This window comes from Cohnella sp. CFH 77786 (assembly GCF_019400745.1).
Classification (GTDB): Bacteria; Bacillota; Bacilli; order Paenibacillales; family Paenibacillaceae; genus Cohnella.
Map to the genome: position 1 here is coordinate 287,740 of NZ_WJIB01000003.1, position 57,671 is coordinate 345,410.

Genomic DNA, 57,671 nt, shown 5'->3' on the forward strand with positions numbered 1-57,671 from the left:
TCCTCCATTACGCGGCCGCTCAAAGGTCGAAATGCTTGAATCCCCGGCTGCATCGCTTTGCTATTCCCGGTAAAACAGCTTTTTTCGGTTGGTGAACACATAGGCGACCGAATAAATCGTCCCGATAATCAGCAATGTGGTCAACACGTGGTGGGAAATCCAATCGACGAACGTTTTCATATTCCGTTGTGCGCCTCCTTGTTCCGGTTGCCGAATCGTCTTCTTACTAGCCTATCCGAACCTTTCCACTTCTACCCAAGAGGGGGACGGCAACGTAGCGTGGTCCGTACGATCGGCTTCCGCGTATTTGTGACGACGAGTGAAACCGGGCTTTCCTGCCTTGACAGGGCAAGAAGAATCGAATAAACTCAATTCATAGTAAAATAATCGGAATAAACGGTTATAATCCGATTCAAACGAATGGAGGATCCCGCGATGGAACGATCGATCTCGATAAGCCATAATGACCTTAAGCTGGCAGCCAGCATTCATTATCCCGCGGCATGCGACAAGTTTGCGGACCGGAAGCTGCCGTTGGTCGTCATATGCCACGGGTTCGTGGGCAGCCGGATGGGCGTGGACCGGCTGTTCGTTCTGGCGGGGCGCGAATTCGCGCGGCAAGGGTCCCTCGTGATCCGGTTCGATTTCGCGGGCTGCGGGGAGAGCGAAGGGATCTACGGGGAGCACGGACTCGATTCCATGATCGCCCAGACCCGTTCGGTGCTGGACTACGGACTCGGCCTGGATTGCGTGGATCCGCTTCGGGTCACGCTTATCGGGCATAGCCTCGGCGGCGCCGCCGCGCTGCTGACCGCGACCCGCGACAAGCGGGTCAAGTCGCTGGCGCTATGGTCGCCGGTCGGCCATCCGTTTTCGGACATCACGCGCATCGTCGGTCGCGAAGTCTATAACGAGGCCGTGAAGCGGGGACGGGCGGACTATCTGGGGTACACGTTGATTCCCGCCTTTTTCGATTCGCTTCAGCTGCATCAGCCTTTCCAGGAGGCTCCGAAGTTTCTCGGGGACGTCTTCATCGCGCACGGGACCGGCGACGACATCATTCCGGCCGACTACAGCTTTCTGCTCGAGAAAACGTTCTGGCTGCGCGGCGAAGGCCGGTGCGACAAGAACATTCTGTTCCAGGCGGACCACACGTATTCGAGAGGCATCCACAAGGCGGAATTGTTCCGTTCGACCGCCGAGTGGCTCGGAGCGCACGAAGCCCGGCAGCGCGATTGGCATCATTGGAGCATTTAACCTTCATCGATGCCGATCGTCTTGCGGGTTTGGGTAAATACGAATTCGACCGCATTGCGATGTCGCGAAGACTTAAAGCAGCGATTGGGACGGTATGCGAGAACGGGTATATCCGTAAACGGCGCGCAAGTGCAGCTGCGAATCATTTGCGCCATTCCAGTCGGTCGGGTTAAACCAACCATTTTCTTATAACTTTCGCGAAACCAGGATACGATTCGAAACCGCAGTCCAAATCGATTTCCTCAATGGACAGGTACTGTAAAAAACGGGTATAGCAAACTGTCAGGGCGATATTACCTGGCAGTTTTTGGTATACGCTCGGAAAATGCGTTGCTGGGTGCGGATTCATGATGATCAACATCAATATGGAAGACCGACAACCACTATAGGCGACCCACGAATTTATGGACGGGTTTATCTCGCAACCCATGGTCGCGGCATGATTTATGGGGATCCGGTGAAGGATAGGGATTAAGATCAAAACAAAATCTGTGGGATCGAATGGGTATAAATGAACTGTCAGGGTGATTCCCTGACGGTTTTTTTTTTCAGCGATAAATGCGTTAGAAATTGATATTCAAGTGGATTATTGATATATAAAGCGCTTTCACCCCGAATTATAATAAATCCTAAGCAAATAGAGATTAAGGAGGAATAAGATGAGTGCCAGCCTGACGAAAACTGCGGATTCCTCGATAACCGGAAAGCGATTCCAAATCAAGGATAAATACACACTCTTCTTGATGGCATTGCCTTTTCTTGCACTCGTTTTTTTGTTCTCTTATCTGCCGCTGTACGGGTGGATCTATGCGCTATATGACTATCAGCCGGGCATTCCGCTGGCGAATACGGACTTCGTCGGCCTGCAATGGTTTACTGCGATGGTATCGGACCAGGTTCAACGGGCAGAGATGTTCCGGGTTCTGCGCAATACGTTCGCCATTAGTTCACTCGGCATTGTGACTTCGATACTGCCCGTCATCTTCGCGATCCTTCTGACCGAGGTAAGAAATTCGAAGTTCAAGAGAATCGTTCAGACCTTGACGACTTTGCCGAACTTCATCAGCTGGGTATTGGTATATTCCTTCGCATTCATGCTGTTCTCGGTTGACAACGGCTTTCTCAATCACCTCCTGATGAGCCTCGGTTGGATTCGTTCGCCGACGAACATCCTCGCCGATGACGATCACGTGTGGCTCGCGATGACGTTATGGGGAGTGTGGAAAGGGCTCGGGTGGGGCGCGATCATGTACATCGCCGCGATTTCGGGCATCGATTCGGAATTGTATGAAGCGGCCAGAGTCGACGGTGCGAACCGTTTCCGCCAGATCTGGCACGTGACGGTGCCGGGTATCATCCCGACATACTTCGTGCTCCTCATTTTGTCGATTGCGAACTTTATCAATAACGGGCTCGAACAATATTTTGTTTTCGCCAATGCCATGAACATGAACCATATCGAAGTGCTCGATCTGTACGTGTATAACATTGGCATGGGGAACTCCAACTTCGGATTTGCGACCGCTGTCAGCATCATGAAATCCATCGTCAGCCTGTTCCTGCTGTTCGCGGCGAACGGCTTGTCCAAGCTCATCCGCGGAAAAGGCATCATCTAAGACGAGAGAGAAAGGGGAGAGCCCCATGGCGACCAGACAAAGATTTACCTTGTTCGACGCGTTAAACTACACGCTGCTCGGCTTGTTTACATTAGCCTGTTTCTTTCCGTTCTATTATTTGTTTATCAATACGATAAGCAACAACGACATAAGCAGCAAAGGGCTGGTCATGTTCTGGCCGAAGGGGTTTCAGTTGTCCAACTATGTGCATATTTTCCAAATCCCCGGCCTGGGCATGGCTGCGCTCGTGTCGCTCGGGCGTACCGTGATTGGCACGGCATTGACGGTTGCGGCGTCCGGCTTGCTCGGGTTCCTGTTCACGAAGAATCAGATGTGGGGGCGCCGGCTGTGGTATCGATTCATTGTCGTAACCATGTACTTTAACGCCGGTCTGATACCCTGGTACCTGACCATGCGCAATCTCGGACTGACCAACAACTTCCTGGCTTATATCGTGCCTGGGATCGTATCTCCGTTCTTCATTATTTTGGTCAAAACGTACGTAGAGTCGACGCCGATTGCCCTGCAGGAATCCGCACAGATTGACGGGGCGGGAAACTTCACGATCTTCAGGAAGATCGTCATGCCGCTCATTACGCCGATTCTGGCTACCATTGCGATTTTCTCTGCCGTCGGTCAGTGGAACCAGTTCCAGGACACGCTGTTTCTTGTGACGAATCCGAAGCTCTTCACGCTTCAGTTCATTCTGTATCGATATTTGAACGAGGCTTTGTCTGTCGCCGAACTCATGAAACAAGCGATGAGCGGGGGAGGATCGGTGGCGAATCTGGCTTTGCAGCCGACGCCGACCTCAATCCAGTCCACGGTTTCGATGGTCGTCGTCATCCCGACCTTGCTCGTCTATCCATTCTTCCAGCGGTATTTTGTGAAAGGCATCATGATCGGCGCGGTTAAAGGCTAGCGCGCCGATCTGACCCACAAACTCTTTCAAGGAGGTGGTTCATTCGTTGCCAGCGATTGCAACGGAGTAATCGGTCAATTCCGGACTTCTTAGCACATATTGCGCATTTTGAACGTAAAAGCGGTTCAATTGACAAGGGAGGTTTTCAGCATGACTAGGCAAAAGAAATGGGCCTTTCTCGTTGTCCCTGTATGCCTGATGATGATTTTTACCGCGGCATGCAATTCCGGAGGAGCCGGCAAAACGGGCTCGTCCAGTTCCACGAGCAGTACGGAAACAGCAAGCACTTCGGACAACGGAGTCATAACGGACTGGTCCAAGCAACCGGAAATGACCTTGACTGTCTTCGATACTTTGGCCAACTTTGCGGGCGAGCAGCAGGGCTGGTTCGCCAAGCTGATCAAGGACAAGTTTAATATCAAACTGAACATCGTCGCACCGAACCTGTCAGGCGGTGCGCAAATGATCGCTACGCAGATGGCATCCGGCGACCTGGGCGACCTTGTTGTAGGACTCGGAGGCAAGGATTATCAGAATGCGATCAAATCAGGAATGATCCTCGACTGGACGAAAGACGGTCTGCTCGACAAATACGGCAAAAATTTGGAGAAGTATGCCGCTCAGGCACTTGATGCGAACAAGAAACAATACGGCGGCGGCACAGCGATTTACGGCATCGGGCATAACGTTGGCACCGGCGAAGGACCGAGCGAAGGAGCGGACATGACGTTCGGACCGATGCTTCGCTGGGATTTGTACCAGAAGCTCGGCAGCCCTCAGATCAAGACGCTTGACGATTATCTGCCGATTCTGAAGAAGATGCAAGAGATGGATCCGAAGAGCGATTCGGGCAAGAAAACGTATGGAATGTCGCTGTGGTCCGACTGGGATGGAGATTGGTCCACCTTGGCTAAAGTTACAGCGCAATTCTACGGCTATGGGGAAGGCGACGGCTTCAATCCCGGGGACATGATTCTTACCAAAGCCGACGGTCCGGAATATCAAGGATTTCTAGATGATAACAGCTACTATATGCAAGGACTGGAGTTCTATTTCAAGGCGAATCAGATGGGACTGCTCGATCCGGATTCCCTGACTCAGAAATTCGGCGATGTTTCGAACAAATTCAAGGACGGCCAAGTGCTCTTCTCGCAATTCCCTTGGGTTTCCAACGCGTATAATACGCCGGCTCATACGTCGGAAGGCAAAGGATTCGCCCTTGTTCCGTTCCAGGACGAGAAAGTGTACTCCTCTGGCTTCAATCCTTACGGCGGCCCATGGATCTGGTCGATCGGCTCCCATACGAAGGATCCTGCGCGTGTACTGGCATTCGTCGATTGGTTGTTCTCGCCGGAGGGCGTGCAGGAAACCAACATCGGTCCGAAAGGCCTCGCATGGGATATCGGCAAGGATGGCAAGCCGGCATTGACCGATTTCGGCAAGAAGGCAACGGCTAACGGCGACACACCGATACCGGCGCAATATGGCGGCGGAACTTGGAAGAACGGTGTTTCCGCGCTTAACAATGCGACACTTGCCACGTCTCAGATTAACCCGAATACCGGGGAACCGTATGATTACAACCTGTGGAAATCGACGTTGACCGCTAATCCGGATCCGGTGACGAAGAGCTGGCGGGAAGCGATGGGCGTGACCACCTCGAAGGAATTGTTTGTCAAGAACAACCAGATCGCGGTTACGAAACCGTTCTTCAACGGACAGCCGGCGGCTCAAGAGCCCTCGGATATCAAGCTGAAGCACAGCCAGGTTGGCAAGGTCATCAAGGAATACTCCTGGAAGATGATGTTTGCCAAGAACCAGGGTGAATTCGACCAATTGAAGCAGCAAATGGATCAGAAGGCAAAAGGCCTCGGCTATGACGATGTCGTCAATTGGGAAGTTCAGCAAACGAAAAATACAGTATTCAAGATGTACAAATAAGCAAGAATAGTACGTCTCCCCGTTACGTGCGAGAAGCTGTTTCTTCTATGACAACGCACGCCGATGGGAAGAAAATAAGGTTGGTGCTTCGCTTCCCGTACCCGATCCTGCGATCGGGTGCGGGAAGTTTTTGGTTTAGAAATCATAACGTTTACCGATGGTATAATAGGCTCATCTAACAAGCATGAGGTGTGTCAGCATGGCTCTACCGAAGCATTTGGGCGTCACGACGAAATTCGTACTCACTTTTATATCCATCCTGACGGTATCGATGTCGTTCATGGGCTATATTCTGTATTACCAGTCCTCTCAGGCGGCCATCGCACAGGGGCAAATTCTCATGATGCAGAACGTGCTGCAAATGAGGGACGGCATGTCTCAGAAAGTGGACATGGTCCAGAACGTATCCCAAATCGTTGCCTTTAATCAGCAAATCCAAAATTTCCTCGGGACTAGTTTTTCGGGCAAACCATTCCAAATGATCGATTACCGATACAACATCGCTCCGATTTTGGGTAATCTGATGCTGCAGAACACTTATATACACACCATGCGGATCTTCATGGCCAATAACGAGATACCGGAACTCTACGACAGTTTCTACCATCTGAAGCGTGTGGAGTCAGACCCGTGGTATGCTTCGTTCATCCGTTCAACGGTGGTGGGAGATTGGCAGGGGCTTCATACGGAGAAGAGCTTTGTCGGCAATTTCGATGCAAGCGTCCAGAAGAAGGTATTCACTTACGATCGAAAAATCTATTCGTCCAATAGTACGGCGTTGGCCGGAGTCCTGGAGATCGAGGTCGATCACGACTTTCTGTTCGATGGGCTCAAAAATCCGCGAAGCGCGCATTTCGGCAGCATCTTCGTCGTTGACCGCCGGGGTGAGATCTTATCGGATAACGTGCCCCAGCTGGCAGCCGAATCCGCCAAGTCGCTCGGATTGCCGATACCTGCGCAGGGCACCGAGATTAACAAAATCATGGACGTCAAGGGAGAACGCTCCATTGTGATTTCCATCCCGCTCGGCGGGCCGGAGCTTTACGTTACAGGCGTCTTTCCCGTCAGTCCTTTCATCGAGAGCATGAGGCTTTCGCTGAAATGGATCATCGTGATCCTCTTATCCTCGCTGATCCTGCTCAGCGGCATCGTCACCTTTATTACCCATGCGCTTCTGCGTCGGATGAAAACGCTCGTAAAAGCGATGAAGCAAGTACGGGAAGGATCGCTGGACGTATCGGTCCCGGTCGCAGCGAACGACGAGTTCGGCCAGATGGCGGTAAGCTTTAATCTCATGACAGCCCGCATCCACGACCTTGTGGAGACGGTGTACAAGAGCCGCATCCTGGAGAAAGAAGCGGAGCTGCGGGTGCTCGAATCGCAAATCAATCCGCATTTCCTGTACAATACTCTGGCGACGATTTCCTGGGTCGCGCGGAAGGTCCGTTCGCCCGAGATTGCCCATCTGTCCAATTCACTGGCCAAATTTTACCGTCTGGTGTTGAACAAAGGAAAGTCAGCTATACTCATAAGAGACGAAATCGAGATGGTCAAGGCATACCTTGAGATTCAGAAATTCCGTTTCGAGAATATGTTTGACGCTGAGTTTCGCATCGACGACGGGGTTCTCCCTTATACCGTTCCGAAAAATATTTTACAGCCGCTGGTGGAGAACGCGCTGTCGCACGGCATCGAACCGAAACGCAGCCACGGCACGGTCATCATCGAGGCCGGACTGAACGGCAACAACGTTGTCTTCCGGGTCATTGACGATGGCGTCGGCATGGACCGCGATCGGGTTCAGGCTGTGCTGAGGGGACAAATCCATCGGACAAGCGGCAGCGGTTATGCGGTTCGAAATATTATTGAACGGTTAAACGGTTATTACGGAGACGATTACAGCTTCGAATTATTCAGCCGGCCAGGAATCGGTACGGTCTTTGTCATCACGCTGCCGAAGGAGTGAGTGTCCCATGTTATCCTTGCTTATTGTGGAAGATGAACGGTGGGAACGCGAGGGTCTCGTCGATTTCCTCGACTGGAAATCTCTCGGCATGGAGATAATTGGAACCGCCTTCGACGGCATCGACGGATATGAGAAGGCGATCGCGCTGCGGCCGGACATCATTATAACCGATATTCGAATGCCAGGCATGACCGGACTGGAGATGGCCAAGCGGATCCGCGAGCAGCTCCCCGACGTGCGATTCGTGGTCCTTACGGGGCACGGCGAATTCGAATATACCCGGGAAGCGATCAGCCTGCACGTGGACGATTATGTGCTCAAGCCGGTGGAAGAGAAGGAGATAAGGAGAGCGATGCATCGCGTCTCGCAGGAATGCGCGCTTCTCCGGAGCAGGCGGGAGGACAATGAGCGGCTCGCGGAGATGCTGCAATTCGGGGCGCGCATTGCGGCGGAGAAGCGGCTCTCCGAGCTGCTCCGCGACAGGGTGAGCAAGGACCTGGGGGAGAACGAGCTTCTCGAAGGCGCAGAGGAGCTTCGGGCCGATGCTTACGAGGTGATCGTCATTGCGCCGACCGAATCGGGCATCCGTGAAGAGGAGGTTCGAAGGCTGATTGGCCGTCCATGCTTCATCGTAGGCTGCGAAGAACTGCCTGGCGGATTGGCCGTGGTTCTGCCGGAGCACGCTCCCGGAACACAATCTCCGGAACAAACCGCCAAGCTACTGCTCAAGGAATGGAACCATACAATGGCGAACGTTCCCGCGATCGGAGCCGGAGCTACGGCTAGCGGTCTCGTCGCGTTGAAGGACTCTTACAGTCAGGCACTGAACGCAGCCAAATACGGGTTGTTCTACGGCCATTCCGGCTTGATTAAGGCAGAAGCGGAGGAGCAGGCGGGACTCCGATTCTCCGAGCAGGCAGGGAATTTTCTTGCGGCGTGGCAGGAGATGTCCCGGCGGATCCGGCTTCACCTGCTCGCTCTGCAGGAGAAAGAAGTCCACATGCAGCTCGAAGCGATGATCAAGTCGATTGCCGATGCGCCCGGCGCGTACGTCGCAGCTTTACTTAACGCGCTTATCATCGAGCTTTCGGTGCTTGCCGAAGAGCAGGAAGGGAATAAGGGCAGCATCGAGCAGCTGGTTGCCATGCACCGACTTCAGGACATGCACGACTATGTGAAGAGCTATATAAGCGATATTATGCATCTTCTGGAAGAGAAGAGGAACAACAAAGACAAATATATCGTTGACAGGGTGATCCGCCTCATTGACGAGCGGTACGGATCCGGCGGACTCAGCCTCACGATGCTCGCGGAAGAAGTGTTCGTGTCGCCGAACCATCTGAATACGATGTTCAAGAAAGTAACGGGGAGAACGGTTCATCAGTACCTGGCGGATATCCGGATGAGCAAGGCGGAAGAGCTGCTTCGCACAACAAAGCTTAAAGTATCCGAAATCGCCGGCCGTATCGGAGTGTCTAACTTTTCCTATTTTTGCTCCATCTTCAAACAGCAGTTCGGCATGAGCCCCGGTGAATACCAGGAGCTGATGCAGCGGAAACGAACGGAACCGAGGTCGACCTGACCGCCAAGCTGAAGAATCCCGGAAATATCGAATCGAATCCGATCGCCTTTGCCCGTTTGCCGGCAAAGGCGGTTTTGTTTTGTCGGAAAAAATTTCAAAAATATCGTCCTTTCGGTCCATCCGAAACCGGGTTTCCATCGTCTAATGTGTATCCAAATGAGAGCAGGCAGCATGAACCGGTCCGCGCGTCAGGGGGAGGGGACCCCCGGCGCGGATTTCCCCCACGATACGCCTCCCGATCATGGATGAAAAAAGCAACCGGAGGAGAAGAACGGAATGAAGGGAACCCGGACACCCGGGATGGGGAAATGCGGAGTGGTTTTGTCCTTCCTGCTGATTGTATTCGGCCAAGCCGGATGCCAACCGGCCGGCCTATGGGGAAGCAGCGAGCTTGCAGCCGGCGCAGGCAAGGCGGCATGGGCCGGCGAAGCGGCGCCTGCCGCGGGATCCGCAAGGGAAGGAGCACCGAGTTCGCAGGACGGGGCGCTGTCCGTGAAGCTGGCGACGGCGAAAGCGCAGCCGGAAACGCAACCGGAAACGCAGCAGCATCCGCGGCCGAAGACGGCTCCAAAGCCGAGCCCTGCGGAAGCGGAAAAACCGACGGGGTCGGCCGGCAAAGCGGAGAAAAGCAAAGTCGTCGCGCTCACGTTCGACGACGGACCTGACGGCAAGTACACGCCCCAGGTGCTGGACATTTTGAAGAAGTACAACGTGAAGGCCACCTTCTTCGTCGTCGGGAAGCAGGTGGAGAAATATCCGGACGTTACGCTGCGGATCGTCCGGGAGGGACACGATATCGGCAACCACAGCTGGTCGCATCAGGACCTGACGAAGCTGACCGGCCAGGCGCTCGACGATGAGATCGACCGAACGCAGGAAGCCGTCGCGCAAGCGGCGGGAGGCTACACGCCGGACTTGGTTCGCGCGCCGTACGGTGCAATTTCGGACTCATTGCTTGATTATTTGCACGACCGGAAATTTCACCACGTCTATTGGTCGGTCGATCCGAGAGATTGGGCCGGCACCCCGGTCGCCGCGATGCGGGAAAACATCCGCAAGCACGTTCGTCCGGGCAGCGTCATCCTGCTGCACTCGTTCGGCGGCCGCAAGCATGCGATCGAGCATACGGTCGAATTGCTCCCCCAAATCATCGAAGATTTGCGGAAAGCGGGATACGAGTTCGCGACGGTGGACGAAATGATCGATGCCGAGGAAGCGAACGCGTCGGTAATCAAATAAGCGCTCCCGATATGCCGAAGCAGGCCAGCCTGTTTCGGCATTTTGCTGTACGCCCAAGTTTCCCACGGCTCGCGCAAAGGTAAACAGATGGCACAAACCGGTGGAAATCCACGGATTCATGCGGGTTCGGAGGGAACGTATAGTAACAGTAAAAGAAGCGTTTTCAAGAAAGGATCCGGTGAGCCGTCTTGTACTCGCACTCCCAAGCGAAAAAAGTCGCCATTCCCTCGAAGTCGGTCAGAAACGCGTATTGGAATCCCAAACGAAGGGAGGCGCTTGCCGGCTGGCTGTTTCTGGCGCCCGAATTGCTCGGCATGATCGCGCTTAGCCTGTTTCCGATTCTGTTCTCGCTGCTGCTCAGCTTTAGCGAATGGAATTTGGTCGGCGGCCTGTCTTCCATCCGCTTCGCCGGTTGGGACAATTTCGCGGCGATGCTGGAAGACGACAAGATCGGCAAAGCGCTCAGGAACAACTTCGTTTATACCCTCTTCACCGTACCGGTCGGTTTGTTCCTGGCCTTGGTTCTCGCCGTGCTGATCCATACCCGGGTGTATGGAAAATCCTATTTCAAGGTCGCTTTTTTCATCCCCTACATTTCCTCCATCATCGCGCTCGGGGCGATATGGAGCGCCTTGTTCCACCCTTCATACGGTCCGGTCAACCGGTTCCTGCTAAGCGTCGGCGTGGAGGATCCGCCCAAGTGGCTGGCCGATCCGCAGTATTCGTTAACCGCGATCATGATCATCGCGATATGGGCGGCAATCGGCTATAAAATCGTCATTTACATTGCCGGGCTCGGACAGATTCCCGACGAACTGTACGAGGCGGCGAGCATCGACGGGGCCGGCAGCTTCCAGCGTTTTTTCCGGATTACGCTCCCGCTTCTGAAGCCGACCCTGTTTTTTCTGTTCATCACGACGCTGATGTCCTCGTTCAAAGTGTTCGATCTCGTCGCGTTCTTGACGGGCGGGGGACCGAACGATTCTTCCACGGTGCTGGTCTATCGAATCTATGAGGAAGGCTTCCGCCATTTCCGGATGGGGTATGCGTCCGCGATTTCCTGGCTGCTGTTCGTCATCGTCGGACTTGTGACTTTCGTCTCCGCCAGAATGCAGAGAGAGCGTCACGATGTCCCGGGAGGCCGGTTCGGATGAGCCGGGCGAAGGCGGGTAAAATCGTCGCGACCGCGCTTATGGCCGCGTTCTCCGTCCTGTTTCTCGTCCCGCTGATTTGGATGGTATCCGCCGCTTCGAAAGTCGAGAGCGAGGTGCTTGAATATCCGATCCGCTGGATCCCGGACCATTGGAACTTCGCCGCGAATTTCCGGACCGTGTGGCTCGGCGACGTGCCGTTCGCGTTGTTCTATTGGAATTCCTTCAAGCTTGCGGCCGCGATGACGCTGGGCACCCTGCTTTTCTCTTCGATGGCGGCCTTCTCCTTATCCAAGCTCAGGTTCAGAGGCCGGGACCTCGCTTTCGGACTCCTCCTGTCGTTCATGATCATTCCGCCCGAGGCGACGCTCGTTCCCCGGTACATGCTGATGAAATGGTTTCACCTGTATAACTCCCACGAAGGCTTAATCGTGATGGGTTTGTTTTCGATTTACTTCACGTTTCTGCTCCGGCAGTTCATGCTGGGCATCCATAACGATTTCATAGAAGCGGCCCGAATGGACGGGGCAGGGTACGCGACCGTGTATTGGCGCATTATGATCCCGCTCAGCAAGCCGATCCTGGCGACGGTGGCGATCATCAAATTCATTTGGTCGTGGAACGATTACCAGAATGCGCTGATCTTCCTCATCGACCGCGATTTATATCCGATACCGCTGGGCATGCAGCTGTTCCGCAACGATTTCGCGGATAACTATTCGGTGCTCATGATGGCTTCGTTGTCCGCCATCGTTCCGCTGCTCCTCGTGTTCGTCGTTTTGCAGAAACAGGTGATCAAAGGAATCTCGCTGGGCGGAGTAAAAGGATAAGGTCATCAAATGGCACCGATACGGCAAAATTTTACACCGCTGAATAAACCGCTTTCATCATACAATGAGGTTGCGGTTGCTCATGTCTCACCAGATGGAGGGGAGATCGCATGATGAAGAAGACCCGGTCCGTTCTGATCGCCGCGATGCTCGTCGTTTCCTTGCTGGCTGCCTGCTCGGGCGGGAACAATGCGGATCAGCGGGCAAGCGAACCCGCAAAGGCAGGGGAGCCGTCCGCCAGTCCGACTCCGCCGGCCAAAACGGCGGATCCGGTGACGCTCAAATTTTACCACCCGTACAATGACGCGGACGCGAGCGGGATGGAACAGGTCATCGCCGGCTTCGAACGGCAGAACCCGGATATCCGGGTGGAGATGGTCCCGCTGGTGCCGGGCAATTCGGTCGAGTCGCTCGTGAAACTGGACGTGGCGCTCGCTTCCGGCGAACAGGCGGATATCGTGTTCATGCCGAGCGTAGAAGAGACGATGGCCCGCGCGGCCCTCGGCGTACTCGCGCCGCTCGACGATTTGTACGCGGCGGCCGGCATCCGTCCGGAGGAAGAGTACTACCTCAACCCGAAGTACGACGGCAAATATTACGGCGTGATGAACACGACCACGAACTGGATGGTTCTCTTAAATGAAGACGCTCTCAAAGAAGCAGGGTTGACGGCGCCTACCTTCGGCTGGACATGGGACGACTTTCGAGATTACGCGAAAAAAATGACCAAAGGAGAAGGACCGAACAAACGGTACGGAACCTACTTCCACAACTGGGGCGAATACGCCAACATGATCGTGTTTACGGACCGCAAAAACCCCTTTCTGACGGAAGAGCTGAAGCCGCAATTCGACGATCCGAGCTATAAGCCGTTTTTCGAAATGAGGCGCGCGATGGAAAGCGAGGACCATAGCGCGAAACCGTACGCGGACGTCATCGGAGCGAAGCTGAATTACCGGACGGAGTTTTTTACCGGCAAAGCCGCCATGCTCATCACGGCCAACTTCGCTCTCACCTCGGTCGGGGATCAGAAGAACTATCCGCACGCGTTCAAAACGGTGGTCGCGCCGCTCCCCCGTTCTTCCCCGAACGTGGAACCGGGACTCACGCACATCGGCGGCACGTACTTGGCCATTCCGGCGGAATCGAAGCATCGGGAACAGGCGTTCAAATTCATCCGTTACGCGACGACGGACAACAAGGACCGGATCTGGCTTTCCGGCTGGAAGAAAGCCGATTCGAACGCTCTCGTGGACAGGATTTACGGCCAAGACGCCGCCCTGCTCGATCTCGCGTCGCTCAAATCGACGCTCTACGACGAGAGAGTCCGGACTTCCGTGTCTCCGGATATCGCGGTTCCTTACGCCAATCAGTTGAAGAAGGTTTTGGAGGACGGGTTCAGCAAGTTCATCTTGGATAACATCACGGTGGAGGAAGCCCAGAAGCGGATGATGGAGGAAGCGGACAAAATCATCAAACAGAATGCGAAGTAAGGAGCATACGATAGAAGGTAATCGCGTGCCGATCATCCTGCGCGATCTCGGAAGAGAGGGTCCGCTATGCGCACGATCCGCCGGTTCGCCTTCTATCGCCGGCTTCAGGTTTCTTTTCTGGCTTTGATCCTGCTGCCGCTCGCGGCCGTGTCCAGCATCAGCTACTACAATACGCAGCAGAGCGTCCGGGAGAACATGCGGAACCATAACGAACGATCCGTCTCGCTGCTGGCGGGCGACCTGCTCCGCATGATCGACGACGTGACCTATGCGTCGAGCTTTTTCGTCCAGGATCCGGCCGCACTCGCGCACCTCCGAGCTTTTCATGCGATGTCCAAGATCGACAGCTTCGAGGATTACTTGCATTACAGGGAGATCCGGGATTTTTTCGACCTCGTTTCCCTGCGGATGCTCAACAGCCGCCTCCGGATGTTCGTGGCCAATCCGGCGGGCTTCATCGTCCAATCGTCGGGCGGGGATATTCCGCTGGAGCGGATACAAGGCATCCATGCGCGGCTGGAGCCGCTGGTGGATCCGAATAAGAGCAAGGTCATGCAATGGCTGGGCACGCTTCCGGCGGATAACGACGGTCCGGCCGGGGACTATTACGTGGCGCGCGTCATTCGCGACCCGGGCGATTTCACCTGGCTGGCCACCGTCTATACGATCATCCCGGACCGGTTTTTCGAACAACTGCTCGATCCGGCGGTAAACGCGAACGTCGCGCTGTATGACGGCGAGTGCCGGTTGATCGCCGGCCAAGCCGGAGTTCCTTGCCGGGCGGCCGCCGCGAATTCCGAACGGATCCGCTCGGAAGCGGAGATTCCCAAGAACGGCTGGAAGCTCGTGCACGAGACGCCGGAATCGGAAGTCACCGGGGCGATCAAACGCAATTTCTATTATTCGGCGGTCGTCGTCGTCGTTTGCGTGGCGCTGTTTTTCCTCATCTCGGTCTGGATCGCCCGCCGCCTGTACGAGCCGATCCGGCAATTGAAGCTGGGGATCCGGCGATTCGGAGAAGGGGAGCTGTCCGTCCGGTTCCGCATCCGAAGCGGCGACGAAATGGAAGAGCTCGGCCAAACGCTGAATACGATGGTCGACCAAATCAATCGTCTGATCGCGGACATCAAGCAAGAACAAGAAGAAAAGCGGGAACTCGAGCTCAAGGCTCTTTCCTCGCAAATCCATCCCCACTTTCTCCTCAATACGCTGAACTCCATCAAATACAGCTTGATCGCGGACCATGACGAATACCATAGCCGCAAAATCGCGTCGATCATGACTTTGCTTCGGGCCGGCATGAAATTCGGAGAGCCGTCTACTCTCAGGGAAGAATGCGTTCTCCTGAACCATTACGTGGACATTATGCGGATGCGCAACGAAATGGATATGGAATGGGTCGTGGAGCTTGCTCCGGGCACAGAAGACGTCATGCTGCCCAAGCTTCTGCTGCAGCCCCTGGTGGAGAACGCGATCATCCATGGATTCCCGGGGGTGGCAAGAAAGCCGCGTATCCGGATCCGTTCCGAATGGGAGGACGGTCTCGTCCGGATCGAGATCGAGGACAACGGGGCCGGTTGCGGCAGGGAGAAGAGGGAATGGCTGAACCGGCTGTTCGCGGAAGGGCAGAAGGCGGATTTCGAAGGTTATGGACGGGTGGGTATGGTCAATGCGTTCATGCGGCTGCGCAAAACGTACGGAGTCGGCGCGGAGATGTTCCTGCGGGAGAATGCCGCGGGCGGGCTTGCCGTGATCGTTCGCTTTCCCGCCCGGAAAGGGGGTGAATCCGATGTGGAAGGTTCTGCTGGCGGATGACGACGTGCCCATGATCAAGTATTGGAGCAAACGTCTTCCGTGGAAGAGCCTCGGTTTCGAGGTCATCGGACTTGCCCATTCCGGGAACCATGCGCTGCAGCTGTTCCGGAAGACGATGCCGGACGTGCTGATTACGGACATCGGCATGCCCCGGCCGGACGGGCTGGAGCTGGCCTCGCAAGTTCGGGCGCTTAAGCCGGAGGTCCGGATCGTTTTCCTCACGTGTCACGAAGAATTCGGGTATGCCCGCAAAGCCCTGCAGCTGAACGCGGTCGATTATTTGATCAAGGACGAGCTGACGGAAGCGATCTTGTTGGAATCGCTCCACAAAGTGTCCTCTTCCCTCGCGGAAGAGCTTTCGAGAAAAGGAGAAACGTTGTATTTGCAGGATATCGTCCGGGACCGCGAAATCATGAAGCGGCGTTTCCTCCATCGGGTGCTGACGGCTCGGCACCCGGAGGAAATGGCGGCGCACGGAAGCCGAATCGGCATCCGCTGGGAAAGCTCCCGCTTCTTGATCTCTCTGGGTTTCATCCGGCTGGAGGGATTTCCGGACCACTACCGCTACCGCGATTTGCCGCTGTTGCTGTACAGCGTGTGCAACATCTCGGAAGAGCTTCGCACGGACCTTCTGCCCGTGGACACGTTCCAGCACCAGGAGGTTTACGTCGTATGCATCGTGAATTACAGCGCCGATCTGAGACACAATCCGTATGAACGGTTTCGATATTTTTTGACGGAACTGCAAACCAAGACGAAGCGGTTTTTGAACCTGGACGTCAGCTTCGGCCGGATCGCCGGATTCGAAGGCATCGGAGAGTTGGCAACGAACCTCGGCAGCTTGAAGGAGGAGATCGGATCCGCGTTCTACGGGATGCCGGAGGGGGCCGGGGAGGCGAGGTTTTTCGCGTCGGACAAGATCGCCGCTCTCGGCGAAGATTGGGCAAAAGTCCGAATGGCCTTCCTGCACCGGAACCGCGGCGCAACCGACGGCGCTTGGGACCAACTCCGCGCCGCAGCCGCCCGAATGAAGCCCGATCCCGCCGTCCTGCTCGGAAAGTTCTCGCAATGGGTTCGCGTTCTGGAGCTCGATGCGGATCAGCCGGGCGATCAGGATTTCCACGATTGTCTGGCGTTAAGCCAAACGTTGGGGGACGCCATGGCCTTGGTCAAGCGAAAAACATGCGAGCTGGCCGACCTGATGGCGGGGAATAGGCACGATAAACCGTCGAAAATCGTGCAGATCGACCGCTATTTGGCGGAACGTCTGTCCGAGAACATTTCGCTCACCGCATTGGCGGATCACCTTCATTTGAATCCGAGTTACCTGTCCCGTTACTTCAAGCAGGAAACCGGCATGAATTTCACGGATTACGTTCATAAATTCAAAATGCAAGCCGCCTGCCGCCTGCTGAAGCAGGACCAGCACAATGTCGAAACGATCGCGGCGAAGCTGGGGTATTCGGAGCGGACCTATTTTTCGAAGCTATTCAAAAAATATATCGGCGTCAATCCCAAAGACTACCGCTAGAAGAACCGCGCAACACGAAACGAAGGGATGTGGCCGGGATGTTCAAGAAAGCTTGCTTTGCGCTGGGAATGATCCTGCTCGTCGGATCGGCCGTCTGGATGGCGCTGCGGCCGGCCGGGACAGACGGAAATCCGGGGGAACGGGTGATCGCCTACGTGAATCAAGAACCGATCGAGGTGCGCGAATTCGCATTGTTTTTGGATCGGGCAAAAGCAAACGTATTCTCGTACTTTCATCGGAAGTACGGCGCCGAAGATTCGCCTTCGTTCTGGACCTCCAATTTCGCGGGGGAAGTGCCGTTGGAGCTGGCGAAACGGGCGGCGATGGAGGAATTGGCGGCCGTAAAAGTCCAACAATTGATGGCCCGTGAATACGGCGTTTTGGAAGACATCGGCTACGGGGCATTTTTGGAGAATCTGTCCCGGGAAAACGAACGGAGGAAGCAAGCGGCGCGGAATGGCCAGGCGATCTACGGTCCCCTCCAGTACGACGAAAGCGGCTATTACCGCTACGTATACTCCAATGCCGTAATCGAGCTTAAGAAAGTTTGGAGCGAGCGGGAGGTTTTTTTACGGAGGATGAACGGAGGCGGCGCTATGAAGAACTGAAGGAGCACTTCTACCGCAATCCGGACGAAATCACCTTTTTGACGGTTACGGCGCTCTTCGCCGAGGACGGAGGCGCCGCCCGGGAGAACCGGGAAACGGCCAAAGCCGCGATCGAACGAATCCGGCAGCGGATCGCCGCAGGAGAGCCTTATGAAGAAGTCGCCGCGCTTCTCGCGAAGGAAGAACCCGGGAAATGGCTCGTTCGCGAGCGGACGTTTCTGGAGAATGAAAACCGGGGGGAAGCGTATATGGGTCCGTCTTTGCTTCGCGAAGCGGTCAAGCTGCCGGTCGGCCAGATCAGCGAAATCGTGGAAGAGGAACAGGGGTACTCCCTGCTGAAAACGATCGAACGGATAGATCGGGGATATATCCCGTATGTCGAAGCGCGGGACGACGTGGAGCGGAGAATGATCGATGCGGCATACGAAACGGAAGTGCGCCGGCGGATGGGGGTGATGCGTTTGGAAATCCTGAGGGATGTGTATGATCAAGCGGAAATGTGAGCGATTGCAATTTATGAAGGAAGGGATAGGATATGCGAATTCGCTCCGCAATTCGAAGAATCGGGCTCTTGATGTCGATGTTCGCTCTTCTGTTCTCGACCGCGATTATGGTACCCGCGTGGATCGACGACGCCCATGCCGACGGGACCTCCTATTACGTCGATTCCGTCAGCGGCAACGATAGCTACGACGGGTTAAGCAGCGCCACCCCCTGGAAATCCCTGAACAAGGTCAATGCCGCCACTTTCCAGCCCGGCGACCGGATCTTGTTCAAATCGGGCTCCGTTTGGAACGGGCAATTGCGCCCCAAAGGCTCCGGAGCCGTCATTGGCGGCATCGCGTCCCCGATCGTCATCGACCGCTACGGAACGGGGAACAAGCCGATCATCAACGGCAACGGGCTCATCGGAGGAACGATCCACCTCTATAATCAGCAATATTGGGAGATCAACAATCTGGAAGTGACAAACCGCGATCCCGGTCTCGTGCCCGGAAACCGGCAGGGCGTCTACATTCAGGGGCAAGACGCGGGGACGCTTAACCATATTCGGATCCGAGGACTGTACGTCCATGACGTGACGGGACAGAATACGAACGACATGAAAATCACCGGCGGCATATTCGTGGTCGTAACGGGTACGGCGGTGAGGACGAACTGGAACGACGTGCTCATCGAGGGCAATACCGTGGAGAGGGTCGACCGATCCGGCATTTGCACCTACAGCTCCTGGGGAATCAACGGTTCGGCGAGCTTCGCGCCATTCACCAATGTTGCCATCCGCAACAACGCTCTGCACGATATCGGAGGCGACGGCATCGTGCTTCGGTCCTCCGACTATGGAGTCGTGGAATACAATGTGGTGTCCAAAGCGCATGCCAGGGACACCCATTATGACGTTGCGATTTGGGCGATCAATTCGAACCATCCGGTCATCCAGTTTAACGAAGCTTACGATACGCAGACGACGATGGACGGGCAGGGCTTCGATTGCGACTACAACAACAGGGGATGCACCATACAGTATAACTACAGCCACGACAACAGGGGCGGTTTCGTCCTGATCATGGGCACCACGTTCAACGATGATGTCGTGGTTCGGTACAACATCAGCCAAGGGGACCGGGAGAGGCTGTTCGAGATGAACCAAGGCTACGTTCCCCGCAACGCGCAAATTTACAACAACACGATTTACGTCCCTTCCACGTTGTCCGTGAAGTTCAACGAGCAGTCCTCCGGAAGCAACGGCAACGTCTACCTTTTCCGAAACAACATCATCCACAGCGCGGGATCTTTGACGTATGGGCCGGGGGATATGAGCTTCGATTCCAATCTGTTTTCCGGAAACCATAGTCCGACGGAGCCGGCCGATCCCCGCAAAATCACCTCCGACCCCCAATTCGTATGCGGAGGGTGCGGAGGCACGGGCAGGGACTCGGTGGGCGGCTACCGGTTGTATCAAGATTCGCCGGCACTCGGATCCGGCGTTCCCATCGCCGGCAACGGCGGGAGGGATTACTGGGGGAATTCCGTGTCCGCAACCGGCGCGCCGAACCGCGGGGCCTATAACGGCCCGGGAGTCGAGCGGAGCGATCCGAGCCTCCCGCCCCGTACGTGGACCGCATCGGATGACGCGACGGTCCGGGACGGAAGTTACGCGGACACGAATCAATCGGGAGCAACCACGCCGAGCGTGGAGACGAAAGCGGATGCCGTTTCGTACGCGCGCGAGGGGTATTACAAGTTCGATTTCGGCGGTTTTACGGGTACGGTGAACGAGGCAACGGTCATCCTGACCCCGCTCTCCGCCGGAACGTCCGGGATTCAAAATCAAGTCGCCTTCGTCAGCGACAATACGTGGACGGAAGGCGGAATCACTTGGAACACGAAACCGGCGTCCGGAGCGGTATTGGGGACGTATACCGTGACGCCGGGCGTCCCGATCCGCATCGACGTCACCTCCCAAGTAAGGGCGGCGATGTCCGGAGACAAGAAGATTTCCATCCGCGTCTTCTGCACGTCTCCCGCCGGCAGCCGGCCTTTGGTCTCCTACGGCTCAAGCGAACATTCGGATGCGCAGGTGCTCCCCGTGTTGCAAATCGATCCTTAGAAGCAGGCCGTCCGCGGCCGTAACGGAGAGGAGAAGATGATCGCATGAGCGGAAGGAGAATGCCGAGCCCAAGCGGCGACTATTGGGAGCCTTCGGTCGAGGGCGCGGAGGTGCCGCCGCCGGAGGGCAAACGGGTACCGTTCGGTTGGAGCGCTTATGCCGTTCCGGCTGCCGGAACGGGTAACTCCGCGCAATGGATATGGAATCGGGCAGCCGAAATCAGGGGCGAATCCGTGCGGCTCCGCATGACGGTAGCTCTGGACGCAAGAGAGGATAAAGTCGTAGAGTGTTACTTGCTAAGCAGTTGCCGGGTACTCGGCAGCCTGGACATCCGGTTCTCCTTCCCCATGCAGATTTACGAGCTGCCTTTGTCTTTATCCGACGCTGCAGCGGCCGTGAGAGAGGGAGTGGGCTTCCGCATGGTCAAGGGGGAGGAGCCTCTCTGGCTGTTCCGGGAAACCGGGGAGCCGGGAGAGGTTCTCCTGCGTCCGCATCTCTACGTGCCCGGCGCGGCGGCGGCCGATCTTGAGGAAGCGTTTCTCGGGCGCTTCGCCTCCTTGGCGTCTCTTCAGCCGTTCGGATGGATGGAAGGATGCGTTTTGGACGGATTATCCGCCTTGGAGGAAGCGACCGGCGAAGAGCGCTTCAAGGCGGCAAAACGCAAGCATCTGGCCCTGTTTCTCCCAGACGGTAACCGGCTCACGTACGAGGATCCCCGGACAAGGCCGTCCGACGGCACCTATTACGGCATCGAGGCAACGCTGCCCGTGGCGGCCATTGCCGAGGAGTTCCCCTCGAGCGCGGCGTTGGAAGAAGCGACGGCTTTCTTTGATCGGCTCACCGACACGGATGGCGTGATCATGGACGGGGATACGCTGTCCGCCGAGGGCTGCTATACGGTCGCCTACCCGCTGGCCGTGCTCGCGGCGTGCCGGCATGATCCCGCTCTCGCGGCGAGCGCCGTTCGGCAATTGGAGGCGAGAAGGGAGCGGCTCTGGCTGGGGGACGATCTCCACCTCCGCTGGAGTACGGACGGCGTCAGGACGTTCCGGAATTGGGCGCGCGCGTACGTGTGGTACTTGCTGGGCCTCGTCAAAACGGTATCCGTGCTCAGCCGCTCGAATATGCTGACTGCCGAAGCGCTAGAGCCCTGGAAGGACGAATTCGTCCGAAGCGCGCGGATCGCCATGCGGTATGTTTCGGACGACGGCCTATGGTACAGCTTCCTCGACGATCCTGCCTCCGGACCGGAAACGTCGGGCAGCGCCGGCATCGCTGCCGCCTTGGCGATCGGCTGCCGGGAACGGCTGCTGGAGGCGGACGCGCGCGGCATCGCTTTCCTCGCTTACCGTACGCTGATGCGCTATGTCACGCCGGACGGCCTGCTTACCGGATGCGCCCAGAGCAACAAGAACGGGGAACCGCTGCAACGGGAAGGCTACCGCGTCATTTTCCAGATGGGGATGGGGTTGCTCGGCCAGCTGGCAGCGGAGCGGATCCGGGGGAAGCGGACATGATCCGGGAATCCGGAGAGCCGATCCGGCCGATCCCGATTCCGGATCGCTGGTGCATCCACAGCTACTACACGGTGGATCCGTACGCACCGGACGGAAGCGGCAGGCTGCTGCTGGCGTCCGGACGGGAAGAGGAAGGCATCGCGGAAGTGCTGATCGTAAGTCCGGACGGCCGGGTCCTGGATCGGTTCGGCCGGACCGGGCTGCATGCCGGTTTTTACCATACGGGGTTGTGGCAAACGTGGAGTCCGGACGGCGGGTGCGTCTATTATCAGAGCGGAACGCTTCGGAGGCCCCTTATCGTCAGGCGGAGGCTAAGCACCGGCGAGGAAAGCATAATGGAAGGGGATATGGAGGGGGCCCCGCCGTTCGGGGAACCGATCCTGTCCGGCTTGATGGGCATGCTGTACGCGGCGGGTTACGGGAACGGCCTCTATTGTCCGGAGGCGGCGCCCGTCCCGTTCCGGCGGCGCGAGGCTCACGGGTTGTTCCGATTCGAATTCGGATCGGAGTCCGGTCCGCCGGCGCTGAGCGTCGCCGATCTTCTCGCGCGCCATCCCGAGCGGGAGCGTCTGGTGCAAAGCGAACGGGAATTGAAACGCCGGCTGGGGGAAGAGGAAGGATTGACCCTGATGGCCTATTGCGTCCGCTGGAATCGGAGCGGGAGCCGGATGTTGTTCTATTTCGGCAACCATTGCGTCGATCCGGGCCGGGGAGAGCCGAGGCTGGCCTATGTCTGGACCGCCGACCGGGAGCTGCGGGAGCTTCATCTGGCCTTGGATTTGAGCTATGGAAAGCCGGGGCTTCACTGGTCGTGGCATCCGGACGGCGAGCATCTGATCGGCTACGGCCCCGATCCGGAACAGCCGGAGCGCCTGTGCCTGGCCCAAGTCCGTTATGACGGCAGCGGATACCGCAAGATCAGCAAGCACGGGAGCGGCGGGCACCCGAGCATTTGCCCTGCCAACCACGACCTGCTCGTGACCGATACGTACGGAAATCCGGGAGTCGTGCAGTTCATCGACGTCCGGAGCGACAGCGAGATCCGGAGCTTCGTCTTGCCCCGCGTTTACGGCGGTACGCCGCCGGCAGGCCGGAACCGGTTCCTCGTCGACCATCACCCCGCCTTCTCGGCGGACGGCCGGAAGGTTCTGGTCAATACGCTGCCGGGACCGCTTGCCGTGGTGAACGAAATCGACGTTGCCGCGATCTGACTCGCGACGCCGGAGCAGGAGAACCTGCTTCGGCGTTTCCTTTTCCCGGGAGTTTACTCAAACCTTCATTTCTTCTGACATTGAGGTAACGATGAACCTCTATTCTTGTAAGTGTCTATCGATCCCGAGAATAGAGAGGAAGATTCACAGATGAAATGGAAGACATGGCCCAAGAAGGCCTTGCTGCCCGCGCTTGGACTGGCCGTTCTGACCGCCGGCATTCCGGCGGCCGTATACGCCAAGAATGCGAATGCCCATCCGCAGACTCCATCCGGCGCCGCCGTCAAATCCGTCGAATTCGTCGGCATGCCGGCGCCTGCGACGGCCAGCGACATGGCCCGGCTGTATACGACCGCGTCGGTGAAAGTGACTTATGCCGACGGTTCGTCGAAATCCTTCCCTCTTGCTTATAAGAAGCTGTTCAAATCCACCGACAAGATCGGCGGAACGATCGCCGGCGTCGCGGTGGACGCCAAAGGCAATCCGATCATGGACACGACGAATCCGAGCCAACCGGTTCCTTACGTTTCGGAAGATCCGGACTCCAACAGCCTGTTCTCCGTACCGGGCATGAAGCCGACCTCCAAGGGCGGCAACGCGTTGTCGCTCGTCACGCACTACGAATACATCAACCGCGCTTACGGCGTCGTTCCCGCCAGCATGAGCCTGACGACGATCGACCAGAACAAGGCGACGGGCGAGCTCACGCCGGTTACGCTCAAGAAAATCGATTTCTCCGGCGTCGACGGCTTGTGGATTCCTTGCAACGGCTCTCTGACGCCGTGGAACACCCACCTCGGAAGCGAAGAGTACGACGCGGACGCCCGCGCGTATGAAGCGGATCCGACGAAAACGTACGTCGGTTCGTTCGTGAAAAACTATTATAACGACTCCACCAAGAAGGGCAATCCTTACGCTTACAACTATCTGGTAGAAGTCGCGGTGAAAGCCGACAATTCGACCGCCGTAACGAAACACTACAGCATGGGACGTTTCTCCCATGAGCTCGGCAAGGTCGCTCCGGACAGCCGCACCGTCCTGTTCGGCGACGACGGCGGCAATACGATGCTCTTCCTGTACGTAGCCGACAAGGCGAAGGACCTGTCCGCCGGCACGCTGTACGCGGCCAAGTGGATCCAGAAGAGCGCCGAAAACGGCGGTTCCGCAGACCTGCAATGGATCAAGCTGGGTCACGCTTCCGACAAGGAAGTGAAAGCCTATATCGACCAGGGCATCCAATTCAGCGATATCTTCGAAGCTTCCGATAAAGCGGCGGACGGCTTTACGGCTATCAAAACCTATCCTTCCGGCAAAGTGGAGTACCTGAAAGTGAAGCCGGGCATGGAGAAGGCGGCCGCGTTCCTGGAATCCCGCCGTTACGGCGCCATCCTCGGAGCGACTTCCGAATTCAACAAGATGGAAGGCGTTACCGTCAACGCGAAAGACAATAAAGCCTACATCGCGATGTCCTATGTCGAGAAAGCGATGGAGAAGGATACCAAAGGCGCCGACCCGGCCGACGACATTCAAGTCAACAAAATCTCCTCCGGCGTGACCTATGAGCTGACCTTAACCGGCAAGCAAAAAGACAGCAAAGGCGCCGCGATCGACAGCGCATACGTGCCTTCGTTCATGCAAGGCCTCGTCGTCGGGGAAGATCTGGCCGCTTCGGACGCGCTGGGCAACAAAGCCAATCCGGACAAGGTGGCGAACCCGGACAACCTCAGCTTCTCGGAAGACCTTCGCACCCTGTTCATCGGCGAAGACAGCGGCATGCACGTGAACAACTTCGTGTGGGCCTACAACGTGGATACGAAGAAGCTTTCCCGCATCCTGTCTACTCCGGCCGGAGCGGAAGCGACCGGACTCGCGGCGGTCGACAACCTGAACGGCTTCAGCTACGTCATGTCCAACATCCAGCATCCGGGCGATGAAATGATCGTCGCGGACAGCTTGAAGGCCGACGTTGAGAAATATATCAATCAGAACTTCGACAACAAGGCTTCCGGCGTGGTCGGTTATATCTCGGGATTGCCGTCGAAACAGCAAATGCTGGCCGCCAAAGCGGATGACGCCAAACTCGCTGCGCTTCGCGCAACAGCTGAAGCAGCCGGCGCCTCGATTGTCCTGACGAAAGGCAGCAAAGATATCGTAGTCGTCAAAGGCTCGCATAAGCTGGTCGTCCGCGTCGGCGTCAAAACGGCGACCGTGGACGGCGAAACCGTGTCGCTCCCTGCGGCGCCCGTGAGCAAACAAGGCCGGGTTTGGGTTCCGTCCGGCGTCCTGAACGATTTCCTCCAACTGTAGTTCATATCGGGAAGTCTGATTGGCCCCGAAGCCGCCGGGATCCCCACCCGGCGGCTTCCCCATTCCATGCGGAAGGTGAAACGCGATGAAGAAAAAAATGACGATATGGACGTTTATGCTGCTCATGGCAGCCTCGCTGTATATTCTGGGCGGTTTACGGCCGGACGTATCGGCCCACGAGGGTTCGCACGAAGCGGAGGAAGGCGAAGCGGGAGAAGGCGGAGGAATCGCCGCATACCTGGACGGCCGACTGCTTCCGACGCCGGGATCGCTGAGCAGCGATCTCGCGGAGCTCCGCATCTCCCCGCAGGACGTGGCCGATGCCCTGGATCTCCCGTATCGTTGGGACATGGGCACGCGTACCGTCTATATCGACGAGAAGCCGCTGCCGGCCGAAGCCGACCCGGTGAAAATCGGGGCGAACGTCATGGCGGTGGCAGAGCCGCTGGCCAAGTCTCTTGGTCTGAATTACCGTTACGACGATGCCGGCCACATGGTCATGCTCGGCACGCCGAAAGCGGAGAAGCTGTTCCAGGAGCAGGAAGCGAAAGTGCGCGACGTTTTCGAGGGCAGAGGATTGACCCCGACGGTGGATGCCGACGGTACGAAGACGTTCACGCTGACCGCCGAAATGTCGGATTGGGCTCCGGTCAAAGGCGTGCTGACGACCGCATGGACCTACAACGGCCAAGTGGCCGGCCCGACGATCCGCGTGACGGAAGGAGACAAGGTCCGCATCAAGTTCGTGAACAAGCTGCCGGAGCCTTCCACCATCCATTGGCACGGCTTTCATCTTCCGAACGCGATGGACGGAGTGCCGGGCATTACCCAGCAAGCGGTGGAGCCCGGCAAGGAATTCGTCTACGAATTCACGGCCAGCCATCCGGGAACCTTCATGTACCATTCCCATTACGACGACATGAAGCAGATCGTGGGAGGATTGTACGGCGCCTTCATTATCGACCCGGCGGCAAAGCCGGTTCCCGTGCCGGCAACGGGCGAGTTGAGCGACGGGATGGCGTTCGACCGCGACTACACGATGGTACTCTCTCGCATGAACGTGAATGCGGGGTTGGACGACGAACCGGACTATTTCACGATCAACGGCAGAAGCTATCCCGACACGCCTCCGATCGAGCTCAAGAAGGGTCAGACGGCGCGGGTCAGGCTGATCAACATCGATCCGGTGGAGGTTCACACGATGCATCTGCACGGCATGGATTTCCAGGTCATCGCCCGTAACGGCCATGCCGTGAAGACGCCGGAGACGATGAACACCGTCCTGCTCGGACCGGGGGAGACCGTCGATCTCGCGTTCCGCGCCGATGCGCCGGGGGACTGGATGTTCCACTGCCATATCCTCGACCATACGATGAACGGCGGGGAGCATGCCCGCATGGGAGCCGAAATGGGGGGGCTGATCACTCTGGTGAAGGTCGCCTCTTAATAAAGTCCTTCTGCAAGATGCAACGCTGGCACCAAGACATTCGTCTATCCTTGTGGTTTAATGGATAAAAAACAGGAAAAGACGGAGGAATGGCATGCCAGCTCAAACCAGGTTATCCCGGTCCCTCAGGCTTCCGCTCGCGCTACTGGCATCCGGCCTGCTTGCCGCGACGGCAGCGTGCTCCGGAGGGGCGAAGCCCCCCGTCGCGACCGAAGCCACGGCGACTCCCGTCCCGACGGTCTCCGCTTCCGCGTCGCCGAGCGCAACCCCGGACGTCCCGGTCCCGGGTTTCACGGCACCGCTCACCGGACTGCCGGTCGACCATGAAGTGACGAACCGTCCGTTCGCCGTCATGATCAACAACCTGGCGCCGGCTCGGCCCCAATCCGGATTGACGCAGGCCGACACGGTGTGGGAGCTGCTCGCGGAAGGCGGCATCACGCGGCTCGTGGGCATTTTCCAAAGCAAGGAGTTCGCCGATCCGATCGGACCGGTGCGCAGCATTCGTCCTTATTTCATAGAGGTCGGGGAGTTCTACAGCGGCGTTCTCGTCCATGCGGGAGCGAGCAACGACGCGTTCGCCATCCTCCAGGGCGAGCATAAGGAGGACCTGGACGAGATCACGAACGCGGGCGCCTTCTTCTGGCGGGACAAGTCGCGCAAAGCGCCGCATAATCTGTATACGAACCTGGAGAAGCTGCGCGCGGGCGCGGCTCACCGTAAATACGCGGATACCGCGACCGTGCCGGCGCTGTCCTTCAACAGCTTCCCCGACTTGACGGGCGCGGCGCCGGCGTCCGAAGTAAGCATCCGGTTCGAGCTCAAAAATTACAAGGTATCGTATACGTACGACAGCGCGAAAGGCGTGTACGCCCGGTTCATCAACGGCAAGCCGCACGTGGACAAGAATAACGACGAACAGTTGACCGCGGCGAATCTGGTCGTGCTGGCCGCCTCCACCAAAGCTTACGACGACTACGGAAGGCTGGAAGTCGATCTGAAGAGCGGCGGGGAAGCGGTGCTGTTCCAGCAGGGCAAGGCGATCGCCTGCCAGTGGCAGAGGGACGGCAATATGATCCGGATCGTCAAAGACGGCAAGGAGCTTCCCTTCCTGCCCGGCGTCACGTATTACCACGTCGTGCCGAAATCGCAGTCGCTGTCTTCGCATGTCACGTATCAATAAGCGTACGTTTGATTTTCACTAAGAAAAGCGGGAATTCGCATTTATCGCGAACTCCCGCTTTTTAATTTCCGGATCCTTACTTTACATCGCGTTTCACGAGCTTGCGCGGATCCATGTCCGTGTCCATCGCCAACGCCGGTTCCATCGAAGTTGCAATCTTGTCCCAAGCGACCATTTTGAAGTTCTGGGTCCTCTACTTGCCGTTATCCGTATTTTCGCCGTCCTGCGCGACGAAATCCCTTTCGGATATGGGGAGCCAAGGTTGAAGGCGAGTACGTCGATCCCGTCGGTGTCGTAGGTTCCGTCAATGTCGCCGTCTTCGATCGTAAAGTTCGCGATGTGTTCGTTTTTGCCCACGCGGTCATAAATGGCATAGCTGTTGCTGCCCTGGCTCGATGCAATCAAATACCCTGTGCCGTCCTTGCCGTAGTAGATCGTCAGGCCTTCCACATCGTCCCTCAGACGGCGGCCGTCGGCGATATCCACCTGCGCAAGCGGCTCCTTGCCGCCGTCCGGCTCGGCGTTGTATTTCCAGATGCCGAAATCTTCTTCCGCAATGTACAGCATGCCGTACTCGTCGTCAGCTGCCATACCTTCGGATTGTGTCGCCAGACGAAATTCGCGAACCCATTTGCCCTTGATTTTGCCGTTGCCATTGTCAGACAATTCGTATTGCTCGAATTCGCCGTCTCTTCCGAGCACAAGCGCATAAAATTGATCGGTTCTCAAGCTGTGATACAAGCTGAAGCCGTAAACTTCCCCCATGTCCGATTTGATCGGCTCGGCTGCCACTTCATTCAGTTCGCCCGTTTCCCCGGAGAAGCTGAATACGTCAATGGTATTACTCGTCCGGTTCGTTGCCGCTACGATATCGACTTTTTTCCCGCCAAGCGGAAAATCGCAGACGGTATTCGTTCTCGCCGATGGTCACAACGCCGGAAATCCCGTTTTTCAGCGTAAACAAGGCAGCGCGGTCTTCTTCATCCCATGTGATCGCAGCTCCAAGTTTCTCCAGTTGTGCACGAAGCGGTACATACTCCGCTGCAGCGGCTTCGCTTACCAAGCCCATTGGCAAAAGCAACGCAGCAATCAAAGCAGTTGCCATAACCCTATTGCGTTTTTTCATTTTCCTCTCTCCTATGATCAAAAATTAGTAGATGGACTGTTCAATTATAGAAAAGGAATATTTTCCCTAATGTCACCTTAATGAAATCGCAAATTCAAGTCATAGGAAAGCAAAGGCGGTCGACACCAGTCGGCCGCCTTTGGTCGCGGCAAGTTTCGGTATTAATGAAAAACCGCGAAGCATACGTTGAGATTATCATCGGTGTGGCGTTATGGGGAATCACGGGCGCGGAAAGGAGCGTGAACCAGTGGTCATCCGTCACGTTCTGGTCGTCGGAGTCGGCCAGATGGGCGCCGGGATCGCCCAAGTCGCGGCAGAGGCGGGGTTGAAAGTCGTTCTCCATGATCTGAAACCGGAATTCGCGGAAAAAGGCTTAATCTCCATCGGCGGCCATCTTGCCCGCGACGTGGAGAAGGGACGGAAAAACGCGGAAGAAGCGGACGCGGTGCGAAACCGGATTTCCGCTTCGACGGACTTGGCGGACGCCGCCGGACATGCCGACCTTGTCATCGAAGCGGTCGTCGAAAGCCTGGAGGTCAAGGCGAATCTGTTCCGTCGGCTCGATCGCCTCTGCCCCCCGTCCGCCATCCTGGCCACGAATACTTCGTCCCTGCCGATCACGGAAATCGCGGCTGCGACGATGCGTCCGGACAAAGTCATCGGCATGCATTTCATGAATCCGGTGCCGGTGATGAAGTTGATCGAGGTGATCCGGGCACTCGCCACCTCCGACGAAACGTTCCGGGCCGCGGAGGATTTGGCGGTCCGAATGGGCAAGGTTCCCGTCTCGGTCCGGGATTTCCCCGGGTTCGTCTCGAACCGGATTTTGCTTCCGATGATTAACGAGGCCGTCTATTGCGTGTATGAAGGGATCGCCGCGCCGGAAGCGGTCGATGACGTCATGAAGTTGGGTATGAACCATCCGATGGGCCCGCTCGCCTTGGCGGATTTCATCGGCTTGGACACGTGTCTCTCCATTATGGAAACCTTGCACAACGGATTGGGTGATTCGAAATACAGGCCGTGTCCGCTGCTTCGCCAATACGTTAAAGCCGGATGGCTGGGGAAGAAGAGCGGCCGCGGATTTTACGTCTATGACCGTTAACTCCGTGAAAGCGGGAAAATGATAGGCAAAGGAGCGCGAGGACGATGAACGCGCCTTATCAGCCCGGCCTGGAGAACGTGATCGCCAGCGAGACCGCCATTTCCTATCTCGATGTGGAGAAGGAACAAATCGTCGTTCGAGGGTATGACCTGATCGAACTGGCGAAACGGAAAACCTATCTGGACGTGACAGGGTTATTGCTGGACGCTCAGCTGCCAACGACAGGACAGCGTTCCGCGCTGGAAGATCGATTGAAATCCGAATACGGATTGCCCCGGGACATCCTCTGCATCCTGCAAGCGCTCCCTCCGCATTCGAATATGATGGATGTGCTAAGGACGGGGATTTCCGCTCTCGCCTGCTTCGATGCGGAGCTGGAGGACCGGTCCGCCGAGGCCAACGATCGCAAAGCGATCCGTCTGCTCGCCAAAGTGCCGCAGATCGTCGCCTGCGGGTACCGGGCCCTCACGAAACAGCCCTTCGTGCAGCCGCGGACGGATCTCTCCTACACCGGTAATTTCTTGTACATGATCACCGGCCGGGAGCCTTCGAAGATGGAGGAAACCATTTTCGACCGGTCTCTTGTCGTTTACAGCGAGCATGAAATGCCGAACTCCACCTTCTCCGCGCGGGTCATCGCCTCCACGTTGTCCGACATATACGGGGCGCTAACCGGAGCCGCGGCATCGCTGAAGGGCACGCTGCACGGCGGAGCCAACGAAGCGGTGATGAAAATGCTGCTGGAGGCGGGCACGGAAGCGGACATCGAGTCCCTCATATCCGGCAAGCTGGCTCGGAAAGAAAGAATCATGGGGTTCGGGCACCGCGTTTACATGAAAAAGCCGGATCCCCGCGCCGTTCTCATGAAAAAGGCGCTTGCCGTTCTGGCGGTGGAGAAGGATCGGACAGAACTGTTCCGCATGTGCGCAGCCGGGGAAGAAGTCATGAAGCGGGAGAAGGGTCTGTTTCCGAATTTGGACTATTACGCCGCGCCGGTTTATTATTTGCTCGGCATTCCGATCGATTTGTTCACCCCCGTTTTTCTTGCTGCACGCACGGCCGGCATTTGCGCGCACGTCATGGAACAGCATGAGAGCAACCGGCTTTTCCGGCCGAGAGTTCTCTATAAGGGACCGCGCGATTTGCATCCGGAACCGGAAGAAACGTCCGGAGAGACGGGGCGAACCGGATGAGCGCAATAGAGGATACCGTTTACGGCCAGGCGGGAAAACCGGATCGGCTGCTGGCCGAAATCGCGGATTACGTGCTGGATTACGCGGTCGAAAGCGAAGAAGCTTACCGGATCGCCCACCATGTCCTGCTCGATTCGATCGGGACGGCGGTGCTCGCGCTTCGTTTTCCGGAATGCGCCAAGCTGTTGGGGCCGGTCGTTCCGGGCGCGGTTCTCCCCGGAGGGGCCCGGGTGCCGGGGACGAGATTCGAGCTGGATCCCGTTCAAGCGGCGTTCAACATCGGCTGCATGATACGCTGGCTCGACTACAACGACACCTGGCTTGCCGCGGAATGGGGACATCCGTCGGACAATCTCGGCAGCATTCTGGCCGTCGCGGATTACAAGAGCCGCCAAGCGGCAGCCGAAGGAGAAGCGCCGTTCACGGTGAAGGACGTGCTGACGGCCGCGGTCAAAGCGCATGAAATCCAGGGCGTGCTGGCGCTCGAGAACAGCTTCAACCGCGTCGGTCTCGATCACGTCCTTCTGGTTAAAATCGCGTCGACGGCCGTCGCGACGGCCATGCTGGGCGGCAGCCGGGAGCAGGTCGCAAGTGCGTTGTCCAACGCGTGGCTGGATGGCGGAAGCCTTAGGACGTATCGACACGCTCCGAATACTGGGGAGCGCAAGTCGTGGGCGGCCGGCGATGCGGCCAGCCGGGCGGTGCGCCATGCCCTCATGGCGCTCGCCGGAGAGATGGGGTACCGGACCGCGCTCTCGGCGAAAGGCTGGGGTTTTCAGGACGTGCTGTTCCAAGGAAAGGAGATCGTGCTGGCCCGCCCCCTCGGCACCTATGTGATGGAGAATGTGCTGTTCAAAATCTCGTTCCCGGCCGAATTCCACGGGCAGACGGCGGTCGAGTGCGCGTTCGCCTTGCACGAAACGGTGAAGCACCGGCTGGACGACATCGACCGGATCACGCTCACGACGCAACGGTCCGCCATCCGGATCATCGATAAAACCGGTCCGCTGCGCAATCCCGCGGATCGAGACCACTGCTTGCAGTACATGGTGGCCGTCGGTCTGCTGCACGGAACGTTGTCCGCGGAGCATTATGAAGAGGAGACGGCGGCTGACCCGAGAATCGACGAGCTTCGGAGCAAAATGGAGGTCGTCGAGGATGAGCGTTACAGCGTGGACTATCTTGACCCCGAGAAGCGGTCCATCGCCAATGCGGTGCAAATCCGTTTCAAGGATGGGACCGAGACGGACAAGGTCGCGTGCGAATATCCGATCGGCCATCGCAGGCGCCGCGCGGAAGGACTGCCGAAAGTATGGGAGAAGTACGAGTCGAATCTGCTCGCTCGTTTTCCCCGTGCACGGACGGCGGAGATCATGCGGATTTCGCGGGATTACGACCGCCTCGCGGAGATGCCGGTTCATCATTTCATGAAGCTGTTCGTCATTTGATTCGAATACGGAGGTCATGACGGCGTGGTATGGCTTATGGAAGAGGGACCCGATCAACCTACGTTGGCCGAAGCCTTCCGAACCCTCGTTACCGCGGGACCGGTCGTCCAAATTCCCGGCACGCACGACGGATTGGCCGCGAGATTGGCGAAGCGATGCGGGTTTCAAGCGATCTATCTGTCCGGAGCCGCTTACGCGGCAAGCCGGGGACTGCCGGATTTGGGGATGCTCTATTCCAATGAAGTGGCCGACCGTGCCCGCGAACTGGTGCGCGCCTCGGGTCTTCCGCTGCTCGTCGATATCGATACCGGCTTCGGCGGCGTGCTGAACGCGGCCCGAACGGCCAAGGAAATGGCGGAGGCCCGGGTGGCCGCGGTGCAAATCGAGGACCAGGAGCTGCCGAAAAAATGCGGGCATTTGAACGGCAAAAAGCTCGTATCCCCCGAAGAATTGGCGCAAAAAATCCGTACGATCAAGGAAATTTGCCCCACCCTGTTCGTTCTTGCTCGTACCGACGCGAGGAGCGTGGAAGGGATGGAGGCGGCGATCGACCGGGCGCGCTTCTATCTTGCCGCCGGGGCGGACGGCATTTTCCCGGAGGCGTTGGAGGGCGAAGAGGAATTCCGGCGTTTTCGCGCTTGTGTCGCGGGGCCTCTGCTCGCCAACATGACCGAATTCGGAAGAACGCCTTATTATACGGCGGATCAGTTCGAAGCCTGGGGCTACAACATGGTCCTCTACCCCGTCACTTCCCTCCGGGTTGCCGCCAAAGCCTATGAACGGGTATTCGCCGAAATCAAGAACACCGGGACGCAGCTCGGCTCCTTGCAGGAAATGCAAACCCGCCAAGAACTGTACGAGGCGATCCGGTATTCCGATTACGAAGCTTTGGACGGGAAAATCGCGAAAACGGAATGGCCTCCGGAGGGGTAATGTTCTTCGCGAGGGGTGGGGCGTGAATCGCGGGGAGAGGAGAGGCGGCGATGGGCAGGACGGTGATCGTCAGCGCGGCCCGAACACCGTTCGGCAAATTCGGCGGCGCTTTGAAAGAGCTTGAGGCCGCCGATCTGGGCGGCATCGCGATCAAGGAAGCCGTGGATCGCGCCGGCGTTCGGGGCGAACAGGTGGACGAGGTCATCATGGGCATGGTCGTGCAGGCCGGCTCGGGGCAAATCCCTTCCCGGCAAGCCGCGCGGAAAGCGGGACTTCCCTGGGAGGTCCGGACGGAAACGGTCAACAAAGTGTGCGCGTCCGGACTGCGGGCGGTTACGCTCGGCGACCAGATCATCCGCGCCGGGGACGCGGAGATCGTGGTTGCCGGCGGCATGGAAAGCATGAGCCGCATTCCGTACGCGGTCCCGAACCTGCGTTGGGGGACCCGGATGGGGGACGCCGCGGCTGTGGATTTGATGCTGCGCGACGGGCTGATCTGCGCTTTCGGCCAAGTCCCTATGGGGCTGTACGGGAGCAGGGCGGCGGAAGAGCACGGCATCTCGCGGGAGGCTCAGGATGAATGGGCGCTGCGCAGCCATAGGCGGGCGGTCGCCGCATGGGAGGAAGGCAAGTTCAAGGACGAAGTCGTACCCGTCGCGGCTGCCGGGCAACGGGGGCCGAAGACCATGGTGGAAGCCGACCAAGGACCGCGCCGGGGGCCGAAGACCATGGTGGAAGCCGACGAAGGTCCGCGACGGGTGCCGAAGACCATGGTGGAAGCCGACGAAGGTCCGCGCCGGGACACGAGCTTGGAGCTACTGGCAGCGCTTCCTCCCGCGTTCGAACCCGCAGGCACCGTCACGGCCGGGAATGCGCCGGGAGTAGGCGACGGAGCCGGAGCGATGGTGCTGATGACGGAAGAGAAGGCGGCCGAGCTCGGCAAGAAGCCGTTGGCCGCGATTGTCGGGTTTGCGGAGGTCGGACGGGAAGCACCCGATATTGCCGACACGCCGGGCCTGGCGATCAACAAGCTCCTTCGGAAGACGGGATATGCCGCCGCGGATATCGATTTGTTCGAGGTCAATGAAGCCTTCGCTTCGGTGGCGCTCGTCAGCGGTAAAATCGTCGAGTGGGACCCCGAGCGCGTCAATGTAAACGGTGGAGCGATTGCGTTCGGGCATCCGATTGGGGCGAGCGGCGCCCGGATCTTGATGACTCTGGTGTACGAACTTCGCCGCCGCGGCGGCGGGCTCGGGATCGCGGCCATCTGCAGCGGTGCGGCCCAAGGCGACGCGATTCTGGTTGAAGCATATGGATGACGCTCTGCGCCCCTTGTTAGCAAGGGGTGCTTATTTGCATCATGACCGATAACCGCGAAAATAACGACGCACAGACACTATCCAGCGGGTGCACGAGGGAAAGCGGCGAAATAGCGGCGCACAGGCACTATTCGGCGGGTACACGAGGGAAAGCGGCGAAATAGCGGCGCACAGCCACTAATCGGCGGGTACACGAGGGAAAGCGGCGAACTAACGGCGCACAGCCACTAATCGGCGGGTACACGAGGGAAACCAGCGAAATAGTGGCGCACAGCCACTATTCGGCGGGTACACGAGGGAAAGCGTCGAAATAGCGGCGCACAGACACTATTCGGCGGGTACGCGAGGGAAACCAGCGAAATAGTGGCGCACAGCCACTAATCGGCGGGTACACGAGGGAAAGCGGCGAAATAGCGGCGCACAGCCACTAATCGGCGGGTACACGAGGGAAAGCGGCGAACTAACGGCGCACAGCCACTAATCGGCGGGTACACGAGGGAAAGCGGCGAACTAGCGGCGCACAGGCACTATTCGGCGGGTACACGAGGGAAAGCGGCGAAATAGCGGCGCACAGCCACTAATCGGCGGGTACACGAGGAAAGCGGCGAAATAGCGGCGCACAGCCACTAATCGGCGGGTACACGAGGGAAAGCGGCGAAATAGCGGCGCACAGACACTATTCGGAAGGTACACGAGGGAAACCAGCGAAATAGTGGCGCACAGCCACTATTCGGCGGGTACACGAGGGAAAGCGGCGAAATAGCGGCGCACAGACACTATTCGGCGGGTACACGAGGAAAGCGGCGAACTTGCGGCGCACAGACACTATTCGGCGGGTACACGAGGAAAGCGGCGAACTTGCGGCGCACAGACACTATTGGGCGGGTACACGAGGGAAAGCGGCGAACTAGCGGCGCACAGCCACTATTCTGCGGCGAACTCGCGATAACGGCGTTTCGCGGTTCCCCCATGCGCCCTTCAGGCTTCGACGGCAAATCCATAATTTGAGGGGGTAAAAGGTTAAATTTGTTCACTGCGATGTGTAAGCGGATACATTAAGCTATAATGAAGCTGACATTCGGAAGGGAGGTTCCGTGGTGTTTACCGTGCTCCTGGTAGACGACGAGCCGCTCGTGCTCGAAGGCCTGAAATTCATGGTGGATTGGCAGGGACACGGGTTCCGCGTCTGCGGCGAAGCCTGCGACGGCGAAGAGGCGCTGGAGCGGATCGCGGAGCTGGATCCCGATCTGGTCGTTACCGATATCCGGATGCCGATCCTGGACGGGCTGCAGCTCCTCGAACGATGCGCGGCCGATCCCCGGGTCCGCAGCCGTTTCGTGATCTTGAGCGGGCACGAGGAGTTCTCCTTCGCGCATCAAGCGCTGCGATATGGCGTCGTCAATTATTGGCTGAAGCCGATCGATACGGATGAGATTCATGAAACCTTGCGCAAGCTGCGCGAGCAGTGGAGCGAGGAGCGCTGCCAACCGCCCGTAACCTTGCCGCAGCCGAATCCGAGCCCGCAGCCGGAGCGGGAGTTTCCCGTAACGGGAATCAGCGAAGAGTTATGCGCCGCGGAGGATGGCCTGTTTCTGGCGATCGAATCGGGCGAAGGGGAACGGATCGTTCAAGGCGCGGAGCTTCTCGCAACAATCGTCAGGCGTTCGTTCGCCGACCCCGCATGGCGCAAATCCTATCTGACCCATTTCCTGCTGGAGTTGGCCTGGAAAACAAGCGCCGGGGAGACGGGGGAAGAGATGACCATAACCGGCTTCGAAGCCGCCCAAGAGCTGCCGTTCTTTCCGACCGACGAGGAAGCGTGGGAGCGGCAGCTCGCGGACCTGTGCCGGGAAGCGGCCGACCGGCTTGCGGCGCAGCGCGCCAAGGCGGGACCGGCCGGAGAAGCCGCGCGGTACGTCCGCCGCCGCTATCACGAGCCGCTGAAGCTGCAGGATGTCGCCAAGGCGCTCCATTTTCAGCCCGCCTACCTGGGGCAGCTGTTCAAGAAGCACATCGGCATGTCCTTTCTCGATTATGTGCATCGAACCCGCATCGAAGAGGCGCGCAAGCTGCTCCGGAGAACGGACCTGAAAATCGCCGACATCGCGCGGGCAGTCGGGTATGCGGATCCCGAGCTGTTTACGGCGAAATTCAGGCAGTTCATGAACGTGTCCCCTTCCCAATACAAAAAAAGCTGAACCTACGGAGGCGTCCGTTATGCGCAAACCACGCGGCTGGCTGGGCTTCGTGAACGATATCCCTCTGACCTGGAAGTTCGCGCTGATCTATTTGTTGTGCGTGCTGCTGCCGATTCTCACGATCAACGTCCTGTTCTTCCAGCAAGTCTCGTCCAATATCCAGACCCGCGAAGAGAACAGCATGCGGATGACGCTCGACAGGGCCTCCAAGAAAGCGATGGACATCATCCTGGGAGGCGTGACGCTGAGCCATTCCGTGGCGAACGACCGGTCGCTCTACGAGGCGCTGGACCGGGATTACCCGGATCTCGTCGATTTCTACGAAAGCTTCAATAACGTCCTGAGAGATAAAATGAAGCCTTTCATGACCGCGTATCCTTACGTCGAGAATATCTCCGTGTATACGGGGAACGGCTCGATCGTGAGCGGAGGCAACTACTTCATGCTGGATGACGCGGCCAAAGCGAGCCCCTGGTACAAAGCGGCCGAGGCATCGGGTTCCGGAGTACACGTGTTGGTCTACCCGGGCGTCGATCCGATCAATACGAGCAACCCGAAAACGTATTTCAGCATCCTCCGCAAGCTGAACGAATATCCGAGCTACGGCCGTTACGCGAAATATTTGAAAATCGACATCAAGGTGTCGAGCATGGACGAAATCCTAAGCCAGGAGAAGCCGTACATGGAGCTGCAGGTGCTGGGTCCGGAAGGACGCCTGCTCTTCCCGTCGACTTCCCCGTTTGCCCTGAAGACTGCGCCGAGCCAGCTCGAGGACGGCCATTCCGGCTTGACGTTCGAGAGCCGCCTGGGCACCGCTTCTTACATCCAGGGCTGGAAAATCGCCGGAACGGCTGACGAGTCGATCTACCAAGAGGCGATTCAAAATTCGGAAAGGTGGATATGGACGCTGGCCATCATCAGCACGTTGGTGCCGACTTCGCTCATCTTCATCATTTTGCGGTCGTACAACTACCGGATCAAACGGCTGTCCCGCCACATGGACAAAGCCAAGAACGAGAAATTCGATCTCATCCAGCTCCCCGAAGGCAAGGACGAGATCGGCGGCTTAATCCGCAGCTTCAACCGGATGACCGTCACCATCGAGGCCCTCATCAACGACGTATACAAGCTCGAGATTCAGCAGAAAGACATGCAGCTGGAGCAAATCCGCGCGGAATTGAAGCTGCTGCAGAGCCAGATGAACCCCCATTTCCTGTTCAACACGCTGAACGCCCTTCTGGTCGTCTGCGCCAAAAACGGGTATACGGAAGCGACGGATCTCGTCAAAAACCTGTCGCTTCTGCTCAGGCGAATGCTCAGCTGGTCCGACGACGCGGTCGCGCTTGCGGACGAGCTCCATTTTACGGAAATGTACCTCAAAATCGAGAAGTTCCGGTTCGCGGACCGTTTCGACTATACGTTCGAAATCGACGAAGGCGCCGCCGCTTGCATGGTTCCGAAAATGTGCATCCAGCCCCTCGTGGAGAACGCGTGCAAGCATGGACTCCAGTCCGTCAAGGGACAGCGGCATATCCGGATCGAGGCGAAGAAGGCGGAAGCGTATCTGTTCATCCTGGTCGCAGACAACGGCAAGGGGATCGACGCGCAGCGGCTGGATGAAATCCGCGGCCAAATGAACGGCAGGCTCGATTCCGACGAGAATATCGGGCTGCGCAACGTCTACAAGCGGCTTCGGCTCCATTACGGGGACCGCGTCGATCTGTATATCGACAGTAAAGCAGATGAAGGAACGAGAATCAGCTTTCGAATTCCGGCTATGCCGACAGAGCAAGGGAGGGCGGACCATGTACTCGGTGCTGCTCGTGGATGACGAGCCTCGGGCGATCGAAGGGCTCCAGCTGTTCGTCGATTGGGAGCGGCTGGGGTTCCGCGTGTGCGGGACTTGCGAGAACGGGGAGGAGGCGCTGGAGACGATCCGGGTAAAGGCGCCGGACGTCGTCGTGACGGATATCCGCATGCCGGGCATGGACGGTCTGGACTTGATCGGCCGTCTTCGCGCGGAATCGGACTCGGCTCCGGAAATCGTCGTGCTCAGCGCATACGGCGAGTTTGCCTATGCCAAGAGGGCGCTGCAGCTCGGAGTGCGGCATTACCTGCTCAAGCCGATCATCGGTGAGGAGGCGGCCGAAGTGCTCGGCGAGGTTCGCAGCCGGCTGGAGTCGCGCCGTTCGGGCGCGGCAGGGGGGGAAGCGGAATGGGAAGCCCGCGAAGCCGAAGACGAGCTGCCCGCCTGGGCCATCCGCGAGGTGAACGGCATCCTGGAAGCGATCGAGAGCTTGGACCGGACGCATGCGGCGGAGCGGCTCCGCGGCTTGTTTGCCGAGCTCGGCAGCAGGTCGCCGGCATGGTCGGGGCTGATCGCCGACCATCTTGCCATTCAATGCGTAAAGCTGGTACAGGTGCTGGGCGGAGATCCGTCGGGACTGGGACGCGGTCCGGGTTCGTCCGCGGGCGGGCCTGAGGGCCTGATCGCTTTCGCCGAGCTGACCATCGAAGCGGTAAGGGCGGGAAGGGACCGGAAGCCGGGCGGCCTGCTTTCGGAAGTGGACCGGTTTCTCCGCGAGTTTTACCGCGACAGCTTGACGATCAAGCAGGTGGCGGCGCGGTTTTACGTGAATCCCGTTTATTTGGGCAAAGCCTACCAGGAGAAATTCGGCCGCGGCATGCTGGACCGGATCCACGATTTGCGAATCGAAGAGGCCTGCCGGCTGCTGCGGGAAACGAACCGTCAAACGGGGGACATCGCCTCGCGTGTCGGCTATGCGCAATACAACCATTTCCTGCACCATTTCGAGAAGCGCACCGGCCTGAAGCCGGCGGAATACCGGGCAGCGGCAAAGTGAACGCATCGGACGGAGTTGAAGACGCTTCCGATTTTTCGGGGGGATAACGGTTTAATCTGTGAATTGTAACCGCATACACTTGGACGCTATCGTAAGAGTGACAAGATGAAAGCGCGCCATCTTGCTTCAAAACCGTCAAGGAGGATTCCAAATGGGGGTACGTGCAAGAAAAGCGGCCTACGGGCTGCTCATGCTGGTCTTCGCATTCAGCATTATCGCGTCTGGTTGTTCCAAGAAAGAAAACGCGGAAGGAAGCGGAAGCCCTTCGGCATCGCCGCAAGCCAATTCGTCGTCACCGTCTGAAAGCGGTTCCGCATCCGCGGGGCCCGAACCGTTCGAGATTTCCATCTTCATGCAAGACCCGGGTCCGATCCCGACGGAAAACAACCGGATTTACAAGAAAATCAAGGACGAGCTCGGCGTTACGCTGAAGGAAGAGTACCTCGTCGGCGACGCGGAGCAGAAGCTGGGCGTCATGATCGCCGGCGGCGACTACCCGGACCTGATCACCGCGAACACGAAGCTGGTGGCGGCCAAGGCGGTTATCCCGCTGGAGGATTTGATCGAGAAGAACGCTCCCAACCTCAAGAAGCATTACGAGAAGGTTTGGAACCAGATGAAGGATCCGAACGACGGCCATATTTATTGGATGCCCAACTACGGCGTGTATCAAGGGGAATTCAAGACCACGCAGCATTACGGGCCGGCTTTCTTCATCCAGAAAGCGGTGCTCAAGGAATTCGGCTATCCGAAATTCAAGACGTTGGACGAATATTTCAAGCTGATCGAGGATTACAAGGCCAAGTATCCGGAAATCGACGGACAGCCGACGATCGGTTTCACGACGCTGGCCTACGATTGGCGCGACTGGCCGCTGCGGAACGCCCCGGAGCATCTGTCGGGCCATCCGAACGACGGCGGCGTCGTCGTCGATCCGAATACGAACGTGGCGTCCCTCTTCGAAGCGACGGATATCGCGAAGCCTTACTATAAGAAACTGAACGAAATCAACGCGAAGGGCTTGATGGACCGTGAAGCCTTCGCGCAGAACTTCGACCAGTATTTGGCCAAGATCGCCAGCGGCCGCGTGCTTGGCATGTTCGACCAGCGCTGGAACTTCCAGCAGGGCGAAGATTCCTTGATCTCGCAAGGCAAGCCGGAGAGGGCATACGTCGGCATTCCTCTGGTGTATGACCCGAGCATTCGGGATTATTACGTGGATCGTCCCGTGCTGAATCTGAATAACGGTTTCGGCATTACGGTGAACGCCAAGGACCCGGTCAAGATCATCAAGTTCCTGGATACGCTTATGGATCCGAAGTGGCAGAAGCTGTTTTCCTGGGGCGAGGAAGGAGTCGACTATCAAGTCGGCGCGAACGGACTGTACTCCAGAACGCCGGAACAGCGGAAGCAGCAGGAGGACGTCACCTGGAAGCAAGCGAATAAAGCGGAAGCTTTGTTCAGATTTCTGCCGAAGCTGGAGGGCAAATATCCGGACGGCAACGCGGACGGCCCGGGCAACCAGCCGGACGAGTTCTTCGCGAACCTGAAGCCGATCGACCAGGAAGTGCTGGGCGCATACGGTTACAAGCTCTGGACCGATTTCTTCTCGGTGCCGCCGGAAAACCGGATCTCCTACCCCGCTTGGAGCATCGACCTCGTCGAAGGCTCCCCGGCCAAGGTAGCGAACCAGAAGATGAAGGATCTCGCGTTCAAATACTTGCCGAAGGCGATCTTAAGCAAGCCGGGCGACTTCGACAAAGTATGGGCCGAATACGGAGAGCAGATGGGCAAAGTGGATACCAAAGCGTATTTGGACCGGGTTAACGAGATCTTGAAATGGCGCCAGGAGAACTGGAGCAAATAAGATAAGAAAAAGGAGCGGAAGGCGCGGGATTCATTCCGGCTTTCCGCTCGTACCGGCTAGGAGGCGGAACCGATGCAGAGCACGGTCCAAACCAAAGAAGTCGCACCTCAGCCCGCACGGCGGACCGGAACGTTCTGGAACCGGATGGTCCGCCAGCGGCAGCTTATTTTCATGTCGTTTCCGATGCTTTTTTATATCCTCTTGTTCGCTTACGCGCCGATTTGGGGTTGGCTGATGGCGTTTCAGCATTTCCGGCCGGGTTTCTCAATCCTGAATCAGGAATGGGTCGGGCTGGATCAGTTCCGTTTCCTGTTCGAGGACGATGCGTTCCTGCGGGTGCTGCGGAATACGCTGGGCATGAGCGTGATCAGCTTGGTGCTCGGCTTCGTGACGGCGATCGGTTTCGCGATTTTGCTGAACGAGATCAAGAAATCGGGGATCAAGCGGACGATCCAGACGATATCGTATTTGCCCCATTTCCTGTCCTGGGTCGTCGTGACGGGCCTTGTCGCCACGTCCCTCTCGACCGAGGACGGCATCGTGAACATCGTTCTGCTCAAGCTGCATCTGATCGAAGAGCCGATCCTGTGGCTCGGCGAAGGCAAATACTTCTGGGGCATCGTCGGCGCCTCGAACGTGTGGAAAGAGGTCGGATGGAATGCCATTATTTATCTGGCTGCGATCGCTTCGATCGATCCTTCCCTGTACGAAGCGGCGGAAATGGACGGCGCGAGCCGATACCGCAAAATGCTCCATATTACGCTTCCCGGCATCAAGCCGGTTATCGTGATCTTGCTCATCTTGAACATCGGCTGGATTCTCAACGGCGGAGGTTTCGAGATCCAATATTTCCTCGGCAACGGACAGGTCTCGGATTGGTCGGAGACGATCGATATTTTCGTGCTGAAATACGGGCTTAAAATCGGGAACTATTCGCTGGGCGTCGCGGCGGGCATTTTCAAAACCGTCGTCAGCATCGTGCTGCTGTTCGCGGCCAATACGATCGCCAAACGTCTGGGCGAAGAACGGTTGATCTAAGGGGGGCTCCGCATGCTTACTGCCAAAAAACGGTTCGAAACGGAGCCGCTTCTGTTCCATGCCTTCAACTACGCCATCATGCTGCTTATCGCGGTCGTGACGCTGTATCCGTTTCTCAACACGCTGGCCGTTTCCTTCAACGCGGGGACGGACACGACCCGGGGCGGAATCTACTTGTTGCCGCGGATTTGGACGCTCAAGAACTACGAGGCCGTATTCGTATCCGGGCATGTGTTTCACGCGTTCTGGGTATCCGTGGCGCGGACATTGGTCGGAACTGTGTTCAGCGTGTTCCTGACCGCCATGCTCGCGTATACGCTCAGCCGCAAGGAATACATGTTCCGCAAGATCATTACGATCGCGTTCGTGCTGACGATGTATTTTCACGCCGGTCTCATTCCTTCGTATTTCCTGGTCAAAGACCTGAACCTGCTGAACACGTTCCTCGTGTACATCCTGTTCCCCGGCGGAGCGGCCGGACTCGTCAGCGCGTTTAACATGCTCGTCGTCCGCACGTACATTCATACGCTGCCGGAAAGTCTGGTGGAATCGGCCAAGATCGACGGCGCGGGGGATTTCCGCATCTTCCTCAGCATCGTTCTCCCGCTTTGCGCGCCGGTGCTGGCGACGATCGCCCTGTTCACCGCCGTCGGTCAGTGGAACACATGGTTCGATACGTTCCTGTACGCTTCATCCAAGCAAAACCTGAGCACGCTCCAATACGAGCTGATCAAGCTGCTGTCTTCGGCAACGAACTCCAACTCGAATCCGAACATTTCATCGTCCGCGGCCCGCGACGCTGCAACCATGATTACCCCGCTGTCGATCCGGGCGGCCATCACGATGGTCGCGTCCGTTCCGATTCTTGTCGTCTATCCGTTCCTGCAGCGGCATTTCGTATCCGGAGCGCAGCTGGGCAGCGTGAAAGAGTAGCGAGTTTTCATCTGACACCATAGACATACCGGCCTTTTCGATCACCTAAGACAACCTACACTTCGCAATCACCGGCGTCTCCGGTTTTGCCGGTTGACTCCGGTCCCAACCTTACGAATCGGAGGGAACTTGCATGAAGCTAGGCAAACGGGTGAAAAAAGGATGGATGTGTTTACTTGCATTCGGAATGCTGCTGCCCTTCGTCGCGCCTGAGCGGCAAGCGGCGGCGGCGGATACCGCCGTCGTCTCGGATTTCGAGGACGGGACGGCGCAAGGCTGGTTCGGCCGCGGGGATACGGTATCGGTCGTTGCGGGCGGCGCCCATGGCGGGACGTACAGCCTGAAATCGACCGGCCGAACGCAGAGCTGGATGGGGCCGGGGTTTAATGCGACATTCCTGGCTTCCCGGAGCGGCGCCTACGATTTCAGCGCGTGGGTGAAGCTGGAGGACGGCCATCCGGACGCGGTCGTGAACGTCACGCTCGAGTCGCAGGTTGCCGGGAGCCAGACGCACGACTACTCGGCATTGGTGCACGGAACGACGGTCAAGGCCGGCGAGTGGACCGAAATCAAGGGAACGTACACGTTGCCGCCCAATTTGGATTACGTGCAAATCTACTTCGAATCTCCGGACGCGTCTTTGTCGTTTTCCATCGACGATGTCTCCTTTGCGCCGCAGCTGACTCCGCCCGGGGATACCGATTTCGCGAACGATTTCGAAGACGGGACGACGCAAGGCTGGCAGCCCAGAATCGGACCGGAATCGGTGACCGTCACGGCCGATGCCGCGCACGGCGGGACGCATAGCTTAAAAGTCGCAAACCGGGACGGAGCCTTCTACATGGGAGCCTCCAAGGACGTGACCGGTTTGCTGAACGTAGGCTCTACCTATCGGTTTACCGCCTGGGCGAAGCTCGTGTCCGCGGCCGGGAGCGAAACGATCAAGATGACGATGCAGACGAGCAAAGGCGCTTCCGAGAACTACCAGGGAATATCGTTCGAGTCGGTCACGGCCGGCCAGTGGGTGCGAATCGAAGGCGATTACGCTTATTCCGCTCTAGTCGACAAGCTGTCGCTGTATTTCGAATCGGAACACGCCGGCATCGATTTCTACGTCGACGACGTATCGATGACGAAGCTGGCGGAGGAACCGCCGATCGAAATCCAGAAGGACATTCCTTCTTTGAAGGACGTATTCGCGGACGATTTCCTCATCGGCACCGCGTTCACGAATGACGAGCTCGACGACGGACCGAACGAGGAGCTGATGGCGAAGCACTTCAACTCCGTGACGCCGGGCAACATCATCAAATGGGACAGCACGGAGCCGAGGGAAGGAGAATTCCGGCTCGAAGGCGCCGATGAAGCGGTTCAGTTCGCGCTGGATAACGGAATTCAAGTCCGCGGCCATACGCTCGTGTGGCACAGCCAAACCCCGAACTGGGTGTTCTATGACGATAGCGGCCAGCTGGTCAGCAAGGATGTGCTGTTCGCCCGCATGGAGCGTCATATCAAGACGGTGGTCGGCCATTTCAAGGGCAAGATGTACGCGTGGGACGTGGTGAACGAGGTCATCGACGCCTCGCAGCCGGACGGTCTGCGTCGCAGCCCTTGGTATCAAATCGCCGGGGAAGCGTACATCGATAAGGCGTTCCAATTCGCCAGGGAAGCCGATCCGGATGCGAAGCTGTTCATCAACGACTACGGCACCGAAAACCCGGTGAAGGCGCAGGCGCTGTACGACCTGGTCAAACGGTTGAAAGCCAGGGGAGTCCCGGTGGACGGAGTCGGACACCAGTTCCACATCAGCATCCAGTCTCCGCCGGTCGGCAACCTCGACCAAGCGATCCTGAAGTTCGCGGATCTCGGCGTTCAGCAGCAGGTCACGGAAATGGACATGAGCGTCTACACGAACGACGGTCAGCGGTACGACACGTTCACCAAGGAAATGGAGCTCGAGCAGGCGTACCGGTACCAGGCGATTTTCGAGATTCTGAAGAAACGCAAAAACCTGGTAAACAGCGTTACGCTGTGGGGCAAGGACGACGGGCACACCTGGCTCACCTCGTTCCCGGTCATACGCAACAACTGGCCGCTGCTGTTCGACAAACGTCTTCAGGCGAAGTACGCGTATTGGGCGATCGTCGATCCATCGAAAATCCCCGTCCTCATGCAGAAGGCGGATTCGCATCGAGGCGCTGCGAAGGTGGACGGCAAATCCGAATTGGCGTGGGACGTGCTGAAGCCGGTCGCGATCACGGACGGCGGAGGCGGTTTGCAGGCGGAGTTCAAAACGATGTGGGATGACCGTTACCTCTACGTCTGGGCGGATGTGACGGATGCCAGCGAAGACCGCTCGGATACGGTTACGGTCTATGTGAAGCAAGGCTCCGCGGCGGCGGGAAGCTATCCGCTGACGCGCAAAGAATCGCGTGCGGCCGACGTCGATTACAAGACCAAGGAACGCGAGGGCGGCTACCGGGTCGAAGCCCGGATTCCATGGGCCGAAGCGGCTGCGGCGGGTTCGCAGGTCCGGTTCGATCTTCGGGTGGTGGACGCGTCGGGCATCGGAGCGGTCATCAGCTGGAACGACCGGACGAACGCCGAGCCTCCCGTTCCGGACAATTGGGGAGCGCTGACGCTGCGGGATCCGATGAAGGTTGCGGACGCGGCCCGAGGAACGCCGGTCATCGGCTCGTTCGACGAAGCGGCATGGAGCCGGGCGAAGGAACTTGTCACCGGCACGCAGGTGCAAGGGACGGGCGGCGCGACCGCCAAGGTGAAGGTGATGTGGGATGCAGGCCATCTCTACGTCTCGGCCAAAGTGACGGATCCGGTGCTCAGCGACAAGAGCCCTAACGTGTGGGAGCAGGACTCCGTGGAGATTTTCCTCGATCCCGACAACCATAAATCCGACAGCTACGAAGAGGGAGACGGCCAGTACCGGGTCAATTTCAACAATGCGGTCAGCTTCGGCGATACGACGCCCCGAGAAGGGTTCGTCAGCCGCGTGAAGCTGACGGCGGACGGCTATTGGGTGGAAGCCTCCATTCCGGTCTCGGGCATCGCCATGCAGAAGGATACGCTGATCGGCTTCGACCTTCAGGTCAACGACGACGGAACCGGCGGCGGAAGCCGCACGAGCGTCATGACGTGGAGCGACCCGACCGGCCAGGCTTATATGAATCCTTCCACCTTCGGCGTTGTACGTCTGGTAAAGCATTAAACGGACCATTGTTTTGTTGGAGCAGGCATCCTTCGGGGTGCCTCTCGTTCGTTAACGGGCAGGCCAAGACCGCCAAGACCGCCAAGACCGCAGACACTTTGCCCTGCTGCTAAGCGCAAAAATACACTTATTTTTTCGGAAACTGCCTGTTTTTGAGCGACTAAGAGCCAGAATACCGTTAATTTTTGCGAAAACCCGGATTTTTGTTCGAAATGCAGGTGGTTAAATGTATTTCGGTTCTTAGTATTCAAAATGGGGCGGTTAGACGGTATTCTAAATGTATTTTCGCAGTTAGTACCCGGGAACTTGAGACGATCACACGGCCGCAACGGTGCGACGATCACCGAGTGGGGCAGCGATCAAACGGTGCAGCGAGTGTCACGGGCAGCGATCAAACGGTTCAGCGGGTGTCACGGGCAGCGATCAAACGGTGCAGCGGGTGTCACGGGCAGCGATCAGTCGTATGTGACAGATGAAGAAGGATGGCGCTACAGCAGAGCGGACGGCATCCTCATACGGATGAGTCTGGCCCCGTCCTTGGCATGGCTGGCTGCCGTCGGCCGGCTTCCGGAGTGCGCGGCCTCAAACGACGCAACGGTGCAACGAAGCAGCGAGTGTCACTGGCGGCGATCAAGCGGCACAACGACGCAACGGTGCAACGAAGCAGCGAGTGCCACTGGCGCCGATCAAGCGGCACAACGACGCAACGGTGCAACGAAACAGCGAGTGTCACTGGCGACGATCAAACGATGCAGCGGTGCAATAGCACATATAACGGACGATCCTAAGTTCATCGCGAAAAGGAGCAGATCCATGGCCACATACCGGAATCCCGTCATTCCCGGCTTTTACCCCGATCCTACCGTAGCGCGCGCCGGGGACACGTTCTATCTCGCAACGAGCTCGTTCGAGTATTTTCCGGGCGTCCCGATTTTCCGCAGCACCGATCTGGTAAGCTGGGAGCCGATCGGCCACGCGCTGACCCGGCGCTCGCAGGTCGACTTTCGGAACCGGGGAAGCTCGGACGGCATTTACGCGCCGACCTTGCGTTACCACGGCGGTCTATTCTATTTGATCACAACCGACGTCAGGGGCAGAGGCAACTTCTTCGTCCGCGCGTCCGACCCGGCGGGGCCGTGGTCCGATCCCGTCAAGCTGCCGTACGGAAACATCGATCCGTCCCTGCTGTTCGACGATGACGGCCGGGTGTACGTCACCGCGCAGAACGGGTGGGAGTACGAGTCTCACATCATCCAGTACGAAATCGACCCTGAGACGGGAGAAGCGTTGACGGAGCCGAAGGTCATTTTCGAAGGCGACGAAGGTCCATGGACGGAAGGGCCGCACCTGTACAAAATCCGCGGGATGTATTATTTGCTCTGCGCGTCGGGCGGCACCGGATTCGGCCATCGGGAGATCGCGGCGAGAAGCGCGAACCCGTACGGCCCGTTCGAGCCGCGTCCGGAGCCGATCCTTACGCACAGCGGACTCCGCGATCATCCGTTCCAATGCCTGGGCCATGCGGATTTATTCCAGGATGGGAACGGAGACTGGTGGGCGGTGTTCCTGGGCACGCGGCCGACGGAAGGCGGGTTCTCGGTGCTGGGCCGGGAGACGTTCTTGGCCCCCGTGCGGTGGACGGAGGACGGTTGGCCGTACATCGACGACGACGAAGGGATTGTCCGGCCGCTCATGACCGTCGCGAGACTTCCGGGCACTCCGTCCCACGAGGCGCCGGTCCTCCCGCCCGGCAATGCATACCGGCTGGGCTCGGGCTTCGACGCCAACTGGAGCTTCCTTCGGGACTACGACGAAAGCCGGTTCTCCTGGACGGACCGCCCGGGGTGGCTCGCCGTCACCGGGAACGTCTATACGCTGGCCGACAACGGCGGGCCCGCCGTGTTCGCCTGCCTTCGCCAGAAGCACCGGTCCATGGCCTTCTCCTGCCGGCTCGATTTCATTCCGCAGGCGCAAGGAGAAGAGGCCGGCTTGGCGGCTCGTCTCAACCACAACGGCTTCTGCGTCTTCGGCATCAAACGGACGGATGACGGAGTCCCGCGGATCAGCCTGACGTATCGGGATGGACCAACCGATTTCAGCGCCTTGTACGACGCCGCCCCGGAGGAAGCCTGCTATCTGTCCGTCCGGTCGGATGCCGCGGCGTACGGATTCTCCTACTCCCCGGACGGGCGGAACTGGCGGGAATTGCCGGCAAGGCTGCCCGCGTCCGCGTTGTCGCCCGAACGCAACGGCGGCTTCACCGGCGTCTGCATCGGCATGTACGCTTCCGGCAACGGCCAACCAAGCGCGACCCCGGCCTATTTCTCCGGATTTCGGTACGACCCCGCCGGCTAACCGCTTTCAAAGACCGAACCCCAACGAAGAAAGGAGCCGTCCCCTCATGATCCGAATGGTAATCGCAGATGACGAGACGATGACGAGGATGGGCCTGTCCCAGCTCGCTTGGGAGAAGGAAGGGTTCGCGGTCGCCGGCGTCGCGGAGAACGGGCTGGAAGCGCTGGAGCTCGTCCGCAGCGCCGAGCCGGACCTGCTGCTGACCGACATCCGGATGCCCGGCCTGGACGGCCTGGCGCTGATGGAAGCCGCCCACCGGGAGAAACCCGGCCTCAAGGTCATTTTCATCACGGCCTACCACCATATGGAGTACGCGCTGCAGGCGATCAAGCTGGGAGCGCTCGGCTTCGTTCTGAAGCCTACCGATCCCGACGAAATCCTGGAAACGTGCCGGAATGCCAAAAAGCGGATCGAGGAGGAGCGGGAGCGGAAGCGAGCGGAGGAGGGTCTCCGGGGACAGCTCAAGGAAATCTCGCTGGCGCTGCAGAACAAGCTCGTGCCCGAACCGGAGGAAGCGGCGCCGCACGGAGTCGTCCAGGACATCTTGGCCGACATGGCCGAGCAGTACGCGTCCGAGATCACGATCGAGCAGATGGCGAGGAAGTACCACTTCCATCCCGATTATTTGAGCCGCATGTTCAAACGGGAAACCGGCGACCATTTCTCGAACACGCTCGCCCGCATCCGCATGCAGAAAGCGGTGGAGCTGCTCGCCGACCGCCGGGTTAAAGTATACGAGATTTCGGAAAAGGTAGGCATCCGCGACACGCGTTATTTCGGGCAATTGTTCAAAAAACGTTACGGAGTGACGCCGGGCGATTTCCGCAAAAGGCTGTTCGCCGGTCAGCCGGAAACGGAATCGGAAGCGGAAGAAGCCTGATGCTGTCCCGCCTGTGGTCATCCGTCCGCCGGTCCGTCGCCGATCTCAAAATCCGCAACAAGCTGTTCGCCGCCTTCCTGCTGCTCAACATGCTGCCGCTCGCCGCGATCGGCGCGCTGACGTACCAGAAGTCGAGCTCTCTCCTGCAGGAGAGGACGAATGATTATACCGCCGATCTGCTGTCGGAGGTCAGCCGGAATATCGAGCTCACGCTAAGGGAAATCGACAGCCTCTACTACTCCATTTTCACGAACGAGCTCATCCGGACGAACTTGTCCCGGGCCAACAAAGGACTCATGTCGGAAGGCGAATATTTCTCCGCTTCGTACAAGACGTTCAGCATCCTGCAGAGCTACGTGCTGGACCGGGAGGACGTGCAGGCGGTGAACGTCTACGCTTTGGACAAGAAGTTCCTGTTCCAGGCGGGAGAATACCCGATGTACGTGCCCTTGACCCGGAAGGAATGGGACCGGATCGAGCGCAACAAAGGGAACCTCGTCTGGTTCCGGCCGGAGAACGAGCGGTCCGTGGTGGCAGCGGCGAGCTCCATTTACGATACAGACACGCTTCGGAAAAGCGGCTACTTCGTGCTCGGATTCAAGGAGGACGCGCTGCTTGCGATCTACAGCCGGATCAAGCTGCACGACCAGGGGGAGCTGTTTATGGTCGACGGCGGCGGGCAAATCATTTCCCATCGGGACAAATCGCGGATCGGCACGCGACTGGAGGCGCCCTATCTGGACCCGGTCCGGACGGCCTCCGGTTCCTCCGGGAATTTCTCCGCCCAAGCGGACGGGAGGGAACAGATCGTCTCCTTCCACGAGATCGGGGATACCGACTGGAAGCTCGTCAGCGTCATCCCGGCCGCGCAATATTCCAGCCTGTCGCTTCTGCTGCGCAACTGGATGATCGCCGTGTTCGCCGCCGTTTCCGCCCTTGCCCTGATTCTCTCGTACTTGCTGTCGAACAACATTTCCAAACCGATCCGGCGTTTGTCCGCGATGATGAAGAGCGTCGAACGGGACAACTGGGACGTGCAATCCGATTACCGTTCCCGCAGCGAAATCGGCATCCTGTCCCGCAACTTCAACCGGATGATCGGCCGCATCCGCTATCTGATCCACCAGGTGTACCAGGAAGAGCTGCTGAAGCAGAGGACGCAGCTGAAGTACCTCATGTTCCAGATCAACCCCCACTTCCTGTTCAACACGCTGGAGACGATCAACTGGGTCGCCCGCATTCAGGGCGCTCCGGAGGTCGGCAAGCTGTCGAAAGCGCTCGGGGATTTGATGAGGGAAGGAATCAAAGGCAAGGAGTTCGTTCCGTTCGAGCGCGAGCTCGCGAATTTGAAGAACTACCTGTACATTCAAAAATACCGCTACGACGACAAAATCGAGGTCCGGTTCGAAATCGCCGGGGAAGTGCTGGGGGCCGCCGTTCCGCGTTTCATTTTGCAGCCGCTCGTGGAGAACGCGATGGTGCACGGGATGGAGACGAAAATGGGGAGAGGGACGATCGAAATCCAAGCGGAGTTGTCCGGAGAAACGCTCAAGATCACGGTGCGCGACGACGGGCTCGGCATCGAACCCCGCCGGCTGGCCGAAATTCGCGCTTCCCTTGAAACGGTGTCTGAGGATGACGCGCACGGCATCGGGCTGACCAACGTGCATCGACGCATCCGCCTGCACTACGGAGCCGAATACGGTCTTACGATCGACAGCTCGACGGGAGCGGGAACCGCCGTCCGGCTCACGCTTCCGAAGAAGTCGGAAATTTCGACCGCGAAGTCGGAATCGTCCCATCGTGAAATGCCGGAAGCGACTTTACGATGAAAGAGCAGGAACATTTCCGATGGGGGGATTCGCTTGAAAACGAGAAAGTGGACCGTCCTGCTCACGGTCGCCGCGATGCTGCTTGCCTTGCTGAGCGCATGCGGAGGCAGGAGCAACAACGACGAAGGAGCGGCAAGCCCGCCGGCAACCCAGTCGGCCAGCCCGTCCGCCGGTGCGTCCGCAAGCCCGGAGCCCAGCGGCGCCAAAGAGAAGTCCAAGCTGCTCGTCTACGATTGGCAGACGTCGGACAGCGCGCAATTCAAGATCATGGAAGACATGATCGCCGAGTACAATGCCAAACCGGACGCCAAGGCGACGCTCACTTCCCAGCATCTGCCGGGCAGCGACGTCTACTACCCGAAACTGAACGCTTCGCTCGCGGCGAACAGCGGCCCCGACGTGTTTCCGCTGCACGGAGCCGGGAAATTGAAGACGTACAGCGACGCGGGCCGGCTGATGGATCTGACCGGTATCCTGGACGCGGAGCCGGATTGGAAAAACAGCTTCACGTCCGGCGCGTTTAACCTGCTCACCCAAGGCGGCAAGATCTATGCGGTGCCGACTTCGTTCGCGGCCGTGCCGCTTTTCTACAACAAGGACATATTCGCGAAATACAACCTCCAGCCTCCGCAAACCTATGACGACCTGAAGAACGTCGTCAAGGTGCTGAAGGACAACGGCGTCACCCCGTTCGCCTTCGGCTCCAAGGACGCCTGGACGAGCGCCCTGTTCAGCGAGATGATCGCCAATCGGATCGGCGGAGACGAGCCGTTCAACAAAATTCTAGATGGAAGCGGTTCTTGGACGGATCCTTCGTTCATCGAGACGGGCAAAGTGCTGAACGAGCTCAAGGACCTCGGCGCGTTCCCGAAAGGCTTCCTCGGCCTCGACAACAACGCGATCAACAATATGTTCAAAAACGGCGAAGCCGCCATGTTCGTCATGGGCAGCTGGGCGATCGGCAACATGGTGAAGGAAGATTCGAAAGTCAAGAATTCGGTTGGCATCGCCAAGTTTCCGACCTTCCCGGGCGGCAAGGGCGACATCGACGTCTGGCTCGGACAGCCGAGCTATAACCTGGCGATCAACGCCAGCACCAAAGATAAAGACGCGGCCATAGACTACCTCAAAATGTTCACGAGCGACAAATACCAGCAGCGGATCGCGATCGAGGCGGGGGAAATCCCGGCGACGAACGTCCAGCTCGATCCCGCGAAAGTGCCGGCCATTTCCCAAGACCTGCAGAAGGCGATGTCCACGATGAAGGGCATGTTCATCTTCTACGACGTCGGTCTGGGGGCCAAGATCGGCGACGAATACAACAAGACGATCCAAGGGATACTCGCCGGCAAGAAGGTGGAGGACGCGTTCCAAGCGCTGGAGCAGTACACGAAGGATAACCGCGGGTAACCGCACGGACGAACGCGGAAGGAGGAGCCCGTCTCCTCCTTTTTTCGCGGGGCGCCGGACGAATGTGGGGGGGGGGTGAAGGCTTGGAGAAGCTGCTGAGGAAAAAAACGACGATCCTGTTCTTTACGGTCCCGGCCCTCTTGTTCTATACCGCCATCGTGTTCGTGCCGATTCTGTTCTCGATCTACTACAGCTTTTTCAGCTGGGACGCGATCAGTCCGCGGAAGTACGTCGGCCTGGACAACTTCGTCCGCATGTTCACGAAAGACGACGTATTCGTCACCAGCGTGAAGAACATGCTGTTCCTGACGGTCACGAGCATCGTTTTCCAACAGGTTCTCGGGTTCATGCTGGCCGTGTTCATCACGAGCCGAATCAAGGGCAAAGAGTTTTTCAAAAACGTTTACTTCTTCCCCGCCGTCATCAGCAGCGTGGCCGTCGGCATGCTGTGGACGTTCATTTACGATCCGGGCATCGGACTGCTTAACGGCTTCTTGGGCTTGATCGGATTGGGTTCGCTTCAGCATCAATGGCTGTACGAGCCGGCCACCGCGATGTGGGCGATCACGACCGTCGTCTCCTGGCAATATGTCGGGTACACGATGATTCTGTACGTCGCGGCGATCCAGAACGTGCCCGGCGAAATCTTCGAGTCCGCCCGGATCGACGGCGCGGTGGGGTGGAGGCTCGTCCGTACGATGACGATTCCGCTCGTGCGTCCCATTATCAAAGTCAGTACCGTGCTGATTACGATCGGCTCGCTCAAGTTTTTTGACCTCGTGTTCGTCATGACCCGGGGAGGGCCGGCCGACTCCACCACCGTGCTCGCCTTGCACATGTACAGCCGCTCGTTCTCCCAATTGGAGTACGGATACGGCGACGCGCTGGCCGTCGTGCTGCTGGCGATGTGCCTGGCCGCGACAATGATCATCCATGCGATCTTCCGGAAATCGGAAGTGGAGTACTGACGGGAGGGAGCGAGACATGACGACGCCTCAAGCTTCGAACGCCCGCGTCCGAATCGGTACGGCGGCGATATACGCCATTCTGGGAATCGGCGCGATGGCCTATATCTACCCTTTGCTCTGGCTTTTGCTCAATTCGCTGAAAGAAACGCCCCAAATTTTCGAGAACCCGTGGAGCCTGCCGTCGCGCTGGATGTGGAGCAATTATCCGAACGCGTGGACGACCGGACAGGTGAGCACCTATCTGTTCAACTCCGTGCTGATGACGGCCGCGACGCTGACCGTCGTTCTGTTGCTCAGCGCGATGGCCGCTTTCTCGCTCACGAAGCTGCGCTGGAAGGCGTCCAAATGGACGCTGCTGTATGTGCTGATCGGCTTCATGGTTCCGGTTCACGCGACGCTGATTCCGCTGTTCGTCAATTTTACCAAGCTGCATCTGGTCGATTCCCAATTCGGTCTCATCCTGATCTATATCGCGTTCGGCTTGCCGTCCGCGATCCTGGTGCTGTGCGGGTTCTTGACCGCGATTCCGAACGAGATGATGGAAGCGGCGGTCATGGACGGCTGCTCGATGTACGGCGTGTTCTGGCGCATCGTGCTGCCGATTTCGTCGTCCGCGCTCATGACCGTAACCATCCTTAGCTTCGTCGGCGTATGGAACGAGCTGCTGCTCGCGCTGATTTTCCTGACGGACCAGGGGAAATTCACGCTGCCCGTCGGGCTGACGAGATTCTCCGATTTATACACGACGGACTACGCGCCGATGTTCGCCGCCGTCATGATCGCGACGATTCCCACGATCGTGCTGTTCGCCGTCTTCAACAAACGCGTGCTGGCCGGCATGGCGGAAGGCGCGATCAAAGGTTGAGCAACCGCATGGAATAGAAGGCTGCCGGATCCTCCGCGGATTCAGGCGGCTTTTTTTGTTGTCCGGGTAAATTCAAACGAACTCGAAATGGGAATGCTACGGAGAACCGGCGGGCTTGGGGAAAAACTGTCGAATGATGGCCGGACAGGCTATACCCAGCGCGTTTACACTGTGATAATATAAGGAAGGCAAATTGCGCCAAATCACCATTGACCCCTAGGAAAGAAGGGCTGTTCGTGTTCAAGAAAAAAGACATCTTTTTCAAAACGCTGGAACAAATGGCGGACGTGATCGTTACGACCGTCGACCGTTTCGAGGCCGCCGTGAGCGGCGAGCTGCCGAATCTGGCGGATTTCACGAAAGAGATGAAGGATTTCGAGCACAAGGGCGACGAGTTCACCCATACGATCATTACGGAGCTGAACAAAACGTTTATCACGCCCATCGAGCGCGAAGACATCATGGAGCTGGTCAAACGGCTGGATGACGTGCTGGACGGCATCGAAGCTTGCGTCTCCCGTTTCGACATGTACGGCATTGTCAAGTCCGACGTCTACATTCGGAAGTTCGCGGACTGCCTCCGCCGCTGCTCGCTCGAGATCAAAGCCGCCATCTACCTGTTGACCCAGAAGAAGCTGCTCGCCATGCAGCCCCACTGCGTCAATCTGCACGAGCTCGAGAACGAGGGCGACGCCCTGATGCGCCAAGGGGTCAAGCATCTGTTCCAAAACGTGAAGGATCCGATCGAACTGCTGAAGTACAAGGAGCTGTACGAGCGTCTTGAGGAAACGACCGACTCGTGCGAGCATGTTGCCAATACGCTCCAATCGATTATCATGCGGAATTCTTGACATTACTTAAGCAGGGACGGATCAAACCCATATGGATCTTACAACGGTTCTGGTTGTCATTATCGTCATTCTGGCGCTTAGCTTCGACTTCATCAACGGGTTCCACGATACGGCCAACGCGATCGCGACGGCCGTATCGACGCGTTCCCTGACGCCGCGCCGGGCCATCCTTCTCGCATCCCTCATGAACCTGCTCGGGGCCTTGATGTTCACGGGGGTCGCCAAGACGATCGGAGGGAAGGTTACCGACCCCTTCAAGCTGGAGCACGGGCTGACCGTCGTCATCGCCACGCTTCTGGCCGCGATCGCCTGGAATTTGCTCACCTGGTGGAGAGGGCTTCCGTCTTCTTCCTCCCATGCCCTGATCGGGGCTCTTGCCGGGGCCGCGATCGCGTCCGAAGGCTGGGACGGCATCAATTACGGCGGATTCTCGAGCATCGTGATGGGCCTCGTGTTTTCCCCGATAATAGCGTTCGTGCTGGGCTTTCTCATCATGTTTTTGCTGAAACACGTTTTCGCCAATTCGAGCCCGCATCAGGTCAACAAAGTGTTCCGCAAGGGACAGTGGGTGACCGCCGCTTTCCAAGCGTTCACCCACGGCACGAACGATGCCCAGAAGGCGATGGGCGTCATCACGATGGCGCTCATCGCGGCCGGCCTGCAGTCCGATCTCGAAGTCGCCTTGTGGGTGAAGATTTCCGCCGCCCTCGCGATGGCCTTGGGCACTTCGGTCGGAGGCTGGAAGATCATCAAGACGATGGGGACGAAAATTTTCAAAATCGAACCGATCAACGGATTTTCGGCCGATCTCAGCTCGGCGTCGGTTATTCTGACGGCGACGTTGACTCATTTTCCGGTCAGCACCACGCACGCCATCACTTCCTCGATCCTGGGGGTCGGAGCGGCCAAGAAATTCAACAGCGTCAAATGGAACGTCGCGGGACGCATCGTCATGACCTGGATCATCACGATTCCCGCCGTAGCGGTGCTGGCGTCGCTGATCTACGCGGTGCTGAGCCTGTTTCTGCACGAT

General features: G+C 58.1%; 40 protein-coding genes and 1 pseudogene (1 of these 41 running past the window's edge). 40 read left to right on the forward strand and 1 reads right to left on the reverse strand.

All coding sequences use genetic code 11. From position 1 onward, the window contains the following. The first annotated feature begins 435 nt into the window (after window positions 1–435). The 20 genes from GE107_RS06460 (at window position 436) to GE107_RS06555 (ending at window position 28,227) form a co-directional block, all read left to right on the forward strand. Entirely contained in the window at window positions 436–1,257 is an 822-nt protein-coding gene (locus tag GE107_RS06460; RefSeq protein ID WP_219638848.1) for an alpha/beta hydrolase, read from the forward strand. 659 nt (window positions 1,258–1,916) lie between these two features. Beyond that, window positions 1,917–2,873, forward strand: coding sequence for an ABC transporter permease (locus GE107_RS06465; protein WP_219638849.1), 957 nt, complete (start codon window positions 1,917–1,919; stop codon window positions 2,871–2,873). Window positions 2,874–2,898: 25 nt separating this feature from the next. Continuing rightward, on the forward strand, window positions 2,899–3,795 hold the full coding sequence (locus tag GE107_RS06470) for a carbohydrate ABC transporter permease (protein WP_219638850.1): 897 nt from the start codon (window positions 2,899–2,901) through the stop codon (window positions 3,793–3,795). Window positions 3,796–3,945: 150 nt separating this feature from the next. After that, window positions 3,946–5,736, forward strand: a complete 1,791-nt coding sequence (locus tag GE107_RS06475) for a type 2 periplasmic-binding domain-containing protein (RefSeq protein WP_219638851.1) — start codon at window positions 3,946–3,948, stop codon at window positions 5,734–5,736. 199 nt (window positions 5,737–5,935) lie between these two features. Next, window positions 5,936–7,702 carry a sensor histidine kinase gene (locus GE107_RS06480; RefSeq protein WP_219638852.1) on the forward strand — a complete coding sequence of 589 codons (1,767 nt, stop codon included), beginning with the start codon at window positions 5,936–5,938 and terminating at the stop codon, window positions 7,700–7,702. Window positions 7,703–7,709: 7 nt separating this feature from the next. Then, window positions 7,710–9,284 carry a response regulator gene (locus GE107_RS06485; protein ID WP_219638853.1) on the forward strand — a complete coding sequence of 525 codons (1,575 nt, stop codon included), beginning with the start codon at window positions 7,710–7,712 and terminating at the stop codon, window positions 9,282–9,284. 276 nt (window positions 9,285–9,560) lie between these two features. Next, on the forward strand, window positions 9,561–10,523 hold the full coding sequence (locus GE107_RS06490) for a polysaccharide deacetylase family protein (RefSeq protein ID WP_219638854.1): 963 nt from the start codon (window positions 9,561–9,563) through the stop codon (window positions 10,521–10,523). A gap of 188 nt (window positions 10,524–10,711) precedes the next feature. Next, window positions 10,712–11,677, forward strand: coding sequence for a carbohydrate ABC transporter permease (locus tag GE107_RS06495; RefSeq protein WP_255570265.1), 966 nt, complete (start codon window positions 10,712–10,714; stop codon window positions 11,675–11,677). Next, window positions 11,674–12,504: a carbohydrate ABC transporter permease gene (locus GE107_RS06500; RefSeq protein ID WP_219638855.1), complete on the forward strand. Its 831-nt coding sequence runs from the start codon at window positions 11,674–11,676 to the stop codon at window positions 12,502–12,504. The genes GE107_RS06495 and GE107_RS06500 overlap by 4 nt, the downstream gene beginning before the upstream one ends. 110 nt (window positions 12,505–12,614) lie before the next feature. After that, window positions 12,615–13,997: an ABC transporter substrate-binding protein gene (locus tag GE107_RS06505; RefSeq protein ID WP_255570266.1), complete on the forward strand. Its 1,383-nt coding sequence runs from the start codon at window positions 12,615–12,617 to the stop codon at window positions 13,995–13,997. A gap of 66 nt (window positions 13,998–14,063) precedes the next feature. After that, window positions 14,064–15,812, forward strand: coding sequence for a sensor histidine kinase (locus GE107_RS06510; RefSeq protein WP_219638856.1), 1,749 nt, complete (start codon window positions 14,064–14,066; stop codon window positions 15,810–15,812). After that, on the forward strand, window positions 15,787–17,343 hold the full coding sequence (locus GE107_RS06515; RefSeq protein ID WP_219638857.1) for a response regulator transcription factor: 1,557 nt from the start codon (window positions 15,787–15,789) through the stop codon (window positions 17,341–17,343). Before GE107_RS06510 ends, GE107_RS06515 begins: the two co-directional genes overlap by 26 nt. Window positions 17,344–17,381: 38 nt before the next feature. Next, a complete protein-coding gene (locus GE107_RS06520) occupies window positions 17,382–17,951 on the forward strand; it encodes a hypothetical protein (protein WP_219638858.1) in 570 nt (189 codons plus the stop codon). Further along, window positions 17,891–18,454 carry a peptidylprolyl isomerase gene (locus GE107_RS06525; protein WP_219638859.1) on the forward strand — a complete coding sequence of 188 codons (564 nt, stop codon included), beginning with the start codon at window positions 17,891–17,893 and terminating at the stop codon, window positions 18,452–18,454. The genes GE107_RS06520 and GE107_RS06525 overlap by 61 nt, the downstream gene beginning before the upstream one ends. A 32-nt stretch (window positions 18,455–18,486) precedes the next feature. Further along, window positions 18,487–20,562, forward strand: a complete 2,076-nt coding sequence (locus GE107_RS06530) for a CBM96 family carbohydrate-binding protein (protein ID WP_219638860.1) — start codon at window positions 18,487–18,489, stop codon at window positions 20,560–20,562. A gap of 44 nt (window positions 20,563–20,606) precedes the next feature. Continuing rightward, window positions 20,607–22,079 (forward strand): glycoside hydrolase family 88 protein, encoded by a 1,473-nt coding sequence (locus GE107_RS06535; RefSeq protein WP_219638861.1) that lies wholly within the window; start codon window positions 20,607–20,609, stop codon window positions 22,077–22,079. After that, the gene (locus GE107_RS06540) at window positions 22,076–23,290 is read left to right on the forward strand and encodes a hypothetical protein (protein ID WP_219638862.1); all 1,215 of its coding nucleotides are present in this window, start codon (window positions 22,076–22,078) and stop codon (window positions 23,288–23,290) included. The genes GE107_RS06535 and GE107_RS06540 overlap by 4 nt, the downstream gene beginning before the upstream one ends. A gap of 150 nt (window positions 23,291–23,440) precedes the next feature. Further along, window positions 23,441–25,597 (forward strand): alkaline phosphatase PhoX, encoded by a 2,157-nt coding sequence (locus GE107_RS06545; protein WP_219638863.1) that lies wholly within the window; start codon window positions 23,441–23,443, stop codon window positions 25,595–25,597. Window positions 25,598–25,682: 85 nt separating this feature from the next. After that, on the forward strand, window positions 25,683–27,044 hold the full coding sequence (locus GE107_RS06550; RefSeq protein ID WP_219638864.1) for a multicopper oxidase family protein: 1,362 nt from the start codon (window positions 25,683–25,685) through the stop codon (window positions 27,042–27,044). 94 nt (window positions 27,045–27,138) lie between these two features. Then, window positions 27,139–28,227, forward strand: a complete 1,089-nt coding sequence (locus tag GE107_RS06555) for a DUF3048 domain-containing protein (RefSeq protein WP_219638865.1) — start codon at window positions 27,139–27,141, stop codon at window positions 28,225–28,227. Window positions 28,228–28,303: 76 nt separating this feature from the next. Here the strand turns inward: GE107_RS06555 and GE107_RS06565 are convergent. Further along, window positions 28,304–29,353: pseudogene (locus tag GE107_RS06565) on the reverse strand (phytase). Between the two features lie 247 nt (window positions 29,354–29,600). On the opposite strand from GE107_RS06565, the gene GE107_RS06575 reads away from it, so the two are divergent. The 20 genes from GE107_RS06575 to GE107_RS06670 all read left to right on the forward strand — a co-directional run. Further along, entirely contained in the window at window positions 29,601–30,458 is an 858-nt protein-coding gene (locus tag GE107_RS06575) for a 3-hydroxybutyryl-CoA dehydrogenase (RefSeq protein ID WP_219638868.1), read from the forward strand. A gap of 44 nt (window positions 30,459–30,502) precedes the next feature. After that, window positions 30,503–31,651, forward strand: a complete 1,149-nt coding sequence (gene mmgD, locus GE107_RS06580; protein WP_219638869.1) for a citrate synthase — start codon at window positions 30,503–30,505, stop codon at window positions 31,649–31,651. After that, a complete protein-coding gene (locus tag GE107_RS06585; RefSeq protein WP_219638870.1) occupies window positions 31,648–33,099 on the forward strand; it encodes a bifunctional 2-methylcitrate dehydratase/aconitate hydratase in 1,452 nt (483 codons plus the stop codon). The genes mmgD and GE107_RS06585 overlap by 4 nt, the downstream gene beginning before the upstream one ends. A gap of 24 nt (window positions 33,100–33,123) precedes the next feature. Then, entirely contained in the window at window positions 33,124–34,032 is a 909-nt protein-coding gene (gene prpB / locus GE107_RS06590; RefSeq protein WP_219638871.1) for a methylisocitrate lyase, read from the forward strand. A 50-nt stretch (window positions 34,033–34,082) separates the two neighbouring features. Continuing rightward, on the forward strand, window positions 34,083–35,351 hold the full coding sequence (locus GE107_RS06595) for an acetyl-CoA C-acyltransferase (RefSeq protein ID WP_219638872.1): 1,269 nt from the start codon (window positions 34,083–34,085) through the stop codon (window positions 35,349–35,351). A gap of 1,097 nt (window positions 35,352–36,448) precedes the next feature. After that, window positions 36,449–37,549 (forward strand): helix-turn-helix domain-containing protein, encoded by a 1,101-nt coding sequence (locus GE107_RS06600; protein ID WP_219638873.1) that lies wholly within the window; start codon window positions 36,449–36,451, stop codon window positions 37,547–37,549. Between the two features lie 19 nt (window positions 37,550–37,568). Further along, window positions 37,569–39,380 (forward strand): cache domain-containing sensor histidine kinase, encoded by a 1,812-nt coding sequence (locus GE107_RS06605; protein ID WP_219638874.1) that lies wholly within the window; start codon window positions 37,569–37,571, stop codon window positions 39,378–39,380. After that, window positions 39,355–40,413: a response regulator gene (locus GE107_RS06610; protein ID WP_219638875.1), complete on the forward strand. Its 1,059-nt coding sequence runs from the start codon at window positions 39,355–39,357 to the stop codon at window positions 40,411–40,413. The genes GE107_RS06605 and GE107_RS06610 overlap by 26 nt, the downstream gene beginning before the upstream one ends. 151 nt (window positions 40,414–40,564) lie before the next feature. Further along, a complete protein-coding gene (locus tag GE107_RS06615) occupies window positions 40,565–42,280 on the forward strand; it encodes an ABC transporter substrate-binding protein (RefSeq protein WP_219638876.1) in 1,716 nt (571 codons plus the stop codon). A gap of 72 nt (window positions 42,281–42,352) precedes the next feature. Continuing rightward, window positions 42,353–43,318, forward strand: a complete 966-nt coding sequence (locus GE107_RS06620; RefSeq protein ID WP_219638877.1) for an ABC transporter permease — start codon at window positions 42,353–42,355, stop codon at window positions 43,316–43,318. A gap of 12 nt (window positions 43,319–43,330) precedes the next feature. After that, the gene (locus GE107_RS06625; protein WP_219638878.1) at window positions 43,331–44,251 is read left to right on the forward strand and encodes a carbohydrate ABC transporter permease; all 921 of its coding nucleotides are present in this window, start codon (window positions 43,331–43,333) and stop codon (window positions 44,249–44,251) included. Between the two features lie 133 nt (window positions 44,252–44,384). Then, window positions 44,385–47,477, forward strand: a complete 3,093-nt coding sequence (locus GE107_RS06630) for an endo-1,4-beta-xylanase (RefSeq protein ID WP_219638879.1) — start codon at window positions 44,385–44,387, stop codon at window positions 47,475–47,477. An 813-nt stretch (window positions 47,478–48,290) separates the two neighbouring features. Next, window positions 48,291–49,832 carry a glycoside hydrolase family 43 protein gene (locus GE107_RS06635; RefSeq protein ID WP_219638880.1) on the forward strand — a complete coding sequence of 514 codons (1,542 nt, stop codon included), beginning with the start codon at window positions 48,291–48,293 and terminating at the stop codon, window positions 49,830–49,832. A gap of 46 nt (window positions 49,833–49,878) precedes the next feature. Beyond that, window positions 49,879–50,712 carry a response regulator transcription factor gene (locus tag GE107_RS06640; RefSeq protein WP_219638881.1) on the forward strand — a complete coding sequence of 278 codons (834 nt, stop codon included), beginning with the start codon at window positions 49,879–49,881 and terminating at the stop codon, window positions 50,710–50,712. Continuing rightward, window positions 50,712–52,544, forward strand: a complete 1,833-nt coding sequence (locus tag GE107_RS06645) for a sensor histidine kinase (protein WP_219638882.1) — start codon at window positions 50,712–50,714, stop codon at window positions 52,542–52,544. Before GE107_RS06640 ends, GE107_RS06645 begins: the two co-directional genes overlap by 1 nt. 33 nt (window positions 52,545–52,577) lie before the next feature. Further along, on the forward strand, window positions 52,578–53,954 hold the full coding sequence (locus GE107_RS06650; protein ID WP_219638883.1) for an ABC transporter substrate-binding protein: 1,377 nt from the start codon (window positions 52,578–52,580) through the stop codon (window positions 53,952–53,954). A gap of 83 nt (window positions 53,955–54,037) precedes the next feature. After that, window positions 54,038–54,922, forward strand: a complete 885-nt coding sequence (locus GE107_RS06655) for a carbohydrate ABC transporter permease (RefSeq protein WP_219638884.1) — start codon at window positions 54,038–54,040, stop codon at window positions 54,920–54,922. A 16-nt stretch (window positions 54,923–54,938) separates the two neighbouring features. Further along, complete coding sequence (locus tag GE107_RS06660) at window positions 54,939–55,787, forward strand: carbohydrate ABC transporter permease (RefSeq protein ID WP_219638885.1); 849 nt, start codon at window positions 54,939–54,941, stop codon at window positions 55,785–55,787. A gap of 236 nt (window positions 55,788–56,023) precedes the next feature. Then, a complete protein-coding gene (locus tag GE107_RS06665; protein WP_219638886.1) occupies window positions 56,024–56,638 on the forward strand; it encodes a DUF47 domain-containing protein in 615 nt (204 codons plus the stop codon). Between the two features lie 31 nt (window positions 56,639–56,669). Beyond that, window positions 56,670–57,671, forward strand: the 5' portion of a protein-coding gene (locus GE107_RS06670) for an inorganic phosphate transporter (protein WP_219638887.1). 3 nt of this gene lie beyond the right edge of the window; 1,002 of the gene's 1,005 nt are visible here — the first part of the coding sequence; its start codon is at window positions 56,670–56,672; its stop codon lies beyond the right edge, outside the window.

Excerpts from the sequence above, each read along its gene's own strand:
- GE107_RS06460 (WP_219638848.1), top strand. The coding sequence starts at position 436 with ATGGAACGATCGATCTCGATAAGCCATAATGACCTTAAGCTGGCAGCC.
- GE107_RS06465 (WP_219638849.1), top strand. The coding sequence starts at position 1,917 with ATGAGTGCCAGCCTGACGAAAACTGCGGATTCCTCGATAACCGGAAAG.
- GE107_RS06470 (WP_219638850.1), top strand. The coding sequence starts at position 2,899 with ATGGCGACCAGACAAAGATTTACCTTGTTCGACGCGTTAAACTACACG.
- GE107_RS06475 (WP_219638851.1), top strand. The coding sequence starts at position 3,946 with ATGACTAGGCAAAAGAAATGGGCCTTTCTCGTTGTCCCTGTATGCCTG.
- GE107_RS06480 (WP_219638852.1), top strand. The coding sequence starts at position 5,936 with ATGGCTCTACCGAAGCATTTGGGCGTCACGACGAAATTCGTACTCACT.
- GE107_RS06485 (WP_219638853.1), top strand. The coding sequence starts at position 7,710 with ATGTTATCCTTGCTTATTGTGGAAGATGAACGGTGGGAACGCGAGGGT.
- GE107_RS06490 (WP_219638854.1), top strand. The coding sequence starts at position 9,561 with ATGAAGGGAACCCGGACACCCGGGATGGGGAAATGCGGAGTGGTTTTG.
- GE107_RS06500 (WP_219638855.1), top strand. The coding sequence starts at position 11,674 with ATGAGCCGGGCGAAGGCGGGTAAAATCGTCGCGACCGCGCTTATGGCC.
- GE107_RS06505 (WP_255570266.1), top strand. The coding sequence starts at position 12,615 with ATGATGAAGAAGACCCGGTCCGTTCTGATCGCCGCGATGCTCGTCGTT.
- GE107_RS06510 (WP_219638856.1), top strand. The coding sequence starts at position 14,064 with ATGCGCACGATCCGCCGGTTCGCCTTCTATCGCCGGCTTCAGGTTTCT.
- GE107_RS06515 (WP_219638857.1), top strand. The coding sequence starts at position 15,787 with ATGTGGAAGGTTCTGCTGGCGGATGACGACGTGCCCATGATCAAGTAT.
- GE107_RS06520 (WP_219638858.1), top strand. The coding sequence starts at position 17,382 with ATGTTCAAGAAAGCTTGCTTTGCGCTGGGAATGATCCTGCTCGTCGGA.
- GE107_RS06530 (WP_219638860.1), top strand. The coding sequence starts at position 18,487 with ATGCGAATTCGCTCCGCAATTCGAAGAATCGGGCTCTTGATGTCGATG.
- GE107_RS06535 (WP_219638861.1), top strand. The coding sequence starts at position 20,607 with ATGAGCGGAAGGAGAATGCCGAGCCCAAGCGGCGACTATTGGGAGCCT.
- GE107_RS06540 (WP_219638862.1), top strand. The coding sequence starts at position 22,076 with ATGATCCGGGAATCCGGAGAGCCGATCCGGCCGATCCCGATTCCGGAT.
- GE107_RS06545 (WP_219638863.1), top strand. The coding sequence starts at position 23,441 with ATGAAATGGAAGACATGGCCCAAGAAGGCCTTGCTGCCCGCGCTTGGA.
- GE107_RS06550 (WP_219638864.1), top strand. The coding sequence starts at position 25,683 with ATGAAGAAAAAAATGACGATATGGACGTTTATGCTGCTCATGGCAGCC.
- GE107_RS06555 (WP_219638865.1), top strand. The coding sequence starts at position 27,139 with ATGCCAGCTCAAACCAGGTTATCCCGGTCCCTCAGGCTTCCGCTCGCG.
- mmgD (WP_219638869.1), top strand. The coding sequence starts at position 30,503 with ATGAACGCGCCTTATCAGCCCGGCCTGGAGAACGTGATCGCCAGCGAG.
- GE107_RS06585 (WP_219638870.1), top strand. The coding sequence starts at position 31,648 with ATGAGCGCAATAGAGGATACCGTTTACGGCCAGGCGGGAAAACCGGAT.
- GE107_RS06595 (WP_219638872.1), top strand. The coding sequence starts at position 34,083 with ATGGGCAGGACGGTGATCGTCAGCGCGGCCCGAACACCGTTCGGCAAA.
- GE107_RS06605 (WP_219638874.1), top strand. The coding sequence starts at position 37,569 with ATGCGCAAACCACGCGGCTGGCTGGGCTTCGTGAACGATATCCCTCTG.
- GE107_RS06610 (WP_219638875.1), top strand. The coding sequence starts at position 39,355 with ATGTACTCGGTGCTGCTCGTGGATGACGAGCCTCGGGCGATCGAAGGG.
- GE107_RS06615 (WP_219638876.1), top strand. The coding sequence starts at position 40,565 with ATGGGGGTACGTGCAAGAAAAGCGGCCTACGGGCTGCTCATGCTGGTC.
- GE107_RS06620 (WP_219638877.1), top strand. The coding sequence starts at position 42,353 with ATGCAGAGCACGGTCCAAACCAAAGAAGTCGCACCTCAGCCCGCACGG.
- GE107_RS06625 (WP_219638878.1), top strand. The coding sequence starts at position 43,331 with ATGCTTACTGCCAAAAAACGGTTCGAAACGGAGCCGCTTCTGTTCCAT.
- GE107_RS06630 (WP_219638879.1), top strand. The coding sequence starts at position 44,385 with ATGAAGCTAGGCAAACGGGTGAAAAAAGGATGGATGTGTTTACTTGCA.
- GE107_RS06635 (WP_219638880.1), top strand. The coding sequence starts at position 48,291 with ATGGCCACATACCGGAATCCCGTCATTCCCGGCTTTTACCCCGATCCT.
- GE107_RS06640 (WP_219638881.1), top strand. The coding sequence starts at position 49,879 with ATGATCCGAATGGTAATCGCAGATGACGAGACGATGACGAGGATGGGC.
- GE107_RS06645 (WP_219638882.1), top strand. The coding sequence starts at position 50,712 with ATGCTGTCCCGCCTGTGGTCATCCGTCCGCCGGTCCGTCGCCGATCTC.
- GE107_RS06660 (WP_219638885.1), top strand. The coding sequence starts at position 54,939 with ATGACGACGCCTCAAGCTTCGAACGCCCGCGTCCGAATCGGTACGGCG.